The organism is Streptomyces sp. NPDC050423 (assembly GCF_040655445.1).
In the GTDB taxonomy this organism is placed as follows: domain Bacteria; phylum Actinomycetota; class Actinomycetes; order Streptomycetales; family Streptomycetaceae; genus Streptomyces.
The window spans coordinates 54512-108774 of sequence record NZ_JBFAJY010000006.1; the positions used below are offsets into that span (position 1 = coordinate 54512).

Annotated in this window: 54 protein-coding genes and 2 pseudogenes (2 of these 56 running past the window's edge); 29 read left to right on the forward strand and 27 right to left on the reverse strand. The window is 69.6% G+C overall.

What is annotated here, in order from left to right; translation table 11 throughout:
* Positions 1–876, forward strand: partial view of a helix-turn-helix transcriptional regulator gene (locus AB0I52_RS06745; RefSeq protein ID WP_363069613.1) — the 3' portion only. The gene continues 87 nt to the left of window position 1, outside the view; only the last 876 of its 963 coding nucleotides appear in the window; its start codon lies off the left edge, out of view; its stop codon occupies positions 874–876.
* Positions 877–1074: 198 nt separating this feature from the next.
* On the forward strand, positions 1075–1857 hold the full coding sequence (locus AB0I52_RS06750; RefSeq protein WP_363069615.1) for a thioesterase family protein: 783 nt from the start codon (positions 1075–1077) through the stop codon (positions 1855–1857).
* 22 nt (positions 1858–1879) lie between these two features.
* Here AB0I52_RS06750 and AB0I52_RS06755 read toward each other — a convergent pair whose 3' ends face one another.
* On the reverse strand, positions 1880–2470 hold the full coding sequence (locus tag AB0I52_RS06755) for a DUF1707 domain-containing protein (RefSeq protein ID WP_363069617.1): 591 nt from the start codon (positions 2468–2470) through the stop codon (positions 1880–1882).
* Positions 2471–2525: 55 nt separating this feature from the next.
* Positions 2526–2930, reverse strand: coding sequence for a hypothetical protein (locus tag AB0I52_RS06760; protein WP_363069619.1), 405 nt, complete (start codon positions 2928–2930; stop codon positions 2526–2528).
* Positions 2931–3002: 72 nt separating this feature from the next.
* On the opposite strand from AB0I52_RS06760, the gene AB0I52_RS06765 reads away from it, so the two are divergent.
* Positions 3003–3830 (forward strand): helix-turn-helix transcriptional regulator, encoded by an 828-nt coding sequence (locus AB0I52_RS06765; protein WP_363069621.1) that lies wholly within the window; start codon positions 3003–3005, stop codon positions 3828–3830.
* Positions 3827–4075, forward strand: a complete 249-nt coding sequence (locus tag AB0I52_RS06770) for a DUF397 domain-containing protein (RefSeq protein WP_363069623.1) — start codon at positions 3827–3829, stop codon at positions 4073–4075. The genes AB0I52_RS06765 and AB0I52_RS06770 overlap by 4 nt, the downstream gene beginning before the upstream one ends.
* Here the strand turns inward: AB0I52_RS06770 and AB0I52_RS06775 are convergent, their stop codons facing one another.
* A complete protein-coding gene (locus tag AB0I52_RS06775; protein ID WP_363069625.1) occupies positions 4076–4657 on the reverse strand; it encodes a hypothetical protein in 582 nt (193 codons plus the stop codon).
* 9 nt (positions 4658–4666) lie between these two features.
* Positions 4667–5578: a zinc metalloprotease HtpX gene (gene htpX / locus AB0I52_RS06780; protein WP_363069627.1), complete on the reverse strand. Its 912-nt coding sequence runs from the start codon at positions 5576–5578 to the stop codon at positions 4667–4669.
* Positions 5579–5849: 271 nt separating this feature from the next.
* Here htpX and AB0I52_RS06785 point away from each other — a divergent pair, with 271 nt between their 5' ends.
* Together AB0I52_RS06785 and AB0I52_RS06790 are read left to right on the forward strand one after the other, a co-directional pair.
* A complete protein-coding gene (locus AB0I52_RS06785; protein WP_363069629.1) occupies positions 5850–7070 on the forward strand; it encodes a cytochrome P450 in 1221 nt (406 codons plus the stop codon).
* Between the two features lie 35 nt (positions 7071–7105).
* Positions 7106–7294 (forward strand): ferredoxin, encoded by a 189-nt coding sequence (locus tag AB0I52_RS06790; protein WP_363069879.1) that lies wholly within the window; start codon positions 7106–7108, stop codon positions 7292–7294.
* A gap of 123 nt (positions 7295–7417) precedes the next feature.
* Here the strand turns inward: AB0I52_RS06790 and AB0I52_RS06795 are convergent, their stop codons facing one another.
* Positions 7418–8140, reverse strand: coding sequence for a pyridoxal 5'-phosphate synthase (locus AB0I52_RS06795; protein ID WP_363069631.1), 723 nt, complete (start codon positions 8138–8140; stop codon positions 7418–7420).
* 78 nt (positions 8141–8218) lie between these two features.
* Here AB0I52_RS06795 and AB0I52_RS06800 point away from each other — a divergent pair, with 78 nt between their 5' ends.
* Positions 8219–8497, forward strand: a complete 279-nt coding sequence (locus AB0I52_RS06800; RefSeq protein ID WP_363069633.1) for a type II toxin-antitoxin system prevent-host-death family antitoxin — start codon at positions 8219–8221, stop codon at positions 8495–8497.
* Positions 8498–8656: 159 nt separating this feature from the next.
* Here the strand turns inward: AB0I52_RS06800 and AB0I52_RS06805 are convergent, their stop codons facing one another.
* Positions 8657–9826, reverse strand: coding sequence for an acetyl-CoA acetyltransferase (locus AB0I52_RS06805; RefSeq protein ID WP_363069635.1), 1170 nt, complete (start codon positions 9824–9826; stop codon positions 8657–8659).
* A 163-nt stretch (positions 9827–9989) separates the two neighbouring features.
* Between AB0I52_RS06805 and AB0I52_RS06810 the strand changes: the two genes are divergently transcribed.
* Positions 9990–11240 carry an acyl-CoA dehydrogenase family protein gene (locus tag AB0I52_RS06810; protein WP_363069637.1) on the forward strand — a complete coding sequence of 417 codons (1251 nt, stop codon included), beginning with the start codon at positions 9990–9992 and terminating at the stop codon, positions 11238–11240.
* On the forward strand, positions 11240–11761 hold the full coding sequence (locus AB0I52_RS06815) for a nitroreductase family deazaflavin-dependent oxidoreductase (RefSeq protein WP_363069639.1): 522 nt from the start codon (positions 11240–11242) through the stop codon (positions 11759–11761). The genes AB0I52_RS06810 and AB0I52_RS06815 overlap by 1 nt, the downstream gene beginning before the upstream one ends.
* Before the next feature lie 198 nt (positions 11762–11959).
* Here AB0I52_RS06815 and AB0I52_RS06820 read toward each other — a convergent pair whose 3' ends face one another.
* Positions 11960–12607, reverse strand: a complete 648-nt coding sequence (locus AB0I52_RS06820; RefSeq protein ID WP_362962166.1) for a TetR family transcriptional regulator — start codon at positions 12605–12607, stop codon at positions 11960–11962.
* A 322-nt stretch (positions 12608–12929) separates the two neighbouring features.
* Between AB0I52_RS06820 and AB0I52_RS06825 the strand changes: the two genes are divergently transcribed.
* Together AB0I52_RS06825 and AB0I52_RS06830 are read left to right on the forward strand one after the other, a co-directional pair.
* Positions 12930–13730: a VOC family protein gene (locus AB0I52_RS06825; RefSeq protein WP_363069641.1), complete on the forward strand. Its 801-nt coding sequence runs from the start codon at positions 12930–12932 to the stop codon at positions 13728–13730.
* 179 nt (positions 13731–13909) lie between these two features.
* Positions 13910–16303 (forward strand): PQQ-binding-like beta-propeller repeat protein, encoded by a 2394-nt coding sequence (locus AB0I52_RS06830; RefSeq protein ID WP_363069643.1) that lies wholly within the window; start codon positions 13910–13912, stop codon positions 16301–16303.
* Positions 16304–16389: 86 nt separating this feature from the next.
* Here AB0I52_RS06830 and AB0I52_RS06835 read toward each other — a convergent pair whose 3' ends face one another.
* Positions 16390–16998: a hypothetical protein gene (locus AB0I52_RS06835; protein WP_363069645.1), complete on the reverse strand. Its 609-nt coding sequence runs from the start codon at positions 16996–16998 to the stop codon at positions 16390–16392.
* Between the two features lie 255 nt (positions 16999–17253).
* Between AB0I52_RS06835 and AB0I52_RS06840 the strand changes: the two genes are divergently transcribed.
* Positions 17254–17796 carry a hypothetical protein gene (locus AB0I52_RS06840; RefSeq protein WP_363069647.1) on the forward strand — a complete coding sequence of 181 codons (543 nt, stop codon included), beginning with the start codon at positions 17254–17256 and terminating at the stop codon, positions 17794–17796.
* Between the two features lie 54 nt (positions 17797–17850).
* Here the strand turns inward: AB0I52_RS06840 and AB0I52_RS06845 are convergent, their stop codons facing one another.
* Genes AB0I52_RS06845 through AB0I52_RS06855 form a run of 3 tightly spaced genes read right to left on the reverse strand, consistent with a single transcriptional unit; the run spans position 17851 to position 20236 of the window.
* Positions 17851–18636: an enoyl-CoA hydratase/isomerase family protein gene (locus AB0I52_RS06845; RefSeq protein ID WP_363069649.1), complete on the reverse strand. Its 786-nt coding sequence runs from the start codon at positions 18634–18636 to the stop codon at positions 17851–17853.
* Positions 18637–18641: 5 nt separating this feature from the next.
* Positions 18642–19082: an OB-fold domain-containing protein gene (locus AB0I52_RS06850; protein ID WP_363069651.1), complete on the reverse strand. Its 441-nt coding sequence runs from the start codon at positions 19080–19082 to the stop codon at positions 18642–18644.
* 5 nt (positions 19083–19087) lie between these two features.
* Positions 19088–20236, reverse strand: coding sequence for a lipid-transfer protein (locus AB0I52_RS06855; RefSeq protein WP_363069881.1), 1149 nt, complete (start codon positions 20234–20236; stop codon positions 19088–19090).
* A 115-nt stretch (positions 20237–20351) separates the two neighbouring features.
* Between AB0I52_RS06855 and AB0I52_RS06860 the strand changes: the two genes are divergently transcribed.
* The gene (locus AB0I52_RS06860; RefSeq protein ID WP_363069653.1) at positions 20352–21926 is read left to right on the forward strand and encodes a FadD3 family acyl-CoA ligase; all 1575 of its coding nucleotides are present in this window, start codon (positions 20352–20354) and stop codon (positions 21924–21926) included.
* Positions 21927–21930: 4 nt separating this feature from the next.
* On the opposite strand, the gene AB0I52_RS06865 is transcribed toward AB0I52_RS06860, so the two are convergent.
* Both AB0I52_RS06865 and AB0I52_RS06870 read right to left on the reverse strand, forming a co-directional pair.
* On the reverse strand, positions 21931–22329 hold the full coding sequence (locus tag AB0I52_RS06865; RefSeq protein WP_363069655.1) for a PIN domain-containing protein: 399 nt from the start codon (positions 22327–22329) through the stop codon (positions 21931–21933).
* The gene (locus AB0I52_RS06870) at positions 22326–22607 is read right to left on the reverse strand and encodes a hypothetical protein (RefSeq protein WP_363069657.1); all 282 of its coding nucleotides are present in this window, start codon (positions 22605–22607) and stop codon (positions 22326–22328) included. The genes AB0I52_RS06865 and AB0I52_RS06870 overlap by 4 nt, the downstream gene beginning before the upstream one ends.
* Positions 22608–22686: 79 nt before the next feature.
* Here AB0I52_RS06870 and AB0I52_RS06875 point away from each other — a divergent pair, with 79 nt between their 5' ends.
* Positions 22687–22878, forward strand: coding sequence for a hypothetical protein (locus AB0I52_RS06875; protein ID WP_363069659.1), 192 nt, complete (start codon positions 22687–22689; stop codon positions 22876–22878).
* 80 nt (positions 22879–22958) lie between these two features.
* Here the strand turns inward: AB0I52_RS06875 and AB0I52_RS06880 are convergent, their stop codons facing one another.
* Positions 22959–23147 (reverse strand): hypothetical protein, encoded by a 189-nt coding sequence (locus AB0I52_RS06880; RefSeq protein WP_363069661.1) that lies wholly within the window; start codon positions 23145–23147, stop codon positions 22959–22961.
* A gap of 206 nt (positions 23148–23353) precedes the next feature.
* Entirely contained in the window at positions 23354–26323 is a 2970-nt protein-coding gene (locus AB0I52_RS06885) for a BTAD domain-containing putative transcriptional regulator (protein WP_363069663.1), read from the reverse strand.
* 236 nt (positions 26324–26559) lie between these two features.
* On the opposite strand from AB0I52_RS06885, the gene AB0I52_RS06890 reads away from it, so the two are divergent.
* Entirely contained in the window at positions 26560–27792 is a 1233-nt protein-coding gene (locus AB0I52_RS06890) for an amidohydrolase family protein (protein ID WP_363069665.1), read from the forward strand.
* A 107-nt stretch (positions 27793–27899) separates the two neighbouring features.
* On the opposite strand, the gene AB0I52_RS06895 is transcribed toward AB0I52_RS06890, so the two are convergent.
* Complete coding sequence (locus AB0I52_RS06895) at positions 27900–28727, reverse strand: MerR family transcriptional regulator (protein ID WP_363069667.1); 828 nt, start codon at positions 28725–28727, stop codon at positions 27900–27902.
* 304 nt (positions 28728–29031) lie between these two features.
* On the reverse strand, positions 29032–29235 hold the full coding sequence (locus AB0I52_RS06900; RefSeq protein ID WP_003967102.1) for a cold-shock protein: 204 nt from the start codon (positions 29233–29235) through the stop codon (positions 29032–29034).
* Between the two features lie 353 nt (positions 29236–29588).
* On the opposite strand from AB0I52_RS06900, the gene AB0I52_RS06905 reads away from it, so the two are divergent.
* The 4 genes from AB0I52_RS06905 to AB0I52_RS06920 all read left to right on the forward strand — a co-directional run bounded on the left by AB0I52_RS06905 (position 29589) and on the right by AB0I52_RS06920 (position 34489).
* Positions 29589–30467: a menaquinone biosynthesis protein gene (locus tag AB0I52_RS06905; RefSeq protein ID WP_362962138.1), complete on the forward strand. Its 879-nt coding sequence runs from the start codon at positions 29589–29591 to the stop codon at positions 30465–30467.
* Between the two features lie 352 nt (positions 30468–30819).
* Complete coding sequence (locus AB0I52_RS06910) at positions 30820–32544, forward strand: serine/threonine-protein kinase (protein ID WP_363069669.1); 1725 nt, start codon at positions 30820–30822, stop codon at positions 32542–32544.
* Positions 32545–32616: 72 nt separating this feature from the next.
* On the forward strand, positions 32617–33816 hold the full coding sequence (gene mqnC / locus AB0I52_RS06915; RefSeq protein ID WP_363069671.1) for a cyclic dehypoxanthinyl futalosine synthase: 1200 nt from the start codon (positions 32617–32619) through the stop codon (positions 33814–33816).
* Between the two features lie 7 nt (positions 33817–33823).
* Entirely contained in the window at positions 33824–34489 is a 666-nt protein-coding gene (locus AB0I52_RS06920) for a hypothetical protein (protein WP_363069673.1), read from the forward strand.
* Between the two features lie 53 nt (positions 34490–34542).
* On the opposite strand, the gene AB0I52_RS06925 is transcribed toward AB0I52_RS06920, so the two are convergent.
* The 4 genes from AB0I52_RS06925 to AB0I52_RS06940 form a co-directional block, all read right to left on the reverse strand.
* Positions 34543–35172, reverse strand: a complete 630-nt coding sequence (locus tag AB0I52_RS06925; RefSeq protein WP_363069675.1) for a DUF3152 domain-containing protein — start codon at positions 35170–35172, stop codon at positions 34543–34545.
* Positions 35173–35353: 181 nt separating this feature from the next.
* On the reverse strand, positions 35354–36178 hold the full coding sequence (locus AB0I52_RS06930) for a DUF3152 domain-containing protein (protein ID WP_363069677.1): 825 nt from the start codon (positions 36176–36178) through the stop codon (positions 35354–35356).
* An 85-nt stretch (positions 36179–36263) separates the two neighbouring features.
* Positions 36264–37223, reverse strand: coding sequence for a hypothetical protein (locus tag AB0I52_RS06935; RefSeq protein ID WP_363069883.1), 960 nt, complete (start codon positions 37221–37223; stop codon positions 36264–36266).
* 17 nt (positions 37224–37240) lie between these two features.
* A complete protein-coding gene (locus tag AB0I52_RS06940) occupies positions 37241–37750 on the reverse strand; it encodes a SigE family RNA polymerase sigma factor (protein ID WP_363069679.1) in 510 nt (169 codons plus the stop codon).
* 154 nt (positions 37751–37904) lie between these two features.
* On the opposite strand from AB0I52_RS06940, the gene AB0I52_RS06945 reads away from it, so the two are divergent.
* Positions 37905–38597: a demethylmenaquinone methyltransferase gene (locus AB0I52_RS06945; RefSeq protein WP_363069681.1), complete on the forward strand. Its 693-nt coding sequence runs from the start codon at positions 37905–37907 to the stop codon at positions 38595–38597.
* 72 nt (positions 38598–38669) lie between these two features.
* Here AB0I52_RS06945 and AB0I52_RS06950 read toward each other — a convergent pair whose 3' ends face one another.
* Positions 38670–39194, reverse strand: a complete 525-nt coding sequence (locus AB0I52_RS06950; RefSeq protein ID WP_363069683.1) for a GNAT family N-acetyltransferase — start codon at positions 39192–39194, stop codon at positions 38670–38672.
* Between the two features lie 97 nt (positions 39195–39291).
* Between AB0I52_RS06950 and AB0I52_RS06955 the strand changes: the two genes are divergently transcribed.
* On the forward strand, positions 39292–40575 hold the full coding sequence (locus tag AB0I52_RS06955) for a geranylgeranyl reductase family protein (RefSeq protein WP_363069685.1): 1284 nt from the start codon (positions 39292–39294) through the stop codon (positions 40573–40575).
* A 312-nt stretch (positions 40576–40887) separates the two neighbouring features.
* On the opposite strand, the gene AB0I52_RS06960 is transcribed toward AB0I52_RS06955, so the two are convergent.
* Positions 40888–43401, reverse strand: a complete 2514-nt coding sequence (locus AB0I52_RS06960) for an ATP-dependent Clp protease ATP-binding subunit (protein WP_363069687.1) — start codon at positions 43399–43401, stop codon at positions 40888–40890.
* Positions 43402–43623: 222 nt separating this feature from the next.
* On the opposite strand from AB0I52_RS06960, the pseudogene AB0I52_RS06965 reads away from it, so the two are divergent.
* From AB0I52_RS06965 to AB0I52_RS06975, 3 genes and pseudogenes are all read left to right on the forward strand, one after another.
* Positions 43624–44728, forward strand: a pseudogene (locus AB0I52_RS06965) (LLM class flavin-dependent oxidoreductase).
* Positions 44729–44819: 91 nt separating this feature from the next.
* Positions 44820–46925 carry an RHS repeat-associated core domain-containing protein gene (locus tag AB0I52_RS06970; protein WP_363069689.1) on the forward strand — a complete coding sequence of 702 codons (2106 nt, stop codon included), beginning with the start codon at positions 44820–44822 and terminating at the stop codon, positions 46923–46925.
* Between the two features lie 423 nt (positions 46926–47348).
* Positions 47349–47615 (forward strand): hypothetical protein, encoded by a 267-nt coding sequence (locus AB0I52_RS06975; RefSeq protein ID WP_363069691.1) that lies wholly within the window; start codon positions 47349–47351, stop codon positions 47613–47615.
* A gap of 125 nt (positions 47616–47740) precedes the next feature.
* Here AB0I52_RS06975 and AB0I52_RS06980 read toward each other — a convergent pair.
* Positions 47741–47929 (reverse strand): annotated as a pseudogene (locus AB0I52_RS06980) (IS1380 family transposase); the annotation flags it as partial.
* A gap of 86 nt (positions 47930–48015) precedes the next feature.
* Between AB0I52_RS06980 and AB0I52_RS06985 the strand changes: the two are divergent.
* Entirely contained in the window at positions 48016–48462 is a 447-nt protein-coding gene (locus tag AB0I52_RS06985) for an SRPBCC family protein (protein ID WP_363069693.1), read from the forward strand.
* Positions 48463–48477: 15 nt separating this feature from the next.
* Here the strand turns inward: AB0I52_RS06985 and AB0I52_RS06990 are convergent, their stop codons facing one another.
* Positions 48478–49287 (reverse strand): IS5 family transposase, encoded by an 810-nt coding sequence (locus AB0I52_RS06990; RefSeq protein ID WP_363069695.1) that lies wholly within the window; start codon positions 49285–49287, stop codon positions 48478–48480.
* 362 nt (positions 49288–49649) lie between these two features.
* Here AB0I52_RS06990 and AB0I52_RS06995 point away from each other — a divergent pair, with 362 nt between their 5' ends.
* Both AB0I52_RS06995 and AB0I52_RS07000 read left to right on the forward strand, forming a co-directional pair.
* On the forward strand, positions 49650–50744 hold the full coding sequence (locus tag AB0I52_RS06995; RefSeq protein WP_363069697.1) for an RHS repeat-associated core domain-containing protein: 1095 nt from the start codon (positions 49650–49652) through the stop codon (positions 50742–50744).
* A gap of 122 nt (positions 50745–50866) precedes the next feature.
* Positions 50867–51256, forward strand: coding sequence for a hypothetical protein (locus tag AB0I52_RS07000; protein ID WP_363069699.1), 390 nt, complete (start codon positions 50867–50869; stop codon positions 51254–51256).
* 244 nt (positions 51257–51500) lie between these two features.
* On the opposite strand, the gene AB0I52_RS07005 is transcribed toward AB0I52_RS07000, so the two are convergent.
* Positions 51501–51932 (reverse strand): hypothetical protein, encoded by a 432-nt coding sequence (locus AB0I52_RS07005; protein ID WP_363069701.1) that lies wholly within the window; start codon positions 51930–51932, stop codon positions 51501–51503.
* A 76-nt stretch (positions 51933–52008) separates the two neighbouring features.
* Between AB0I52_RS07005 and AB0I52_RS07010 the strand changes: the two genes are divergently transcribed.
* Together AB0I52_RS07010 and AB0I52_RS07015 are read left to right on the forward strand one after the other, a co-directional pair.
* Positions 52009–52401 carry a hypothetical protein gene (locus AB0I52_RS07010; protein ID WP_363069703.1) on the forward strand — a complete coding sequence of 131 codons (393 nt, stop codon included), beginning with the start codon at positions 52009–52011 and terminating at the stop codon, positions 52399–52401.
* Positions 52402–52580: 179 nt separating this feature from the next.
* Positions 52581–53114 (forward strand): hypothetical protein, encoded by a 534-nt coding sequence (locus AB0I52_RS07015; RefSeq protein ID WP_363069705.1) that lies wholly within the window; start codon positions 52581–52583, stop codon positions 53112–53114.
* Between the two features lie 699 nt (positions 53115–53813).
* Here the strand turns inward: AB0I52_RS07015 and AB0I52_RS07020 are convergent.
* Positions 53814–54263 carry the 3' portion of a class I SAM-dependent methyltransferase gene (locus tag AB0I52_RS07020; protein WP_363069707.1) on the reverse strand. It continues 342 nt past the right edge of the window, so the window shows 450 of its 792 coding nt (coding positions 343–792); its start codon lies off the right edge, out of view — the gene reads right to left on this strand; its stop codon occupies positions 53814–53816.

The window sequence follows — 54263 nt, forward strand, 5'->3', positions numbered from 1 at the left end:
CGTGACGACGCCACCGGCCACGACCCGGCCACACTCACCCGCGTCCTGGAACTGGGCATCGTGGTGCGCACGACGTCCGGTGGCCTGCGGGCGCTCTCGCCCAAACGGACCCTCGAAAGGCTGATTGAGTATCAGGTCGGCCAGCTCAAGGACGGCCTTCAGGAGACCGCCCGGCTCAACAAAGTGGCCGAGCACCTGAGCGCGGACGGCACTCCTGCGGTTGCGCCGGGCCCGCTCAATCCCGTGGTCCAACAGATCGAGGGCATGGAAGCCGTACGCAGCGTCATCGACGAAGTGACCTTCTTCGCGCACACCGAGAACCTGACGACCAACCCGGTCGGGGTGCTCTCCGCAGAATCGATCGAGATATCGCGTCCGATCGACCTGCGAATCCTGCGCCGCGGGGTGCGGATGCGGACGCTGATGGCATCGGCCTGCCTGCAGGACGAGAAGACCATCGCGTACTTGAGGGAACTCGCCACCCGCGGCGCCGAGATCCGTATCTCCTCACACCCTCTCGAACGGATGATCATCTGCGACCGGGCCGTGGCCCTGACCCCGCTCGACCCCGACAACACGGCCCGCGGGGCACTGCTGACACGAGAACCAGGCCTGGTGAGCACCGTGGTCTCACTCTTCGAACGGATGTGGGCGGCAGCCCAGGAACTGCCCGAGGAAGCCCTGCCCTCCCTCACCGAGACCGAACGGCGAATTCTCGAAACCCTCTATCTCGTCGACAAGGACGAGACAGGAGCGCGCCAGCTCAACATGGCACTGCGCACCTACCGCAAATACGTAGCCCGCCTCATGGACAGACTCGACGCCGACAACCGCTTCCAGGCCGCACTCCGCGCCCGCGAACGCGGCTGGATCTGACTGAGCCTCGATCCTGGAGAACTCCTATTTTCCCAGGTCAGAGTGCATCTCCACTTTCATGTCCGGGCACTGGACGAACCATCGTCCGGTGGATCGAGGCTCAGGGCCTGTGGCTGCGGGGACCCGGGCGCCGGGCGGCGTGGGTGCGGTGTCAGGCTGGAGGTTTCCTGATCCGTACGGCCGCGAGGGACGCACCCGATGAACACCGGCAGCTACTACGAGCGCATCGACGCACACCGCTACAAGCCCACCGCCCACGCGAGCGGCGCGTGGAGCACGGACGAAGTGCACTTCAGCCCGCTCGGCGGCCTCGTCGTCCACGCCATCGACCGGCACCTCGCCGACCGGCCGGGAGACGGACTCCTGCTCTCCCGGATCAGCTTCGACATCCTCGGCCGGCTCGCCCTCGACGAGTGCGAGATCCGGGTCGAGACGATCCGCCCCGGCCGCACCATCGAACTGGTCGAAGCCGTCGCCCTCATCGCCGACCGCCCCGTCGTACGCGCCAGGGCCTGGTGCCTCGCCGCCGGCGACACCGCCGCCGTCGCCGGGGGCGCCGCCGACCGGCTCACGGCCCCCGAGGTGCTCGCGCCCTGGGCCATGGCCGAGGTCTGGCCCGGCGGCTACATCGCGTCCATCGACGTCCGCCCCCTCGCGCCGCCCCAGCCGGGCCGCACGACCGCCTGGATCTCCTCGCCGCTCGACCTCGTCGCGGGTGAGCCCGTCAGCACGCTCGCGTCCTACCTCGCGCTCGTCGACACGGCCAACGGCATCGCCGTACGCCAGCAGCCCACCGCCTGGACGTTCCCCAACGTCGACCTGACCATTCACCTGCACCGGCAGCCCGAAGGCCGCTGGACCGGGCTCGACACCACGGTCGTCTTCGGTCCGACGGGCCAGGGCATCACCAGCACCGTCCTGCACGACATCAACGGACCCGTCGGCCAGGCCCAGCAGATCCTCACCGTCCGGCCCTCGTAGTACCGTCCGGCCCGCCCGCTCCTCAGCGCGCCTGGTCCTTGCGCTGCCTGCGGCGCTCCAGGAGGTTGGGGTGGCGGATGATCACGCCGCCCATGCCGCACGTGCCCGTGAGCCGGATCAGCGGCGAGCCCGGCAGCCGCTGGTCGGATGTCTTGTCCTTGAGGCCGCCGAGCGAGGGATTCAGCCCGTCGGTGTTTGCCTGCCAGCCGACCGGGATCACGATCCGCACCCCGGCCATCTGCGCGTTCACCTCCACCTCGATCTCACGCAGCGTGCACTCCGCCCGTGTGAAGTCGAGGCGTACGCCGCCCATGCCGCCCTGGGCGTGAATCCGCGGCGGCACCTTCCAGCGGCCGGTCCGCTCCGCGCCGTGCATGCCGCCCCGCAGGACCAGCGGCTCGCCCGAGTCGAACACGGCCGGCCCGAGGTCATCGGTGAGCGGCACGAGTTCGCCGCGGGTCTTGGCCACGAGAGCCTGACCCAGCCGGGTGTCCAGCTCTTCGAGGTCGATCCGGCCCTCGGCCGCCGCCTCCCGCAACTGGTCCACGACCGCCTCGCGGTCGGCGTCGGAGGCACGCATACGGCCGGCGGATCGCGAGGGCTCTGCAGTCATGCACCTGATGATACGGACGCCCTCGCACCCGGCGGCAGCGCTCGCCCCGGCCGGTTCACTCCTCGGGTACGAGCTGCGCCGTCACCACTCCGTACAGCAACTCCGCGTCCACGAAGTCCCCGTCGTCCGGCGCCCCGCACCGCCAGCTCAGCGGATACGTGTTGCCGTGCGCCGCCGGAATCCCCACGTACTGGTCACGGGCGGCCGGGCCGAAGCACTTCGCGCCGGGCGGCCAGCCGAAGCCCTGGCTCGCACCGGGCGCCAGCAGGAAGTACGTCCACCGCGCCCCCGCGATCTCCCGCACGACGGGCCCCGGATCGCCGTCGGTGAGGGTCGCCAGATGGTGCAGCACCGCCTCGCCCCGTACGCCGCGCAGCCGGATCGCGTCGAAGTGAATGCCGGACAGATGGAGTTGGAGCCCCGAGGCGGGTACCCATTCGGGGAGATTCTTCTGCGTCATGACTACGAGCATTCCGTTGGTTGCGTAGCGTGACCAGCAGGACACGGTCCACATCAAGGTGATGTGGGAAGGGTGGTGGTGGCTGTGGGGACGAGTGGCGAGACCACGCACGGGCGGCGACTGGTGGGGGAGTTGATCCGCATCCACCGGGTGCGGGCAGGATTAACGCAGAAGGAGGCGGCGGAGAAGCTGCTGATCTCGGAGTCGCTGATGGGCGCGGTCGAGCGAGCGGAGCGCATTCCTTCGCGTGACCTGCTGGTTGACGCGGATCGGGTGTTCGGGGCGGGAGGGGCGCTGAAGGCGTGCTGCGAACTGGTGGACGAGGAGAAGTACTCGCCGAAGTTCCTGGACTGGGCGAAGCTGGAGCGGTCCGCGCGGGTCATCAGCGCCTACGAGACGATGCTGATCCCCGGCCTGCTCCAGACGGAGGCGTACGCGTACGCGGTGTACCGGTCGCGTGTACCGGCGTACCCGGAGATTGAGATCATCCGACACGTCGAAGCGAGGCTGGAGCGGCAGGCGGTGCTGTCGCTCCCGTCGCCGTCGCGTTTCGGCTACGTCATCGAGGAATCGGTCCTGGACCGCACCCTCGGCGGGCCCGAGGTGCTGAAGGAGCAGCTACGTCACGTACTCGACTGTATTGAGCGGTTCAAACACCTGACGGTGCAGGTGATGCCGTCGGCTCAGCACACACACGCTGGGTTGATGGGGCCCATGCAGTTGATGTCCACGGCGGAAGGTCGCACTCTGTTGTACGTGGAGGGGCAGGGCGGCGATAGGTTGATCTCCAAGCCGGAGCAGGTGAGCGACCAGTTCGATCTCTTCGGCATCCTGCGGGCGCAGGCGCTCAATCCCTGGAAGTCCGCGGAGATCATCGAGACGAAGGTGAGACAACTGTGAGCCACGGACCACGACTGACCTGGTTCAAGTCCAGTTACAGCGGCAACGAGGGCGGAGCCTGCATCGAAGTCGCCTACGCCTGGCACAAGTCCAGCTACAGCAACAACGAGGGCGGAGCCTGCGTAGAGGTCGCCGCCTGCCCGCACACCGTCCACGTCCGCGACTCCAAGGTCACCGACGGGCCGGCCTTCGCGGTCGCCCCCGCCGCCTGGACCGCGTTCCTGGGGCACGCGGCGAACAGCTGATCACAGCCCCGGCGCCCCCCACACCGGGAACCACCGGGCCAGGTCCTTCTCCACGCGGAGGTCGTCCCCGAGGGCGGCCCGGACCTGGAGTTCGAGTTCGTTGTCGCGCTTCTCGCCGCCCGGCACCGGGGCGAAGGGGTAGAAGGTGCCGCGCTTGTAGAGGTAGACCAGCGCGAGGGGCCGTTCCCGCTCGTCCCGGAAGCTGATCAGCGAACAGAGGAGCTGCGGGCCGAAGCCGCCGTCCTGGAGCAGCGTGTTCACCGCGTGCAGGTCGTTGACGAGCGAGGCGGTGTCCTCGGCGGGCTGCCGGGCGAGCAGCCAGGTGTAGCCGTAGGAGTCCCGGCTGAACTCCACCGGGATTCCGCCGCTCGCGGTGTCCGCGTCCAGCAGCTCCCGTACGTCCTGCTGGATACGGGCGAAGGTGCCGCCCTCCACGCCCGCGAAGCACACCGAGCCGAGGCCGGTCGGTACGAAGCCCGTCGCCGCCTGGAGGGTGAGGGCGGCGGACGGGACGGCGAAGAGCTGGTCGAGGTCGGGGCGGACCGGTTTGCTGCGGCCCAGGATGGTGTCGAGCAGGCCCATGGACGCTCCTTACGGGCGGGCGAGGTCGGCGGAGATACGGGCCAGCTGGTCCAGGCGCTGTTCCAGCGTCGGGTGCGAGGAGAGCAGCCGGCCGAGGCTCTGCTTGGAGGAGAAGGCCGGGACGAAGTAGAAGGCGTTGTACGGCTCCGCCTTCCGCAGGTCCTCCGTCGGGATCCGGGCCATCTGGCCGCTCACCTTGGTGAGGGCGGAGGCGAGGGCCGAGGGGCGGCCGGTGAGCAGTGCGGCGGTGCGGTCGGCGGACAGCTCGCGGTAGCGCGACAGCAACCGGGTCAGCAGGAAGCTCAGGGCATAGACCACCGCGCTGACCAGCGGAATCAGCATGATCGCGATGCCGATGGGGTCGTTGCTCCGGCTGGAACGGGAAAGTCCGCCCCACAGGGCGACACGGGTGATGATGCCGGCGAGTACGCCGAGGAACGAGGCGATCGTCATGACGGCGACGTCACGGTGTGCGACGTGCGACATCTCGTGGGCGAGCACGCCCTCCAGCTCCTCGGGCTCCAGTCTGCGCAGCAGACCGGTGGTCGCGCAGACGAGGGCGGTCTTCTCGGAGCGGCCGGTGGCGAAGGCGTTCGGCACGTCGCTCTGGGCGATGGCCACCCGCGGTTTGGGCATGTCGGCAAGGGCGCAGATCCGGTCGATGGCGCCGTGCAGTTCCGGCGCCTGCTCCGGGGTGACCTCGCGGGCGCCCATGCTGAAGGCCGCGATGCGGTCGCTGAACCAGAACTGGGCGATGAACATGCCACCGACGATGATCAGGATGATCGGCCAGGCGCCGCGCAGCACGGCGAGCAGGACGCCGACCAGTACCACGTACAGCAGACCGATCAGGAACATGGTGGAGACCATGCGTGTGGTCAGGCCGCGGTCCGGGGCGTACCGGCTACGGGTTCGGGTCATGGGTGACCTCCAGTCCTCATCTGCTTCCCATAGTGCTCCTCGGCGGTTGAAAGCGGATAAGGGCGACCGGTAAACAGACGGGTAAATGGACCGGTGAGGCCACCGGTGAGGCCACTGGTAGGGCGGCCGGTAAGCGGGGAGTGCGGTTCCGGCCGTCGTTCGATGGGCGGATAGGGGGGATTTGGCCGAACAACGCCTAGCCCATCTAGGTGCCTGGGGCATCTAGTGGGGTTGATCGGCAGGACTCCCCCATCTCTTTGCGAGGTCCTCCATGGCAGAGACCGAGACCGTCACCTTTCCGCAGAACCGCACCTGCCCCTACCACCCGCCGACGGGATATCCGAGTGAGAGCCGGGGGCAGCAGTCGGTGACCCCCGTCCGTATCTACACCGGCCGGACGGTGTGGCTGGTGACCGGTCACGCCGAGGCGCGGTCGCTCCTGGCGGACCCCAGGCTGTCGTCCGACCGCGAGCACCCCGAGTTCCCGCTGTTCGCCAAGCGGCAGGCCGAGATCGCCCAGCGGCGCGTGGAACTGATCGGCGTCGACGATCCGGAGCACAACGTTCAGCGCCGGATGCTGATCCCGAGCTTCACGGTCAGGCGGACGGCGGCCCTGCGGCCGCAGATCCGGGCGACCGTGGACACCCTGCTGGACGCGATGGTCGAGCAGGGTCCGCCGGCCGACCTGGTCAACGCCTTCGCGCTGCCGGTGCCCTCCATGGTCATCTGCGCGCTGCTCGGGGTGCCCTACGGGGACCACGAGTTCTTCGAGGCGCAGTCGCGCAAGCTGCTCCGCGGCCCCGAGGCCTCCGATGTCGAAGCCGCGCGGGACGCCCTCGACGAGTACTTCCGGGTACTGATCGAGCGCAAGCGGCGCGATCCCGGCGAAGGACTGCTGGACGAGCTGATCGTCAAGCAGCTGGAGACCGGGGCGGTGGACGTCGAGGAGCTGGTGCGGCTGGCCGAGATCCTGCTCGTGGCGGGCCACGAGACGACCGCGAACATGATCTCGCTCGGCACCTTCACCCTTCTCCAGCACCCGGAACAGCTGGCCCTGCTGCGCGCCGCGGGTTCCGGTACCGATGATGAGCCCGGCCCTGGGATGCCTGCCGCGGTGGAGGAGCTGCTGCGCTTCCTGTCCATCGCGGACGGGCTGTCGCGGGTGGCCGTCGAGGACATCGAGGTGGGCGGGGTGACCGTCCGGGCGGGGGACGGCGTCCTGCTGTCCACGTCGGTGAGCAACCGGGACGAGTCCGTGTACCCGTCGCCCGATGAGCTGGACCTCGGCCGCAACGCGCGCAATCACGTGGCGTTCGGGTTCGGTATCCACCAGTGCCTGGGCCAGAACCTGGCGCGGGCCGAACTGGAGATCGCGCTGCCCGCCCTCTTCGAGCGTCTTCCCGGCCTGCGGCTGGCGGTGCCCGCCGAGGACGTTCCGTTCAAACCGGGGGACACGATCCAGGGGCTCCTGGAACTGCCCGTGACGTGGTGACCGAAATCCGACCGGAAGGCCCTGCTGGGATGCAGATCAAGATCGATATCGACCGGGACGTGTGCATCGGCGCGGGGCAGTGCGCGCTCGCCGCGCCGAAGGTGTTCACCCAGGACGACGACGGGTTCAGTGAGCTGCTGCCCGAACCGGGAGACGCGCTCGCCGGCCCCCTGGTCGGTGAGGCGGCCCGCGTCTGTCCCGTGCAGGCGATCACGGTGAACTGAGCGGCCGGGCGGGTGCCCCGCCCAGCGCGACGCGGGGCAGCCGCCGGCCCGTCTGCCGGCTCACCCGTCTGCCCGCCCGTCTGCCCGGCCGTCCGCTCGCCCGTCTGCCCGGCCGTCCGCCGGTCAGGGCCAGAGCAGCTCCCGCTGCCAGGCCCCGGCGGTCTCCGAGGTTTCTGCGGCCCCGGCCTCCGCCGCCCCGGCCTCCCGGTGGTAGCGCAGCCGGATGTGCCGGCGCCGCGCGTCGCCCTGGAAGAACTCGACCTCGTACGGCTCGACCACGTACCGCGTCCAGCTCGCCACCTCCGCCTCCGGCTCCTCCCGCGCCCGGTCCCAGGCGGCGTCGGAGGCGCGGTCCAGCTCCGCGGACGAGCCCAGCACCTTGCTCTGCCGCCCCACCAGCGCCGAGGCCAGCGCCCCGGTGGAACGGGCGCGCAGATCGGCCCGGCTCTCGGCGGCGGAACACGCGGTGACCGGTCCCCGCACCCGTACCTGCCGCCCCTGCGCGGGCCAGTAGAAGCCCAGCGCGGCATGGAGGCGACCGGCGAGCTGGCGGCCCTTCGCGCTGGTGGCGTGCGTGGCGAAGTGCCAGCCGCGCTCGTCCGCGTCGTGCAGCATCAGGGTGCGCACATCGGGCCGGCCCTCCGCGTCGGCCGTGGCCAGGGTCATGGTGTGCGGCTCCACCTGCCCGGCGGCCACCGCCTCGGCGAACCAGGAGTGGAAGAGGGGGAGCGGGGCCGGGGGTGCGGCGGCGGGGTCGAAGACGGGCAGCTCGATGTCCCACACACGCTGGGCGTGGAGCAGATCACGGAAGGCGTGCTGCGCGGTGGAGGCGGATGCGTCGGTCATGCGGCCATTGGACCTCATGGACCGGCCGGCACCGAGAATGATGTGGCACGAGGAGTCACGCGGGGCCACGCTGAAGCCATGAAGACCCTTACCCTGCGCGAGCTCCGGAACCGGTCCGCGGATGTCATGGACGCTGTGGCGGACGGCGAGATCTTCCGCATCACCCGTAACGGGACAGAGGTCGCGGAACTCCGGCCGCTCGCGCGCACGCGGAGGCTGAGCGCGGAGGAGCTGGTGCGCCGGCACCGGAGGCTTCCCCGCGTGGACGGTGCGCTGACGCGTCGCGAAGCGGACGAGTTCTTCGGTGACGATGACCGGGCCGGGGACGACGATCCGTGGGAACGTGCGCGTGGCTGAGCGCCACCGTGCGCGCGGCGTGGACGGAGAAGCCGGCTCACCGTCGTCGCCGTGTGATCCGGCGAGGCCCGGGGTCCGGGATCCCTGCTCCTGACCACCCCACCCCGCCCCCTCACCCCCGCCCCAGCACCACCGTCCCCTCACCCCGCCCCCGCCCCCTCACCCCCGCCCCAGCACCACCGTCCCCGACGAGCAGAACCAGCCGCCCGTCCCCGACGCCACCGCCAGCTCCGGCAGCCGCCCGCCCGCCTTGCGGACCTGGCGGGCCCCCGCCTCGCCGCGCAGCTGGCGTACCGCCTCCACCAGCAGGAACAGGCCGCGCATTCCGGGGTGGCAGGCGGAGAGGCCGCCGCCGTCGGTGTTCACCGGGAGCTCGCCGGTCAGACCGGTGCGGCCCTTCTCGACGTACGCGCCGCCCTCGCCCTTCGCGCAGAAGCCCAGGTCCTCCAGCGTCACCAGGGTCATATAGGTGAACGCGTCATAGATCTCGGCCAGATCGATGTCGGCGGGCCGCACCCCCGCCCGCTCGAAGGCCAGCCGGCCCGACACGGCGGCGGGGGAGACCGTGAAGTCGTCCCACTCCGACATCGCGGAGTGCGAGACGTGCTCGCCGGTGCCGAGAATCCAGACCGGGTCCTTCGCCGTGTCCGGTACGTACTCCTCGGCCGCCAGCAGCACCGCGCAGCCGCCGTCGCTGCGGATGCAGCAGTGCAGCTTGGTGAACGGGTCGGCGATCATCGGGCCCGACAGCACCTCGTCCACGGTGACCGGATCGCGGAACATCGCGTCCGGGTTGGCCGCCGCGTTGGCGCGGGCCTGCACCGCCACCTCCGCGAGCTGCTCCAGGGTGGTGCCGTACTCGTGCATGTGGCGGCGCGCGGCCATCGCGTACTTGGCGATCAGCGAGTGCCCGTACGGCACCTCGAACTGGAGCGGGCCGCGGGCGCCGAAGGAGAGGTTGGACGTGCGGCGGCCCGCCTTGATGTCCGCGCGTGCCGTCGATCCGTACACCAGTAGTACGGCGTTGGCGCGGCCCGCCGCGATGGCGTCCGCCGCATGGGCCGCCATCACCTCCCAGGTCGAGCCGCCCACCGAGGTGGAGTCCACCCAGGTGGGTTTCAGCCCCAGGTACTCCGCGACCTCGACCGGGGCGAGCGTGCCGAGCCCGGCGGAGGCGAATCCGTCGACGACCGACCGGTCGAGACCCGAGTCGGCGAGCGCCCGGCGGGCGGCCTGGGCGTGCAGGGCGTACGGCGTGGCGGTGTCGACACGTCCGCAGTCGGCGAGGGATATGCCGACGACAGCGACCTTGCGGTGGGAAGAAGGCATGAATCTGACGGTACATCAGATCGGGATCGGGTGAATCGGCTTGCGGTATCGGGATCTTGCGGGCCGTCGCGGTGCGCGGCTCTGGGAATCTCGCCGCATCCGACCTAGCATGACGACCCGTCAGATCAGAGGCCGTCGGCCTCTGAGGGGAAGGAGTCCGACGATGGATGCCGCCTTCACCGCGGAACAGGACGAGATCCGCCGCACCTTGCGCGAACTGCTGGCCGGACACAGCGGCCCCGACGACGTCAGGAGCGCGACGGGCACGCGGGACGGGTACGACGCCGGGCTGTGGCGCCGGCTCGCCCAGGACCTCGGGCTGCCCGGAATCGCCCTCCCGCAGGAGTACGGGGGCGCCGGCCGCGGACCCGCCGAGCTCGCCGTCGTCTGCGAGGAGGCGGGCCGCGCGCTGCTGCCGTCCCCGCTGCTCGCCACCGCCGTACTCGCCGCGCCCCTGATCGCCGCCCTCGGCACCGAGGAGCAGCGCACCGCCCTGCTGCCGGCCGTCGCGGCGGGCGAGCTCACCGCGGCGCTGGCCGTCCCCGGCGGCTCGCTCGCCACCGCACTCGGCCTCACCGTCGACCTGACCGGCGGAAGCTGGGCGGGCGGCGGCCGGGCGGGCGGCGTCCAGGCCCGGCCGGCCGGTGACGGCGGGGGATGGCGGCTGTACGGAGAGGCCGACCAGGTGCTGGACGGGCACAGCGCCGGACTGCTCCTGGTCGCCGCGCACACGGGCGGCTTCCCGCGCAGCCGCACCCTGCTGTTCCTGGTCCGGACGGACGGGCCGCAGGCGCCCGCCGGGCTCGTCCGCACCCGGCAGACCGCACTCGACGAGACCCGGCCGCTCGCCCGCGTCCAGCTGCGTGACACCGAGGCCGAACTCCTCGGCGCCGATGACACGGTGGATGCCTCGGCAGCCCTCGCCGTGGGCGGCCGGGCCGTGGCCGCCGCACTCGCCGCCGAGGCAGTGGGGGCGGCGGCGAGCGCGCTGGAGCGGACGGTCGCCCACGTCGGGGAGCGCGAGCGGTTCGGCCGTGCGGCCGGCTCCTTCCGGACCGTGCAGCACCGCCTCGCGGATCTGTACGTACGGGTGCAGTCGGCCCGTTCCGCGGCGTACTACGCGGCCCGGGACCCGGAGGCCGGCGGGCTCGCCCTCGCCCAGGCGCTGGAGGTCCTGCACATCACCACCGCCGAGGCCGTGCAACTGCACGGAGGTGTCGGCTTCACCCGGGAGCACGAGGCGCGCCTGTACTTCAAGCGGGCCGCCGCCGATGAACTGCTCCTCGGCCCGGTGCACCGGCTCCGCGACCACGCGGCCGAGCGGGCGGGGCTCTTCGGCCCCGGTCCGGGCGCGCAGGGATCCGTCGAGCAGGGACCCGTCGAGCAGGGACCGGCCGATCGGGTGGCGGTCTGATGGCGCCCGGCGTCCGCCTCGTCCAGAAGGTCTCCTCGACCCGGGCCTTCGCCCGGATCGCACCCCATCTCGTACCGGCCATGGACCGCACGGTCCACCGGCTCACCCGCGGCCGGGTGCTGCTCAGCGCGCAGATGCTGCCGGGGGTCGTGCTGACGGTGCCGGGGGCACGGAGCGGGCAGCTCAGGACCACCCCGCTGGCCTGCATGCCGGAGCACGGCGACGGTGGCGGTGGCGGTCAGGGCAAGGGCGACCCGGGCAGCTGGATTCTGGTCGGCAGCAACTTCGGCCGTACGGGGCATCCGGCCTGGACGTCGAACCTGCTGGCGCATCCGGAGGCGGCCGTCATCAGCTGGAAGGGCCGTGACATCCCGGTACGGGCCAGTCTGCTGGCGGGCGCCGAGCGGGCGGCGGTGTGGGAGACGGCGCTGAGGTTCTGGCCGCCCTACGCGGCGTACCAGGCGCGGATCGACCGCGAGATCCGGCTGTTCCGGCTGGAGCGGCGCGACGATTCGGGGTGAGGGCGCGCGGGCTCAGGGCTGTGTCCGCACGGTTGTGTCCGGATGCGCCGACGCGCGGATGTGTCCGGAACGCCGACGCGCGGATGTGTCCGGATACACCGACGGCGGACCACATGCGTGGTCCGCCGTCGGTGAGACAGGACCTGGGGCGCCCGGGATCACCGCGCGTCACCCAGTACGGGGAATCCGGCGCGGGCGCTACTTCGTCGGCTTCTTGCCGGTGATGCCCAGATGCACCAACAGCGCGAGGTTCGGACGGAGTTCGGCCTGCTTCACGCCCCAGGTGGTGAAGCCCTTCTGGTGCGAGGCGACCGCGGCCAGCATCGCGACCAGGGAACCGGCCATCGCCGCGGGGCTGATGTCCTTGTCCACCTTGCCCTTGGCCTGGAGCTCCTTCACCGATTCCGTGAGGGAGTTGGTGACGGAGTTGAGGATCTTCATACGGATCTTGTAGAACCGCTTGTCGCCCTCGGCCGCGCCGAGGTCGACCACGCGCAGGATCGCGTCGTTGCGCCGCCAGAAGTCGAGGAATCCCTCGACGAGTTCTTCGGCGGTCTGCCAGCCCGACTTGCCGACCCAGGAGCGCCCGGCGACCAGTTCGGTCAGTCCGGCGCCCTCCTTGGCCATCTCTTCGGCGATCTCGAGGACGGCGCCCTCGACGTCGGGGAAGTACTGATAGAAGGTCGCGGGTGAAGTCCCCGCCTTCCGGGCGACGTCGATGACTTTGACGTCCCGGTACGGCGAGGAGCTGAGCATCTCGCTGAGGCAGTCGAGCAGCTTCTGCCGCGTCGCCTGTCCGCGTCGACCGGCCACGCGGCCGTCGACGGTACGTACTTGTCCTGTCATGCCGTCAGCTTACCGACGGGTGATCGGAGCGCGATTCGGCCGACTGCAAATGGGGAGGGCGGCAGGCGCGGTGGGGGGAGTGCGGGGATTTCCGATGATGTGTCCCCCGACTCCGCATGCCTTTCCGTACGCCGTTGCCCACAGTCTGATTAATGTTATCAACAGCCTGTGGATAACTTCCGTGGATAACTTTCTGTGACGATGGCATTCGAGGGGTTGATATCGAATATATGTTCGTATTGGAGGGGCTGAGGCGCGCGCCGGGCGCCTCGCGGTTACGTTGGCTGTGACGAGCGTCACCGCGACGGAAGGATCCGGGCCCATGGCCGCATTCGCGCAGTCCGCGCCGTGCTGGGTGGATGTGCAGCTGCCCGACCTCGCGGCGGGCAGGCGCTTCTACGGTGAGCTCTTCGGCTGGACCTTCCGGGCGGGCGACGGGCCCTTCGCCGACGCCCTCAGTGACGGGGCCCTGGTCGCCGCGCTCGCCGCCAAGCAGGACGGCCGGATGCCGACCGCCTGGGGCGTCTACTTCGCGACCGACGACATCACCGCCTCCGTCGCCCGTGTCCGGGAGGCGGGCGGGCAGGTGATCACCGAACCGGTCCGGGCCGGCCGGTCGGGGGTGCTCGCCCAGGCCGCCGACCCCGGCGGCGCGGTCTTCGGGCTGTGGCAGGCGGGTGAACGCAAGGGCTTCCAGAAGCAGAACGAGCCGGGCTCCTTCTGCTGGACCGAGGTCTACACCCGGCAGAAGGAACGCGTCGACCCCTTCTACGAGCAGGTCTTCGGCTTCCGCTCCGTCGATCCGGACGAGGCCGGCACCGGCGCTCCGGGCACGGACGAGGCCGGTGTCGACTTCCGTATGTGGTCACCGGCCGGCACGGAACCCGGGCCGGACACCGCGATCGGCGGGCGCAGCGTCATCACCGACGCGTTCCCCGCCATGATGCCGAGCCATTTCCTCACCTACTTCGCCGTGGCGGACTGCGACGCGACGGCCGCGACCGTCCTGCGGCTCGGCGGCCGGGTCTCCGCACCGCCCTTCGACATCCCGTACGGGCGGATGTCGGTACTCCAGGACGACCAGGGCGCCGTCTTCGCCGTACTTCAGCCACCGGTGTCCTGATAAGGCCCGGAGTGATCCATGACACCCGCTTCTGCCCCCGGGTTCGCAACCGGCGCCTCGGCCAGGAACAATCGGGGTGCGCACCGTCGGGTGGTGCCCAGTGGTGAGACGCTGCACAGGGCGGTTTTTCGCGGGCCTCTGTCGACTGAGGTCCGTACGGGGAGGGTGGCAGGTAAGTGATGGAGCAGCTGACGCAGCACGACCCGAGGCGGATCGGCCCGTTCGAGGTGCTGGGACGGCTCGGGGCCGGCGGCATGGGGCTGGTCTATCTCGCCCGCTCGGCGTCGGGCCGGCGGGTGGCGATCAAGACGGTACGTACGGAACTGGCCGAGGACCAGCTGTTCCGGGTCCGCTTCACGCGTGAGGTGGAGGCCGCCCGCGCGGTCAGCGGTTTCTACACCGCGGCCGTGGTGGACGCCGACCCGCGTGCCGCCGTGCCCTGGCTCGCCACCGCCTATGTGCCCGCGCCCTCACTCGAGGAAATAGTGAATGAGTGCGGGCCGATGCCGACCCAGGCGGTGCGCTGGCTGGCCGCGGGCATCGCGGAGGCCCTCCAGTCGATCCACGGCGCGAAGCTCGTCCACCGCGACATGAAGCCGTCGAACGTGCTCGTCGTGGAGGACGGCCCCCGGGTCATCGACTTCGGGATCGCGTCCGGCGTCTCCAACACCCGGCTCACCATGACGAACGTCGCCGTGGGCACGCCCGCGTACATGTCGCCCGAGCAGGCGCGGGACTCGCGCAGCGTCACGGGCGCCAGCGACATCTTCTCGCTCGGCTCGACGCTCGTCTTCGCCGCGACGGGCCATGCGCCGTTCCACGGGGCCAACCCGGTCGAGACGGTCTTCATGCTGCTGCGCGAGGGCCCCGACGTCACCGGTCTGCCCGACGATCTGCGGTCGCTGATCGAGTCGTGCATGCAGATGGACGCCTCGCGCCGGCCCACCCCGGCCGAGCTCCAGTCCCAGCTCGCCCCGCACCTCTTCGCCTCCGGCGGCGACGACAGCGGTACGGCGTCGGCCTGGCTGCCGGCCTCCGCCACCGAGATGATCGAGCTGCGCCGCGGCGGCGGACGCGTGGTCGCCGCAACCCCTCCGGCCCCTGCCCCGGCCCCCGTACCCGTGCCGCCGCCCCCCGCCAGGACGCCGGGCGCCGACTGGGACACCGCCTGGCGCAGCGGCGCCGACCTGCGCCCCCAGCCTGCCTCGCCCACCTCGCCGCTGGAGGCCCCCGACGGGGGCGGACCGGTGCGGCTGTCCGGTGCGCAGGTGCCGATCGGCCCCGGTCCGCGGGCCCAGGACGTCCATGCCTCGGCCGCCGCCGAGGAGGCTCCGGCGACCGGCTGGGTGCGCCCGCCCGCCGGGGTGAACGGCGCGGTCCCGGCCGCCCCCGTGCCCGCTCCGGCGCACGCGCCGGACAACGCGGCCTCCGGTCCGGAACGCTGGCGGCCCTGGCGGTTCCGGATGTCGAACGACGTGTGGGGGACCCCTGTCGTCGTCGGCGGCCTGCTGTACGTCACCTCCTTCGAGGTCCACGCGCTGGACACCGGCAACGGGCGGCGCCAGTTCAAGACCCGTGACGTGGCCTGGGCGATGGCCGTGGACGGGGGCCGCATCCACGCCTCCGACGGCCCGTCGCTCTACGCCCTGGACGCGGTCACCGGCGCCGAGCGGTGGCGGCTGCGGACCGACGCGTGGGTGTACTCGCTCAAGGCCGACCGCGGCACGGTCGTCACCGGAACCCGGGGCGGCGGCGTCCAGGCGTGGGAGGCGTCCACCGGGGAGAAGCTCTGGGAGACCACCGGCGCGCAGACGGACTTCGAGACGGCGGAGGCCGGGCCGGCCGTCCACGACGGCACGGTCTACCTCTGGCAGGACGCCCGGCTGCGGGCCGTCGACGCCCGTACGGGCGTCGAGCGCTGGTCCTACCCGGTCGGCGACGCGGCCTCCTGCGGCGGGGTGCCGCTCCGGGTGACCCCGGCGCCGGACGGCCACGCGTACGTCTGCGCGGGAACCCGGGTCCTCGCGCTGGACATCGCCTCCGGCCGGGTGCGCTGGCACTTCGAGTCACCGGCGGTCTTCCTCTCGCCGCCCGCGTTCGCGCCCGGCCCGGCGGTCACCGGCGGCGGGGTGTACCTCGCGGACTACCTCGGCACGGTGTACGCGCTGGACGCCTCGACCGGCAAGGACCGCTGGCGCATCGCCACGGAGTCCCGCCAGTCGACCGAACCGGTGCTGGTGGCGACGGGGAACGTCCATGTCGGCAGCGGCAGCGCGCTGTACACGCTGGACGCGGTCACCGGCACCCCGAAGTGGCGGTTCGCGGCGGGCGGCGAGGTGGTGGGCGCACCGGTCGTCGCCGACGGGCGGGTCCACTTCGGCTCGGCCGACCACGTCCTCTACACCCTGGACGCGGCGGGCGGCCAGCTCCGCTGGAAGCTCGCCACGGGCGGCGAGATCACGGGTTCGCCGGTGGCGCAGGGCGGGGTGGTGTATGCGTGCAGCAAGGACCGCTGCGTGTACGCCCTGGACGCGCTGAAGGGCACCGGCACGGGCAACAGGCCCCGCGCGTAGCCGGACACGGGCCGCTTCAAGCGGGTTGCGCCCGGTCGCGGCCCTGTCCTCAGTCGCCGGACGGGCTTGAAAGGCCCAGGTGAGGGTCAGGGCTGTGGGGGACGGTCGTCCGGGGGACGACGGTCGTCCGGGGGACCCACGTACGGATCGGCCTCCGGCTCCGGCCAGGGGCCCGTCTCCATCGACGGGCCCGGCTCCCGTGTGGGCGGCCAGGTGTCGGGATTCTCGGACCCCGGCGCGTTGTACGGCCGGCTCCGGTCCGCCCGCGCCCCGAGCCGCGTACCACCGCGCCCCGACATCAGCGCCGCCCCCAGCAGCAGCAGCACCCCGCCGCCCGCCGCGAACGCCACGCCCGGCTGCAGCCCGGAACCGTCGCCCGAGACCGTCAGCTCTCCGGCCGCCTGGCCCTGACGGACCATCCACAGCACCGTGAACCCGAGGACCACCACGCCCGCGAGGACGACCAGCAGCCGGGACCGCAGCAGCACGCCGACGATCGTCACGACCGCGGCGAAGAGAAAGGGCAGCAGGATCGAACCGAACACGCCGGGGTGCGCCCCGGTGATGCCGGTGAAGAGGTCGCCGATCCGGTAATGCCGCCCGAGGCGGCCGTCGTACCAGTCACGGAAGGGGCTCAGCACGGCGGCCGCCGCTCCTGCGAGAGCGACGATCGAGCCGAGGACGTTACGGATCATCTCGGCCTCCAGCGGGTGTGCGGGGCGCTCCCGGGCCGGTGACGCCGATCAGCGCCGCTCTCGCCTCGACGCTACGCCGGGCGCATGCCCCTCGCCACCAGACGGCGGCGCGCAGACGATGACAAGATCGTGACAGGAGCATGACCGGGACGGCGATCGAAACCGGCCATGCTGTGCGCTACGGTGTCGCGCGGCTGTCCGCCGGCAGTGCCGAACACCGCACAGCCGAGCCACAACACAAGGGGGGCTGCATCGATGATGCGGCAGCACATGAAACTGACAGTGGTCCTGACCGCGGTGGTGCTCGCGCTCACCGGCTTCTCCAGCTCCGGCCACGGCCACGGCAGCAAGAGCAGGAAATCCGGCGGCAGCAGTAGTGGCGGCGGGTGCTCCAACTCCAAGAAGAGCAACGGCACCTACCACGACACCGACTACAACGATGACGACTACGGCTCGTCGGGCAGCTCGTCCAGCGGCTCCACCTACGGCACGGCCACCCCCGCCGCCACCGCGACGGACGCGCCCCGGGCGTACGTCTTCCGCTGCGCGACGCCCCGCAAGGGCAAGCGCAAGGCCGTCACCGCCTCCACCGTGCGGCTCAGCGCGAGCGCGGCCGGCAGCCACACCTACGAGGTCGACGTGACGTTCCTCGACTCGCGCGGCAACACCGTCGACACGGGTGAGGCGAGCGTGGCCGCGGACGGCGGCGAGACGAAGACCGTCTCCGTCCGGATGGACAGCCCGAGCAAGGTCTCCCGGGTGAAGAAGTGCTCGGTCACCGCCGAGCTCACCTACTGACCGGCAGCGAAGCCGGCACCGGCGGCGAAGCAGGTACCGGCAGTGGCTCCGTACTCACCGCAGCCGGTACCCGCCGCCACCGGCCCCCCTGCCCCGCCCCTCGAACAGCTCCGCCTGCCGTTCCGGCGTCAGGTTGCCGAGCGCGATCAGGTGCGGGGCATGGGCCAGTGCCTGCGTCCGCGCCGCCTCCTTCGCGGACCAGACGGCCCGTACCGTCCCCTGCACCGCCGCCGTCGGGTACGAGGCGATGACCGCCGCCGCCCGCAGCGCCGCCAGGACCGCGCCACCGGGCTCGGTGACCTCGCTGACCAGCCCGGTCTCGTACGCGCGCCGGGCCGTGACCCGTTCGGCCGTCCCCATCAGGGACATCCGGGCGACCTCACCGAACGGCATCCGCTGCGCCATCGAGATCGCCTCGTAGGCGCTGACCATGCCGTACGTGGTGTGCGGGTCGAAGAACGTCGCGTCCTCGGACGCGATGACGAACTCGGACTCGCCCAGCAGGTAGAACGCCCCACCGCAGGCCATCCCCTCCACGGCAGCGATCACCGGCTTCCACAGGTCGTTCGCCTTCGGCCCGATCGCGATCAGCGGATCGTCGATCGTGTACGGGGACGAGGGCTGCGGGACGTCCACGCCCCGGTCGATCCCGGTGCAGAACGCCCGCCCGCCGGCCCCCGTCACGACGACGGCCCGCACGTCGTCGTCGTACCGGAACGCCCGCCAGGCGGCCTTCAGTTCGGCGGCCGTCGCGAGGTCGATCGCGTTGTGCTTCCCGGGCCGGTCCAGGGTGAGCAGCGCGACCCCGGTCTCCTTGTCCGTCTCCGTGCGCAGCGCCATCGCCGTCACCGCTCCAGCAGCCAGCGGACCAGGGTCACTTCGGGGGAGACGGGGCAGAAGACCGCCCTCACCGCCGCCCCGATCCGCAGCCGCGACGGATCGACCGAGTTCAGCGGCGCGTCCGGCCCGGTCACCACGTTGCCGACCAGCCGGATCTCCGGGGCGTCGGCCAGTTCGACCACCACCGCGTTGTACGGGGCCTGCGCCGCGTAGGCGGGCAGCAGCGGTGGATGCGGCAGCACGTACGACCAGATGCGCCCGCGCCCGCTCATCGCCCGCCACCCGCTCTCGAACGACTGGCAGTGCGGGCAGCACGGCCGGGGCGGGAAGCGGAGCCGGCCGCAGTCCGGGACGGCGCACGCCTGGACGCGCAGTTCACCACGGGCCGCGTACTCCCAGAAGGGCGCGCCGTCCTCGTCCACGGCGGGCAGCAGCAGTCCATCCATCTCGGTCAGCTCCTCAGCAGTACGGCGGATGTGGGCACGCCCTCCCCGGCGGTGACCAGGCAGGTCGAGGCGTCCGGGACCTGGGCGGTGGAGATGCCGCGCAACTGCTTCACGCCCTCGGTGATGAGGTTGAAGCCGTGCACGTACCCCTCGCTGAGCCCGCCGCCGCCGGTGTTGACCGGCAGCCGGCCCCCGCTCTCCAGCGCACCGCCCTCGGTGAACGCGGCGCCCTCGCCGCGCCCGCAGAACCCGTACCCCTCCAGGGAGAGCGGAATGAGCGGGGTGAACGCGTCGTAGATCTGGGCGACATCGACGTCGTCCGGCCCGAAGTCCGCCTGCTTCCACAGCTGTCGGGCGGCGGCCCAGGCCGGACCGGTGAGCGGGTCGTCGTTCCAGTAGTTGACCATTCCGTGGTGCTGGGCGGGCAGGCCCTGGGCGACGGAATGGAGGTAGACGGGCTTCTGCCGGCAGTCGCGGGCCCGTTCGGCGGAGACGACGACGCAGGCCAGCGCGCCGTCCGTCTCCAGGCAGTTGTCGAAGAGGCAGAGCGGCTCGCTGATCCAGCGCGAGGTCATATACATGTCGCGGGTCAGCGGCCGTTCGTACATCACCGCGGCGGGGTTCTGGTTGGCCCGGTTGCGGCAGGCCAGTGCCACGTTGAAGAGGTGGTCGCGGGTCGCCCCGTACTCGTGCATGTACCGCCGGGCCAGCATCCCGATCTCGTCGGCGGGCCGCAGCAGCCCGTACGGCCGGGTCCACTGGGCGGGGGTGGGCAGTTGCACCGCGGTGTTCTTCCACGGCCGGGGCCCCGAGCCCCGCTTCCGCGACCGCCAGGCGACCCCCACACTCGCCTGCCCGGTCGCCACGGCGGCGGCGAGGTGCGCGAGCGTCGCGCAGGAGCCGCCACCGCCGTAGCCGACCTTGCTGAAGAAGGTGACATCGCCGGCCCCGATGGCCTTGGCGACCTCGACCTCGTCGGTCTCCTCCATCGTGTACGAGGCGAACGCGTCCACCTCCGACGCGGCGATGCCCGCGTCGTCGAGCGCCGCGACGATGGCCCGGCAGGCCAGGGTCTTCTCCGACTCGGGCAGATGTTTCGCGAACCGCGTCTGCCCTATGCCGGCTATCGCTGCCTTGTCCTTGAGCGTCGTCACCGCCACCTCCGAAGCCGTCATGACTGCTGACAGCGGAGGAGGCTACAGCTAATCTGACGGATAGTCAGCTACTGCGGTCCGCGAGGCCGGACGGTCGAAGACGGGAGGGCACGAGATGCGCGGCGACGAGGAATGGTCCACCGTCCCGAACCTGGTACGGGAGGCGGCGCGGCGGTACGGCGACCGCGAGGCGGTGGTCGAGGGGCGCACCAGGATCACGTACACGGAACTCGGCGAACGCGTGGAGCGGGCCGCCGCCGCGTGCATGGCCTCGGGGGTGGAGCCGGGGGACCGGGTGGCGGTCTGGGCGCCCAACACCCTGGACTGGATCGTCTCCGCGCTGGGCGCGGTGACGGCCGGCGCGGTCCTGGTCCCGCTCAACACCCGCTTCAAGGGCACGGAGGCGGCGTACGTACTGGAGCAGAGCCGGGCGAAGCTCCTCTTCGTCACGGGCACCTTCCTCGGTACGTCGTACGTGGCGTCCCTGCGCCGCGCCGACATCGAACTCCCGCACCTGGAAACGGTGGTGGTCCTCGCGGACACGGCCCCCGCCGACTACGTCACCTGGAAGGACTTCCTGGCCGCCGGGGAGCGGATCGCTCCCGAGCGGGTACGCGAACGGGCGGACGCGGTCGCTCCGTCCGCCCCCTCCGACATCATCTACACCTCGGGCACCACGGGACGCCCCAAGGGTGCGGTCATCAGCCACACCCAGACCCTGCGCTGCTACGAGATATGGAGCGAGCTGGCCGGTCTGCGCGAGGGCGACCGCTACTTGATCGTGAACCCGTTCTTCCACACCTTCGGCTACAAGGCGGGCGTCATCGCGTGCCTGATGCGCGGCGCGACGATGATCCCGCAGCCGGTCTTCAACGTGGACACGGTCCTCGCCAACATCGCCGCGGAGCGCATCTCGGTCCTCCCCGGCCCGCCCACCCTCCACCAGTCGCTCCTGGACCACCCGGCCCGCTCCAGCCACGACCTCTCGGCACTCCGCCTGGTCGTGACCGGCGCGGCGGTGGTCCCGCTCCGGCTGGTGGAGCGCCTGCGCACCGAACTCGGCATCGCCACGGTCCTGACCGCCTACGGCCTCTCCGAGGCGAGCGGCATCGTCTCGATGTGCCGCCGCGGCGACCCGGCGGAGGTCATCGCCTCCACCTCCGGCCGGGCGATCCCCGGCACGGAGATCCGGGTCCTGGCGGCCCCCGGCACCCCCGGCGAGGTCCTGGTCCGCGGCTTCAACGTGATGCGGGGCTACTTCGAGGACCCGGAGACCACGGCCGCCACGATCACCTCGGACGGCTGGCTGCACACCGGCGACGTGGGCGTCCTCGACGAGGACGGCAGCCTGCGGATCACGGACCGGATCAAGGACATGTTCATCGTCGGCGGCTTCAACGCCTACCCCGCGGAGATCGAACAGCTCCTGGGCCTGCACCCGGACGTGGCGGACGTCGCGGTCATCGGCATCCCCGACCCCCGCCTCGGCGAGGTCGGCAAGGCGTACGCGGTGCGCCGGCCGGGTGCGACGGTGACCGCCGACGACCTGATCGCCTGGTCGCGGCGCGAGATGGCGAACTACAAGGTGCCCAGGGGGGTGGAGTTCGTGGCGGAGCTGCCGCGCAACGCGAGCGGCAAGGTGGTGAAGGGGGAGCTGCGGGGGCGGGGGCAGGGGAGTGGTGGAGCCTGACCGGTCAGATCTTCTCCGCCGCCAGGCGGTGATGGCCGGCGGTGAGCAGCCGGATGTCCTCCACGTCGGACGTCAGGACCGTCACGCGGCCCGGGTGCGCCAGTGCGGTCGCACAGAGCATCGCGTCGATGGCGTACTTGTGACCGTGCAGTCCGGCGTTCCGGAGCAGCGTTGCGGCGGAGTGCGCGATCGACTGGCTGACCGGTTCGACCCGCAGACGCGAGAGTGTCCAGTCGAGCGCGGCGCGGTTGATCCGTGGATGGATCACCTCGACGAGCACGACGGCCGAGGTGATGACGGGAAGGTCCGCATCGCGGGCCGCCTCCAGCCACTCCTGGACCTCCCGGCCCCGTAGGACCGCTTGCGCCAGGCCTTCGCTGTCGAGGATCAGGGCACCGCTCACGCGGCCGTACCCGGCTCGGGTGTGCTGCTGCCGGTGAGCTTGGTGCGCTTGTCGCTCACCGCACGCGGATCGGCCGGCCCGTTGGCCTCCTCGAAGGCGGCGAGGAGCTCATCGAGGTTGTCGCGTTCGATCTGGCGCTGTGCCGCTTTCTCCAGGTACGCGGAGACGCCCCGCTTGCCGACCCGCTCGCGGATCGCGTGGAGCGTTCCGGCGGTGAGGGTCACGGAGATCCCGCTGCTGGGGCCGTCGCCGAGTGGGAAGTCGGAGCTCTCATCCATGCAGCAACTATAGCATTCGAAGTGCTATAACGTCGGTTTCGGTGGATGTGCCCAGCTGATGCGGGGCATGGTGACAGGCATGGCAACCAAGAGGTGCACGGTCACGCTGCCGGAGGAGATCCGCAGCGCGGTGGGGCCGGGGGCGTTCAGCGCGTATGTCACCCGCGCCCTGGAGGGTCAGCGGGAGCGTGACCGGCCGGCGGAGCTGGTGGAGCGGCTGGAAGGCGGCCCCCGGGTGACTCGGGCCCTCTGCGTGCTCAGGTCGCGCTGACCGTCCGGACGCGGACATGCAGCGACCGCGACGGCTCCCCCTCCGCGCCGCCGCGGCCGCTCCCCCGTCGAGATAGGTCGTCAGTTCTTCGGCTCCGAAGTGGCGTGCATGTCGTCGGTCGTGGCTTCGGCGCCAGTTGCGTGCATGTCAAGCGGCTTGACCGTGCCGCCGGTCGCATGCATGTCCTGGGTCTTGATCTTGCCCGCGTCCTCGCCGGTGGCGTGCATGTCCTGAGGCTTGATCTCCAGGTCCTTCTTCGCGTCAGCCATGATGGTCTGCTTTCCTTGGCTCTATGTGATGGGTCGGCGAGGCCCGCCCGGCTGTTCCCCCGTGGACTGCCGGGCGGGCCTCTCAGGGCCGTTCACATTAGTGCTCGGCCTTGGCGTCAATCCGTCTGCCCCCCGACGCGGCGGGTTGACATCCATGAGCGTGCCCGGCCTCGATAAACGAATGATGAACGCCCGCCGGTGCGTTGCTACATTGCCGCTGCCGAGGCGGCGGACGCCAGCAGTGCGCGCACCTCGGCGGCCTCCTGGGAGCCGAGCCGGTCGTAGATGGCCAGCGCCTCGTGCCAGCACACCTGTGCCCGCCCGAACTGGCCGATGCTGTCCAGGGCGCGGCCGAGCACCGTGAGTACGTTGCCCCTCCGCCACTCACCGCCGATGCCCCGCAGGGCGGTCAGGGCCTGTTCGGCCTTGGCCGCGGCGTCCGCCGAACTGCCGGACGCGAGGTCGACCTCGGAGAGGCGGAAGAGCGTCATCCCCTCCCACAGCCGCTGGCGGCTGTCCCGGAAGATGCCCAGCGCCTCCAGGAGGGCTTCCGCGGCAGTGCCGAACTGACCGCTCTGGGTCAGCGCCATGCCCAGTGCGTAGCGCCCGTTCGCACTGCGCAGGGCGTGCCCCATGCTGTCGTAGATGTCCGTGCCCTGCCGGGCCAGTGAGACCGCGCTCTCCGTGCGCTCCGTGGCGAGATGGATGCGCGAGAGATTGCACAGGGCGCTGGCCTCGCCCGGCCGGTCCTCGATCTGACGGAACCGTTCGATGGCCAGGGTGAGGTACTTCTCGCCGTCGTCGTGGCGGCTCTGGTAGAGCGCCATGATCCCGAGCGCGTTCGGTGCCCAGCAGCCGGGCAGCGGGTCGATCACGGTCTCGACGAGCCGCATCACCTGCTCCGCCTCGTCCTTGGCCTGGTCGAAGCGGCCCGATGTGTGGTGGACGTCCGCAAGCGTCATCAGGGCCCGCACCTCGGTGCGTTCGTCGCCAACCGCACGGGCGGCGTCCAGTACGGCGAGGGCCCTGGTCTCGTACTGCTTCGAGTTGGCACCGGACTCGCCCAGGTCGAGGGCGCACCAGAGGAGGTCGACGGCTCGGGGCAGCGTGTTCGGGGCGCACGACTGCCGTACGCAGGAGAGCAGCGGGCCGGCCTCGGCGTAGAGCCAGTCACGCGCCGAGTTCCTGTTCCCGAACGACAGCCCCGCGTGCTCCGTGGGCTCCAGGTGGTCCACCAGCCGGTCTCCCGGCCGCTCCAGCGCGTACACCCCCGCCGCCGTGGCCAGATAGAAGTCCAGCAGCCGCGACAGCGCCAACTCACGTTCCACCGGCGGCTGCTCGTCCCGCTCCGCGCAGGAACGCGCGTAGAGGCGCACCAGGTCGTGGTAGCGGTAGCGGCCCGGGGCCGCCGACTCCAGCAGGGACGTGTCGACCAGGGCCTCCAGGAGGTCCTCCGCCGTGTGCGGGTCCAGGTTCAGCAGGGCGGCCGCGGCGGCGAGGGAGATGTCGGGGCCGTCCGCGAGGCCCAGGAGGCGGAAGGCGCGGGCCTGGGCGGGTTCCAGCTGGCCGTAGCCGAGTTCGAAGGTCGCCTTCACCGCGAGGTCGCCCGCCTGGAGCTCGTCCAGGCGGCGGCGTTCGTCCGCGAGCTTGGCGGCCAGCACCGAAACCGTCCAGGTGCGGCGGGAGGCCAGGCGGGAGGCGGCGATGCGGATGGCGAGGGGCAGGAAGCCACAGGCGGCGACGACGTCGAGGGACGCCTTGCGCTCGGAGTTGATGCGCTCCTCGCCCACGATGCGGGTGAAGAGCTGGAGCGCCTCCTCGGGCGACATCACGTCCAGGTCGACCAGGTGCGCGCCCGCCAGGTCGACCATCCGGACCCGGCTGGTGACCAGCGCCGCGCAGCCCGTCGTGCCGGGGAGCAGGGGGCGGATCTGGGCCGCGTCGTGGGCGTTGTCCAGGAGGATCAGGATGCGGCGGCCGTCGAGCGTGGAGCGGTAGAGCGCGGCGCGTTCGTCGAGGGAGTCGGGGATCGCCGAGTCCGGTGTGCCCAGGGCGCGCAGGAACGCGCCGAGCACCGTCTCCGGTTCGGCGGCGCGGGAGCCCGCGCCCTGGAGGTCTACGTACAGCTGGCCGTCCGGGAAGTGCTTGCGGCCCTGGTGGGCGACGTGCACGGCGAGGGTCGTCTTGCCGACGCCGCCGATTCCGGCCAGCGCGGAGACGGCCATGACGGAGCCCTCGGCGGTGGCGAGGCGCTCGCCCAGCTCCCGGACGAAGGAGGCGCGGCCGGTGAAGTCCGGGACGGTGGCAGGGAGCTGAGCCGGGCGGACCGGGGCGGCGGCCGGGGTGGGATCGTCGGCCGGGCGGGCCAGTTCCTCGTCGGCCCGCAGGATGCGCTGCTGGAGCTGGGCGAGTTCGGGGCGCGGGTCGACGCCCAGTTCCTCGGCGAGCAGCCGGCGGGTGTCGGCGTACACCGCGAGGGCCTCGGCCTGGCGGCCGCTGCGGTACAGGGCGACCATCAGGAGCTCGCGCAGCCGCTCGCGCAGCGGGTGCGCGGCGGTGAGCGCGGTCAGTTCGGAGACCGCCTCCGCGTGGCAGCCGACCTCCAGGTCCAGGTCCAGGCGGGTCTCGGTGAGCTGGAGGCGCCACTCCTCCAGCCGGGTGCGCTGGTTCTCGGCGTACGGTCCCGGCACGGAGGCGAGCGCCTCGCCGTCCCACAGGGCGAGCGCCTTGTTCAGGAGCGCCCTGGCCCGGGAGCGGTCGCCCGCGGCGCGGGCCTTGTCGGCGCCGGCGGCCAGTTCCTCGGCCACGGTCACATCGACGGCGTCGGGTCCGGTCCGCATCGCGTACCCGCCGGAATCACTCGCCAGGGTCTGCGGGCCCAGGATCTTGCGGAGCCGGGAGGCGTACGTACGCACGGCGGCCAGCGCCTGCGAGGGCGGCTCGTCGCCCCAGATGGCGTCGATGAGTTCGGCGGCCGTGGCGGTGTGCCCGCGCCGCAGCAGGAGGGCCGTCAACAGGGCGCGCTGCTGCGGCGATCCGGAGGGCAGCATCTCGCCGCCCCGCCGGGCCCGTACCGGGCCGAGCACGGAGAAGCGCAGGTCCGTGTCGTCCGCCGGCCGTCGCTCCGGGGCTCGCTGTTCCGGAACGCGCACCCGTGGTCCGTCGTCACGGCCCATTGCCGCCTCCTGTCCTGCTCGCCGCCACTGCCCAGTGCCGCTCCGCACATGTCGGGACACCGCCGAGGAGATCCGGATTGCTCCATACCGTTGGTATCGCCGTCAACAGTCTGCCTTGTGAAGGGGGGGCACGTCAGCAGTGGGTGACTCTCTGCACGAGCCCTCGACAACGATTGTGGAACGGAGCCTCGCACAGATAGCTGACGGTTCGTCAGATCAACGCTACCGTGGGAGGCATGGAGACCTTCCCGAAGATCATCTCGGTGGACGACCACACGGTGGAGCCCCCTCATGTCTGGCGGGACCGGCTCCCGTCCAAGTACGCGGACTCCGGTCCGCGCATCATCCGGGCGCCCCTCAAGGAAATGACGTTCATGGGCGGAAAGTTCGCGCCCGTGATGGGTGCGAAGGGCGACGACGGACCGGTCGGCGACTGGTGGGTGTACGAGGACCTGCACCGCCCGCTCACCCGGCTCGACACCTCCGTCGGCTACGACAGGGACGAGATCAGGCTCGAAGTCATCACTTACGAGCAGATGCGCCCCGGTTCGTTCTCGGTGCCCGAGCGGCTCGCCGACATGGACATCAACCACGTGCAGTCCGCGCTCTGCTTCCCGACCTTCCCCCGCTTCTGCGGCCAGACCTTCACCGAAGCGAAGGACCGCGAACTCGGCCTGCTCGGAGTGCGCGCGTACAACGACTGGATGGTCGACGAGTGGTGCGGACCGGCCGCGCACGGCCGGCTCATACCGCTCACCCTCGTCCCCCTCTGGGACGCACAGCTGGCCGCCGACGAGGTCAGGCGCAACGCGGCGCGCGGAGTGCGTGCGGTGGCCTTCTCCGAAATACCTCCACATCTCGGCCTGCCGTCCATTCATACGGACGAGTGGGATCCGTTCCTCCGGGCCTGCGACGAGACGGGGACGGTGATCGCCATGCACATCGGCTCGTCCTCCAAGATGCCGTCCACCTCGGCCGACGCCCCGCCCGCCGTCGGCTCCACCATCACCTTCGCCAACTGCTGCTTCTCGATGGTCGACTGGCTGATGAGCGGCAAGTTCGAACGCTTCCCGAACCTGCGGATCATGTACGCGGAGGGCCAGATCGGCTGGATCCCGTACATCCTGGAACGCGCCGACGTGGTCTGGGAGGAGAACCGCGGCTGGGGCGGAGTCGCCGACAAGGTCCACCGGCCGCCGTCGGAGCTGTTCACCGAGCACGTCTACGGCTGCTTCTTCGACGACGCCTTCGGGCTGAAGAACCTGGACGCGATCGGCGTCGGCAACGTGCTGTACGAGACGGACTACCCGCACTCCGACTCGACCTGGCCCAAGTCCCGCGAGGTCGGGGAGGAACAGATGGGGCACCTGGACGCGGACGTGGTGGACCGCATCGTGCGCCGCAACGCGATCGAGCTGCTCGGGCTGACCCGGGACGGACTGTGGGCGGGGCCCGGCACCTCGGCGTGAACCGGGCGGATCCGGGTGCCGGGGCCGTCCGGGCGCCCGGCACGTGAAATAGGGGTGGGTGCCGTGGCCGTCCGGGCGGACGGCCACGGCACCCACCCCTCCCGCCGTCAGCCCCCGGTGACCGGCTCCTGGAGCTCCGTCACCCACTTCGCCTCGTCCTCGGGGCACTCCAGGCTGACCTCACGCGCGTACCCCGCCGACCGGTAGCCGGAGCCGTCGATCCAGCGGGCCAGGGCCTGCGCCGTCGGCAGGACGCCGTTCATCGGGCCCCGGTGGATGACGGTCGCCGCCTCGAACGGGGGCAGCTCGACCACCGTGACCCCGGTGTCGCCCAGCGGCCCCACCGGCGCGGAGACCGTCACCCCGGCGTGGACGACGACCGCTCCGCCGCCCTGAGGGGCGTCCTCGTAGCGCGCGATCCCGGGGCCCGTCGGGGCGACCCCGGCCCGGTCCAGCAGCGGGAACAGCTGCTCGTACAGCGGGCGGATCACCGGAGTGATGTCCCCCGGTTCGTAGCCGCCGGCCACCCCGGTCAGCTCCGCGACCCGTACCGCCGGAACGTACCTGACCACCACATCGTCCGCGGACATGTGTCCCTCGCTCTCGATCGACCGGAGCCTCGCCTCGACCTGGGCCAGCCGTGCCGCCGCCGAGGCCATCGCGGCCTCCAGCTCCGACCGCCGCAGCCGGAGCATCCCGCGCAACTCCTCGGGACCCACCTCCTCGTCGAGGACGGCCCGCACCTGCTGGAGCGTGAAGCCGAGATCCTTGAGGGCGATGATCCGGTTGAGCCGGGCGAGCTGGCCGCCGCCGTAGTGGCGGTAGCCGGTGACGGGGTCGGTGCTGTCGGGGTGCAGAAGCCCGATCGCGTCGTAGTGACGCAGCATCCGGGCCGACACCCGCCCGTACCGGGCGAAGTCTCCGATGGTGAACATGACGTCTCCCAGTGCACGGCCTCACACGGTGTCAAGGTCAAGGACCGCAGCTCCGCGGCCCGGGTGTGAGGCACACCACTGGAACCCGGCGGCCGCCGCGGACAGGACCTGACGTGGAGTATTCCCTGAGAGCCCGGATACGGGCAGGTGACCCGGACGCGTTCGGCGGCCTCTTCGCCCAAGGGGCGCCGGCCCTTGGGCACAGCCCCTTGGGCGCAGGCAGGAGCCCCGCTCCTCCGCCGGGGCGGAGGAGCGGGGCTCCTTGGGTACTGCGTTACCGGCCGCGATCGGCCGACCCGGGCAACTAGGCCGGGGTGACGTTCTCAGCCTGCGGACCCTTGGGTCCCTGAGTGACGTCGAAGTTCACGACCTGGTTCTCCTCGAGGGAGCGGAACCCGGACGCGTTGATCGCGGAGTAATGGACGAAGACATCCGGGCCGCCGCCGTCCTGGGCGATGAAGCCGAAGCCCTTTTCAGCGTTGAACCACTTGACGGTTCCGGTAGCCATAAGCCCTCCTTGGGCCAAAGGGTTGCCCTGCTCCAGAACCTGCAAAGAAGTCTGAAAACTACAAAAGCCTGCGGGTTACATGCTCCGCAGGCTCTGTACTGCAAGGGAAACCAAACTGCAACTTGGCGTTGAGCCTAGCACGCAGCATGTGCCGAAGGGTAGAGGGAAAGATCACTTCACTCGAATGTTTGATTGCCGTGTGCGCGCACGGTCCGAGAGGCCCTTCGGGCAGCTCGGGGAGCCCTTGCGGAGAGGGGCTCCGGCAGTATTACGGAGACCCCCGTGAGAGGGATCGTGCGACGCCGCGCGCCCCCGGTGGGGCTGTCGGGGCGCGGCAGGTCTAGCCTCGCGATGTGGACAATTCAACCGTCACAACCGTCGCAGGCGACGACCGTCGCAACCGGCCGCGCGTCGGCCACATCCAGTTCCTCAACTGCCTCCCCCTCTACTGGGGACTGGCACGGACCGGGACCCTGCTCGACCTGGAGCTCTCGAAGGACACCCCGGAGAAGCTCAGCGAGCAGCTGATCAGGGGCGATCTGGACATCGGCCCCGTCACCCTCGTGGAGTTCCTGCGCAACGCCGACGACCTGGTCGCCTTCCCCGACATCGCGGTCGGCTGCGACGGGCCCGTCATGTCGTGCGTGATCGTGTCGCAGCGCCCCCTGGAGGACCTCGACCGGGCCCGGGTGGCGCTCGGTTCGACCTCCCGCACCTCCGTACGGCTGGCGCAGCTGCTGCTCGCCGAGCGGTACGGAGTGACCCCCGACTACTACACCTGCCCGCCCGACCTCGGCGTGATGATGCAGGAGGCGGACGCCGCCGTCCTCATCGGTGACGCCGCGCTGCGCGCCAACCTGCACGACGCCCCCCGGCTCGGGCTCCAGGTCCACGACCTGGGTGCGATGTGGAAGGAGTGGACGGGACTGCCGTTCGTCTTCGCCGTCTGGGCCGCCCGCAAGGACTACCTGGCGGCCGAGCCCACCGCCGTGAAGAAGGTGCACGAGGCGTTCCTGGCCTCGCGGGACGTCTCCCTGGAGGAGGTCACCAAGGTCGCGGAACAGGCGGCACGCTGGGAGGCCTTCGACGCCGAGGTCCTGGAGCGGTACTTCACGACCCTCGACTTCCGCTTCGGACCCGCGCAGCTCGCGGGCGTCCAGGAGTTCGCGCGCCGGACCGGGCCGACGACGGGGTTCGCCGCGGACGTGAACGTGGAGCTGCTCGGCGGCTGAGCGCACGCGCCGGACTCGCGCGCCGGGCGGGTGGAATGCGCACCATTCCACCCGCCTCCCCTTTCCGTGTTCCCGCCGCGGCCTTCGTTCCGGGGGGAGATCCCGGTGAGATATCGATTCGGGTAATACGTGTCGAATGGCCGATTGGCGGGAAGCGTCGGAAGTATGTCCCCGGCGGCCCCCGCCAATCGCCCTGTCATCCGGAACGGCACATTCACGCCCTTTTCCGGTGATGAATGGCGTTGTTCGTTCCCTTGGAGACGAAATCGGCGGATGGTTTACGTGTGAGCCGATGACCTTCGCCTCTAGGCTTCGGTCGGAGGTCCGGCCGGTCCACAGGGGGAGTCCGCATATGCAGCCGCTGGAAGCCGGCGAACCGCTGAGCATCGGTGCCTACCGACTGCTCGGCCGACTCGGTGCCGGTGGCATGGGGCGCGTCTACCTGGGACGCAGCGCCGGCGGCCGCACCGTGGCGGTCAAGGTGGTCCATCCGCACTTCGCGCTGGACGAGCAGTTCCGCGCCCGGTTCAGGCGCGAGGTGGACGCGGCACGGCGGATCGGCGCCCAGTGGACCGCGCCCGTCCTGGACGCCGACCCGGACGCCCCCGTCCCGTGGGTGGCCACCGGCTACGTGGCCGGCCCGCCGCTCTCGGCCGCGGTCACCGAACACGGTCCGCTGCCCGAGCAGGCGGTACGCACCCTGGGCGCCGGCCTCGCCGAGGCGCTCACCGCGGTCCACGGACAGGGCCTGATCCACCGGGACGTGAAGCCCTCCAACGTCCTGCTCGCCCTCGACGGCCCCCGCCTGATCGACTTCGGCATCGCCAGGGCCATCGACGCCACCGCCTCGCTCACCTCCACCGGGGTCTCGGTCGGCTCGCCCGGCTACATGGCGCCGGAGCAGATCCGCGGCCTGGACATCTCGGGCGCGGCCGACATCTTCTCGCTGGGCGCGGTGCTCGCGTACGCGGCCACCGGCGCCGCCCCCTTCCTCGGCGACTCGTCCGCCGTACTGCTCTACAAGGTGGTGCACGAGGAACCCGAACTGGGCGATCTGGAGGGCGCGCTGCGCGAGGTCGTCGCCTCCTGCCTGGCGAAGGACCCGGCGCACCGGCCCACCCCGGCTCAGCTCGCGGAGCAGTTGGCACCGGGCGGCGCGGCGGCCCGGGTGGCGGCGGGCTGGCTGCCCGGCCCACTGGAGCGCGAGGTCAGCCGGTCGGCGGTCGCGCTGCTGGACCTGGAACCGCAGGAGGCCCCCGTGCAGTCGGGGCCGGTGCCGTTCACCAACGCCTCGTACGGGTTCAACGGGGGCTCCGCACACGGTGTGTTCGGCCCGCCGGTCGAACCGGCCCCCATGGCGGGCCCGGCCCCGGCCCCGCCGCCGTACCCGCCCGCCGCGGGAACGGACGGGGTGCCGGGGCAGCGCACCCCCGACCCCCGGTTCACCGTCGGCGTGAGCGCCGAATCCGGGCCGGGCGGGCGCCGGGGGCGCAGGCTGAGCTGCACCGTCGCCCTCGCGGTGGCCGGTGCGCTCGCCGCGGTGACGGTGGGCGGCGCCCATCTCTTCGACCTGATGCCGGGCGGAGGCGGCCGCGACACCGCCGGGCACGCGGACACCGGCCGGACCCCGGGCGCCACCGCGTCGGCCGAGCCGTCCGCACCGGCGGACGCCGCCACCCCGGCTCCGGGCGGCCAGGTCACCGAGGTGCCGAAGAGCTTCATCGGCACCTGGGAGGGGCCGATCACCGAGAAGACGACCGGCCAGTCGCACGGCACGCTCAACGTGGTGATCAGGAAGGGCAAGAAGGGCGCCGACGTGGTCCGTACGAGCACGACGGTCTCCAGCCTCGGCATCGAGGTCAGCTGCCACAGCATCGCGTCCCTCACCTCCGGCACCGACAAGGAGCTGACGTTCCGCGAGCGCGCCGATCCGGACCGCCCCGGCACCGCGGGCCTGTGCACGACCACCACCACGGACATCCACTTCACCCGCGCCGGAGACGACACCCTGCGCTTCCGGTCCGACGAGCGGGGCGCCGGGCTTCCGTACGGCACGCTCAACCGGTCCGGCGGCTGACCCGGAGCGGGGCTGGCGTACGCTGAACCGGTCCGTAGATCCGTTGAAAAACCGCCGAAAGGTGACAGCCCGGTGACCGAGAAGGCCGACCTCCAGCCCATCCTCGACCGAGCCGCCGAAGGCGGCCGGATCAGTCCGGCGGAGGCGCTCGACCTCTACCGCTCCGCGCCCCTGCACGCGCTGGGCGCGGCCGCCGACGCCGCACGCCGGCGCCGTTACGCCGGTACGGAGCACATCGCGACGTACATCATCGAGCGCAACATCAACTACACGAACGTGTGCGTCACGGCGTGCAAGTTCTGCGCCTTCTACGCAGCGCCCAAGGACACCGACAAGGGCTGGTCCCGCGACCTCGACGACATCCTGCGCCGCTGCGCGGAGACGGTCGAGCTCGGCGGCACCCAGATCATGTTCCAGGGCGGGCACCACCCGGACTACGGCGTGGAGTACTACGAGGAGCACTTCTCCGCGATCAAGAAGGCGTTCCCGCAGCTGGTCATCCACTCGCTCGGCGCCTCCGAGGTCGAGCACATGGCCCGTATCTCCAAGGTCTCCGCCGAGGAGGCCATCAGCCGTATCCACGCCGCCGGCCTCGACTCCTTCGCGGGCGCCGGCGCCGAACTGCTGCCGGCCCGGCCGCGTACCGCGATCGCCCCGCTCAAGGAGTCCGGCGAGCGCTGGCTGGAGATCATGGAGATCGCCCACCGCCTCGGTGTCGAGTCCACCTCCACCATGCTGATGGGCACCGGCGAGACCAACGCCGAGCGCATCGAGCACCTGAGCATGATCCGCGACGTGCAGGACCGCACCGGCGGCTTCCGCGCCTTCATCCCGTACACGTACCAGCCGGAGAACAACAAGCTGAAGGGCCAGACGCAGGCCACGCTCTTCGAGTACCTGCGGATCATCGCCATCGCCCGGCTCTTCCTGGACAACGTCGCCCACATCCAGGGCTCCTGGCTCACCACGGGCAAGGAGGTCGGCCAGCTGTCGCTGCACTACGGCGCGGACGACCTCGGCTCGATCATGCTGGAGGAGAACGTCGTCTCCTCCGCCGGGGCCAGGCACCGCTCCAACCGCCTGGAGATCATCGACCTGATCCGCAAGGCGGACCGGGTCCCGGCCCAGCGCGCCACCACCTACGAGCACCTCGTCGTCCACGACGACCCGGCGAACGACCCGGTCGACGAGCGCGTCGTCTCGCACATCTCCTCCACCGCGATCGAGGGCGGCACGGCCCACCCGGAGCTCAAGCTGCTGAGCGCCAACTGACGCCGTCATGCTGACCGTTCACGCCGCGCCGCTGGTCCTTCCGGTCGGCGCGGCCGTCGTCGAGCAGGGTGCGGTGGCCGTGGAGGGCGACCGGATCGTCGCCATCGGGCCGTACGACGAGGTCGTCGCCGCCCATCCGGCGGCGCGCGTACGGCAGTGGCCGGGCGTCATCACCCCGGGTCTTCGCCAGCGGCACGCCGCATGGCTGCTCACCCGCTGCTACCACCCCGACCCGCGCGAGGCGGACGGACTCGGGACCGATCCGCTGTCGGGCGAGGCGTTCGCCCGGCTGGCGGGGGAGCTGGACGCTACCCGGTGGGCCGGCAGCGTACGGCGGGGTCTCCAGCAGATGCTGCGGTACGGCACGACGCACCTCACCGGCCCGTTCCACGACCCGGCCGTGCGGACCGCGGTGTCCCGCGCGGGCCTGGTCGAGGTGCCGGCCGCCGTGGCTCCCGGCGTTGCGGACGGCGTTACGGGCGGCGGGCCGGACCTGGACCCGTTCGCCGTGGGACGTGACCTGCCGGGCTCCGTGCACGCCCCGCTCGTCACCGGCGCCCGCGCCGACTTCGCGGTCTTCGACGTGCCCGACGAGGCCGCGCTCATCGCGGCGGGGGCGGCATCCTGCGTGGTCACCGTCCTGGCGGGGCGTCTGGTCCACCGCCGGCGGTGAGCGAGTCGGCGTCGCGCATCCGCTCTCACCTGACCGCTCTCACCTGACCGCCCTTACGGAACGGATGGTCCGCTCAGGTAGTTGCCCTTGGTGTCGTAGGGCCAGGGGTTGGCGACGCATCCTTTGAGGCCGTATATCTGCTGCATCATGGCGGGGGCGGGGCGGCCGTTTCCGGGGCAGGTCTCGTGGCCGTGGCCGAGCCAGTGGCCGACTTCGTGGTTGATGATGAGGGCGCGGTAGTCGGCGAGGGGTCCGTCGAATTCGGGTGAACCGGTCTGCCAGCGCTTGAGGTTGACCATGACGTCGACGCCGACGCGGCAGTTGACCTCACCGTGGGTGTCCAGACCGCTCTTCCCGCAGATCCTGTCGGTGGTCCGGGGCGACGCGATGCGTATGACCAGCCCCGCCGGGCCCTCGGCCACCTGGCGGAAGGCGTGCTCGCCGTGGTGCGACCAGCCCCGGGGCGCGGCCAGGATGCCGGCGACCTCGGCCGCGGCCTTGTCCGGGTCCAGGCCCGAACCGTCCTCCACCTCGACCCGGTAGGCGTTGCCCCTGCCGGTGTCCGACGCGCCCGCGCGGGCGACGGTGAACGAGGACGAAGCGGTGGTACCGCCCGAGCGCTCACTCTTCCACCGGAGCCCCACCGCGGCGCCCGCCACCAGCAGGACCGGAACGATGGTCATCACGAACAGCCGGTTCCGGCCACGCTCCCGCTGCCCCCGCCGACGCACGCCCGATCCCGGCATCCGCACCCCTCCCCAGTACTCCGGTGTCCCTTGCTCCCCTCAGTAATGACTGCTGTAGGCGCGGATTGGTTCAGTCCACTCGCCCACGAAGCGGGCGCGGGCGAGTGCCTCAGGGGCCTTACGGAACGGATGGTCCGCTCAGGTAGTTGCCCTTGGTGTCGTAGGGCCAGGGGTTGGCGACGCATCCTTTGAGGCCGTATATCTGCTGCATCATGGCGGGGGCGGGGCGGCCGTTTCCGGGGCAGGTCTCGTGGCCGTGGCCGAGCCAGTGGCCGACTTCGTGGTTGATGATGAGGGCGCGGTAGTCGGCGAGGGGTCCGTCGAATTCGGGTGAACCGGTCTGCCAGCGCTTGAGGTTGACCATGACGTTGACACCGACGCGGCAGTTGACCTCGCCGTGCGTGTCCAGACCGCTGCTCCCGCAGATCCTGTCGGTGGTCGCCGCCGTGGCGATACGGACGACCAGCCCCGCAGACCCTGCCGCGACCTGGTGGAACGCGTGCTCCCCGCCGTGCGCCCAGCCGCGTGGCGCGGCCAGGAACCCGGCGATCTGGGCGGCGGCCGCGTCCGGGTCGACGCCGGAACCGTCCTCCACCTCGACCCGGTAGGCGTTGCCCTTGCCGGTGTTCGTGGCCCCCGCGCGGGCGACCGTGAAGGTGCCCGGGCCGGACGGGGGAATGACCGGATGGCCACCGGAGTCGGAGTTGGAGCGGGTGCTCGGCTTGGCCTTCGTGCTGGGCTTGGCTCTCGCCTTCGGCCCGGTGCTCGCCCCGGCCTTTGAACCGGGACCGGACGCGGAGGCCGAGGCAGGAGGGTCCTTGACGGCACCGGCCGACCCGGGCGCGGCCGTCGCTGCCGACAGATCGTCCCCGTCGGTCCACAGCGGCGCGGCCGCGACCGCGATGCAGATGAGCGCCGTCGGCACGAGGACCGCGACCAGCAACCGTATCCGGCCACGGCGGCGACGCTCCTGCCGTGAGCGCCGCCGTGGCCCCCCGCCCCGTCGCCGTGTCTGCTTTCTCCGTACCTCAGCCGACACGATCCGCGTACTCCTTCGTTTCCATGGGGTGTGCCGCCGCGTACTTCACGAGGTTCAGGAACCTGGGGCTCCCTGCGGCGGCGAGCAATTGATCGGCGGTGACGGGTGACGGCTCCTTCGTGTCCTCGTCACCGTCGACCGAGAGGATGACGGAGCTGTCACCGTAGGTGAAGCGGACGATGGTGCTCGTCGAGTCCGGTGACCCGTCCGGGCCGGTGACCACGGTCGTGGCATGGGCCACGATCCCGCCGGGAAGCACCGCCCGTTTGCACCGCAGCTTCATGTCCGGGTAGTCGCGGCAGGGCCCTTCCTGCGGAGCGACACTCCGACCGCTCTCGGCCTGTACCGAGAGGACGACGGGGAAGACGTTGCCGCCCCTCCCGGCCTGGTACTGGCTGACGGCGAGGTCCACCGGGCGGACCGGGCCGAGCTGCGGCAGCAGCTCCCCGAGCAGCAGCGCGACATGCCGCTGGAACTCTTCCTGCCGGGCCCGTTCGGCGGTCGGCAGGTCGGCCATGGACGACCGGCCGGGGGACGGCTCGACGTGCACGGGAGGCGGTTGCGGCGTGTCGGTGGGCGCCGGTTGCGGCATGTCCGTGGGCGCCGGTGACGGCGTGCTCGTGGGCGCCGGTGACGGCGCGATGCTCGTACGCTGCGAGGCGGCGGACCACGTCCGGGCGGGTTCCGTACCGCCGCTCCCGCCCCACATGGGCAGGACCGCGCCGAGCACGCCGAGCGCCACCACGCCCGTCACCGCCGCCCCGATGGCCGCGCGGGCCCGGGTGCGGCGCCGGTGGCCCTGGACCAGGGCGGCGGGCACCAGGTCGGGCAGGGCCGGCGCACCGTCGGTCGCCTGTTCCATGGCGGCCCTGATCAGCAGGATCTCGGCCTCAGCGGCTTCCGCGGCCCCCTTGTCCGGTGCCCGGCCGGGAAAGCGGTCAGAAGACATGTCCACGACGGATCTCCTCAGCTTCGGGTGGTGTAGAGGTGTGGGTCGCCCAGCCGCGTACGCAGCGTGGCGAGCGACCGCGAGCACTGGCTCTTCACGGTGGACGGGCTGCACCGCAGCAGCTCGGCGACCGTCTCCACGCTCAGGTCCTCCCAGTAGCGCAGGACGACCATCGCCCGCGCGCGGGTCGGCAGGTCGGCCAGCGCCGCCAGCAGCGTGACCGTCAGCTCGGGGCCGACCGCGGGCGCGTGTGCGGCGATCGGCGTATGGGCACGGAAGTCGCGCAGCCGTCGGCGCCGCTCGGCGATATAGGTGCGGGTCAGTACGGTCCTGGCGTAGGCGTCGGGATGGTGGGCGGCGCTCAGCCGGTGCCAGTGCTGGAACAGCTTGGCCAGCGTCGTCTGCGTCAGATCACGGGCCGCCTCGGCGTCACCGCACAGCAGATACGCGGTGCGGTACAGCCGGCGCTGGCTCGCCCGCGCGAACTCCTCGAAGCTGTCGGCGTCCCGGCTGGGCCCCGCGCTCATCCAGCCCCCTTCACGGTCCGTCGGTGGTCTCTCCTCCTGTTACTGAGAGCTGACGGGCCGGAAAGGTTGAAGTCGAATCCAAATCCGTGTCACCCGGTCCCCGGACAGCGGGCCTGCCCCGCCGCCGTCGGACCGGGCTGCTTGAATGGGAGACGTGACCCGAGCCTCCCTGGACAAGCAGCCGCACGAAGTCGCCTCGATGTTCGACGACGTGGCGGAGAACTACGACCTCACCAACGACGTGCTCTCGCTCGGCCAGGCCCGGCTGTGGCGCAAGGAGGTCGCCAAGGCGGTGCACGCGCGCCCTGCCGAGAAGGTCCTCGACCTGGCCGCCGGGACCGCGACGTCCTCGCTGCCGTTCGCCGCGACCGGTGCGTACGTCGTGCCGTGCGACTTCTCCATCGGCATGCTCCAGGAGGGCAAGACGCGCAACTCCTGGCTGCCGTTCACCGCGGGCGACGCGACGCGGCTGCCGTTCCGCGACGAGGTGTTCGACGCGGTCACCATCTCCTTCGGGCTGCGCAACGTCCAGGACACGGGCGCGGCGCTGCGCGAGCTGTACCGGGTGACGAAGCCGGGCGGCCGGGTGGTCATCTGCGAGTTCTCCCAGCCGGTCTGGACCCCGTTCCGGACCGTCTACACCGAGTACCTGATGCGGGCGCTGCCGCCGGTCGCGCGCGCGGTGTCGTCCAACCCCGACGCGTACGTCTACCTCGCCGAGTCGATCCGCGCCTGGCCCGACCAGGCCGGGCTCGCCGCCATGCTCCAGGAGGCCGGCTGGTCGAAGGTCGCCTGGCGCAACCTCACCGGCGGCGTGGTGGCGCTGCACCGGGGCGTACGCGCCTGACGGGCGGCCGGTGCCGCAGGGCGGTCACCGGCCGGCTCCAGCCGGAAGCACCGCCCAGGTGCCGCAGGGTGTTCACCGGCCCAGCTCCAGTCGGAAGCACCGCACCTCCTGCCCCGACCGGGGCGCCGTGAAGCTCTCCGCCCGCTCCATGCCCAGGCGCCGGGCCACCGCGACCGACCGCTCGTTGCGCTCGTCGACCGTCGCCACCACCCGCTCGACCCCGGCCGCGCTTACCCGCTCCAGCGCCAGGCGCGCGGCCGCGGTCACATAGCCGCGGCCCCATGCCGTACGGGCCAGCCGCCAGCCGATCTCGATCTCGCCCACCGGGCCGTACGCGGTCTGCGGCCAGGGCTGCGCCCCGGTGAAGCCGACGACCTCGCCGCTCGCGTCGAGCACGGTCCACAGGCAGAAGCCGCGCTCCGCGTCGAGTCTGCGCTGCCGGGCGGTCCACTCCTCGTACAGGGACAGCTCGGACGGACGGCCGCCGAGGAACTCCATCACCTCAGGGTCGGCGAAGGCGCGGTGCCAGGCCACCGTGTCCTCGTCGGTCGGGACACGCAGCTGTACGACAGGGAGTGCGCGAGGCGCGATCGACATGAGGGAGCCCTTCGGAAAGTTGGTCGGCAGGCCCCCATAGACTGCCTTGGCCATGTGCCGCGCGGCACTCGATTTCGAGTCTTCGGGAGATCCGACCGTGACCGAGCCCCTGTCCGAACACAGCGCGGACGTGATCGTCGTCGGGGCAGGCCCAGCCGGCTCCACGACCGCGTACTACCTCGCCAAGGCGGGCCTCGACGTCCTCCTCCTGGAGAAGACCGCCTTCCCCCGCGAGAAGGTCTGCGGCGACGGCCTCACACCGCGCGCCACCAAGCAGCTCGTCTCCATGGGCATCGACATCTCCGAAGAGGCCGGCTGGCTCCGGAACAAGGGCCTGCGCATCATCGGCGGCGGCGTCCGGCTCCAGCTGGACTGGCCGGACCTCGCCTCCTACCCGGACTACGGACTGGTCCGCAAGCGCGACGACTTCGACGAGCAGCTGGCCCGCCAGGCGCAGAAGGGCGGCGCCCGGCTGTACGAGCGCTGCAACGTCGGCGCCCCGATCACCGACCCCCGCACCGGCCGGATCACCGGCGTGCACGCGAAGCTCGGCGAGGAGAAGACCCCGGTCACCTTCCACGCCCCCCTCGTCGTCGCCGCCGACGGCAACTCCACCCGGCTCTCCCTGGCGATGGGCCTGCACCGCCGCGAGGACCGCCCGATGGGCGTCGCGGTCCGTACGTACTTCACCTCGCCCCGCCACGACGACGACTACCTGGAGTCCTGGCTGGAACTCTGGGACCGCCGGGGCGCCGAGGACCGGCTGCTGCCCGGCTACGGCTGGATCTTCGGCATGGGCGACGGCACCTCCAACGTCGGCCTCGGCATCCTCAACTCCTCCTCCGCCTTCAAGGAGCTGGACTGGCGCGAGGTCCTCAAGGCCTGGTGCGCGTCGATGCCGGAGGACTGGGGCTACACCCCGGAGAACATGACGATGCCGATCCGCGGCGCCGCCCTCCCGATGGCCTTCAACCGCCAGCCGCACTACACCAAGGGCCTGCTGCTCGTCGGAGACGCGGGCGGCATGGTCAACCCGTTCAACGGCGAAGGCATCGCGTACGCCATGGAGTCGGGCCAGATCGCCGCCGACGTCATCGTCCAGGCCCACGCCCGCGCCACCCCGGCCCAGCGCGAACTGGCCCTGAACAACTACCCGAAGGTGCTCAAGGAGACCTACGGCGGCTACTACACGATGGGCCGCGCCTTCGTGAAGCTGATCGGCAACCCGAAGGTCATGAAGGTCGCCACCCAGCGCGGCCTGACGCACCCGCTACTGATGAAGTTCACCCTCAAGATGCTCGCCAACCTCACCGACCCCACGGGCGGCGACGCGATGGACCGCATCATCAACGGCCTGACGAAGGTGGCGCCGCGTTCGTGACCGGGGCCTTCGCTGATCTCCCGGAACAGCGTCTGCCGATTGGTTTCGGAGTCATTGCTGATCAGTAGGGCCGTGCACGTCGATGAGAGGTGACGGCCCTGCTGACTCGGTCCAGGAGACCCACCTTCGGGCAAGTGGCCGGCGGGCGTGCCCTCCCCGGGGGCTCGGCGGCGGACTTCCGCCGGCACGTCGCCTTTGGCACTCCTGGTACAACTGGTTTCCCTCAGAGGAGAGGCCGTAGCGGCGCACGACAATCCAAATGAATCACCGGCAGGTGCTTGATGCGATCGTGCGGCGTATGTTGCAGCGTCGTCAGGAAGCTTCTTCCGCTTCCTCTTCCTCCACGGGCCGGGCGGCTCCCTTGCGGACCGTGCAGTGGAGCGAGTTGTCCCGCACATCGGCGACGATCGTGTCGCCGGGGTCGCTGTCGCCGCTCAGGAGCAGTGAGGCGATGCGGTTGTCGAGCTCCGTCTGGATGGTGCGGCGCAGCGGGCGGGCGCCGAACTCCGGCTGGTAGCCGTGGGCGACCAGCAACTTCTTCGCCGCTTCGGTCACCTCCAGCGTCATGCCCTGCGCGTGGACGCGGTGCTTGCTCCGGTTCAGGAGGTGCTCGACGATCTCCGACAGGTCTTCCTCGGTGAGGCTGTGGAAGATGATGATGTCGTCGATCCGGTTGAGGAACTCGGGCAGGAACCGTCCCCGCAGGTCGTCCATCAGCTCGTCCTTGAGTTCCGCGGCATCGCCCTTGTGGGCGAGGATGCGATGGGCGCCGATGTTGGACGTCATGATGACCACGCAGTGGCGGAAGTCGACCGTGCGGCCCTGCGCGTCCGTCAGACGGCCGTCGTCCAGGATCTGCAGCAGCGTGTTGAAGACGTCGGGGTGTGCCTTCTCCACCTCGTCGAACAGCACCACGCTGTACGGCTTGCGGCGAACCTTCTCGGTGAGCTGACCGGCCTCGTCGTAGCCGACGTACCCGGGAGGTGCGCCGACGAGCCGGGCGACCGTGTGCTTCTCCTGGAACTCGCTCATGTCGAACCTGATCATCCGGTCCGCGTCGCCGAAGAGCAGTTCGGCGAGCGTCTTGGCGAGTTCGGTCTTGCCCACGCCGGTGGGGCCCAGGAAGAGGAACGAGCCCACGGGCCGGTTCGGGTCCCCCATGCCCGCGCGGTTGCGGCGCACGGCTTCGGAGACCGCGGTGACCGCCTCGTTCTGGCCGACGATCCGGGCGTGCATCTCCTCCTCCAGCCCGAGGAGCTTCTCCTTCTCGCCGGCGGTGAGCCGGGAGACCGGAATCCCCGTGCGGCGGGAGACGATGTCCGCGATGTCGGAGGCGGTGACGGAGACGACGCCTTCGCGGCGCTCCTCGATGCCCGCGAGCTCGCCCTCCACCTCGGCGATCTGCCGCTTCAGGTCCGAGGCCCTGTCGAACTCCTCGCCGGCGACGGCCTGGTCCTTCTCGCGTCGCAGCTTCGCGAGGCGGTCCTCCCGGCTGACGACCTCGGTGGAACGGCCGGCGCTGCGCAGCCGTACCCGGGCACCCGCCTGGTCCATCAGGTCGATCGCCTTGTCCGGCAGGAACCGGTCGCTGATGTAGCGGTCGGACAGTTCCGCCGCCGCGGTCAGGGCTCCGTCGGCGAAGCGGACCTGGTGGTGCGCCTCGTACGCGTCGCGCAGCCCTTCGAGGATCTGCACCGTCTCCTCGACGCTCGGTTCGGGGATGAGGACCGGCTGGAAGCGGCGTTCCAGAGCGGCGTCCTTCTCGATGTGCTTGCGGTACTCGTCGATCGTCGTCGCTCCCACTACGTGGAGCTCGCCGCGTGCGAGTGCGGGCTTGAGCATGTTGCCCGCGTCCATCGCCCCCTCGCCCGTCGCGCCCGCGCCGACGACCGTGTGCAGTTCGTCGATGAAGAGGATGATGTCGCCGCCGGCCTCCTGGACGTCCTCGATGACCTTCTTCAGCCGCTCCTCGAACTGGCCCCGGTACTGCGCACCGGCCACCATGCCGGACATGTCGAGGGAGACGACCCGCTTGCCCTTCAGGGATTCGGGCACTTCGCCGGCCACGATGCTCTGGGCCAGCCCCTCCACGATGGCGGTCTTCCCGACTCCGGGCTCGCCGATGAGCACGGGGTTGTTCTTGGAGCGCCGCGAGAGGATCTCGATGGTCTGCTCGATCTCCTCGGCCCGGCCGACGACGGGGTCGAGCCGGCCCGCCTTCGCCTCCTCCGTGAGATCCCGGCCGAATTCGTCCAGGGTCGTCGAGGGCTGCTTCCCGGCAGCGGGGGCACCGTCCGCCCGGTCCGCGTGACCCCGCAGCTTCTGGGTGTCCACGTCCTGTGCGCGCAGGAACCGGTTGGCACCCGAGTCCGGGTCCTCCAGGAGCGCGGCGAGGATGTGCTCGGGGCCGATGTAGGACACGTCCGCCGCCTGCGAGCCCGCGTAGGCGGCGGCGAGGGTACGCTTCGCCGCCGGTGTGAGCCCGGGTGTCGCGGACGGTTCGCCCGACTCCCGGGGCAGCACCTCGGCGATCCGGGCCGCGAGCGCGTCGACGTCGACACCGGCCTGGGCGAGGAGGCTCCGCGCGGGGTCGACCTGAGTGGCCGCCCACAGCAGGTGTTCCGTGTCGAGGTCGGACGTCCCGTTCTCGGCGGCCTTCTGCGTGGCCAGGCCGAGAAGTTCGTGCGACGACTCCGTGAGGAGGCGGCCGATGGGCACCCGCTGCACGGCCGGTGGCGACGAGGCCGGTGACGTACCGAAGAAGCGGTCGAGCATCTCGCTGAAAGGGTCGGACGACCCGAAAGGTGAACCGAACCCCATCGACATGGCAACTCCTATTGCGGTGACGGTGCCTCCCACTCAAACCCGGTGCCGTTGCCTCCGCAACCCGGGGAAATGCCCCGCCTGAGGGGGCACAGCCAGGGGCTGTCTCCCGGGTCTCCGCGAGATCGCCGGCGGCGGACGGCGTGACGGCGGCCGGCGTGCGGGATGACGTGACCTGGGTGAGGCTGGAGGCCCGTGCCGCCCGCGGACCGGAGGAGCACCCCGATGCCCGACCTCGGCCATGACCTCCTCTTCGGCTGTTTCGCGCCGCCCGAGGCCGCCCGCCATCGTGCCTTCGTACGACTCGCCCAAGAGGCGGACCAGGCCGGACTGGACCTCCTCGGGGTGCAGGACCATCCGTACCAGCCGGCCTTCCTGGACACCTGGACGCTGCTGTCGCACCTGTCGTCGGTGACCCGCCGCATCAAGCTGGTTCCCGCGGTGGCGAACCTGGCGCTACGGCCCCCGGCCATGCTGGCCAGGAGCGTGGCGACACTGGACCTCCTCAGCGACGGCCGGTTGGAACTCGGCCTGGGCGCAGGCGCGTTCTGGGACGCCATTGAGGCGATGGGCGGCACGCGCCGTACGCCCGGGGAGTCCGTGGCGGCGTTGGAGGAAGCCATCGTCGTGCTGCGCGCCTTGTGGACGGACGGTCCGGGCGTACGTATGGAGGGCACCCACTACCGGCTCGCGGGCGCTGAACCCGGACCGCTGCCCCGCCCACCCGGTCGGCATCTGGCTCGGCGTCTACGGCCCGCGCATGCTGCGGCTGACCGGGCGGCTCGCGGACGGCTGGCTCGGCAGCGCCTCCTACGCCCCGCCCGAGAAGCTCGCCGGTCTGATGCGCACCGTGGACGAGGGGGCGCGGACGGTGGGACGGGAGCCGTCCGCCGTGCGCCGCGTCTACATCGTCGATCCCTCCTTCACCACCGCCCAGCTGACGGAACTCGCTCTCACCCACGGCCTCAGCGGCTTCCTCCTGAGCGTGAACGCGGACGGCGCCGGCGCCCTGATGCGCTTCGCCGCGGAGGTGGCCCCAGCCGTACGCGAAGCGGTCGCCCAGGAGCGCGGCACGCCCGCCGCCCCCGCCGCACTCCCGCACGACGCCCGGGTCGAGCACCGACGGCTCGACCCCTCGGCACGCCCCGTCGCACCGCCGCCGCACCCGGACCGTCCCGCCCCAGTGCCGCCGGTGAGCGCGCCGCCCAGACCCTGGTACTGGTCCACGACAGCCTCCGCGACGAACTGGCCCAGCTCCAGCACGCGGTCGGCGAGGTCCTGGCCGGACGCGACAGCCCGGCCGCCGCCCGCTCGTTCCTCAACGCCATGACCATGCGCCAGAACTACTGGTCGCTGGGCGCCTTCTGCGCCACACCTACGACACCCTGGCCAAGGGGCAGCTCACCAGTAGCACGCGTTACGTGGACGGCGCCGCGTACACCACCGCGGCCGGGGCCTTCGACGACCGCTACCAGCCCACTTCCACCACCACGACGGTTCCCTCCGCGGCCGGAGGGCTGGCGGGCACGTACACCTGGACCTACGGCTACAAGCCCGAGACCGGTGCTCTGCTCTGGACGTTGAACCCCGCTGTCGGGAACATTCCCGCCGACCGCGTCACCACCAACTACAACAGCGACGACCTGCCCTTCCGGGTCAGCGGAGGACTCGGCGTCCTGGTCTCCAACACGACCTACGACGAGTTCTCCCGCTCCCAGCGACTCGAGTACGGAGGCACGCTGGGCAAGAAGGTCTACAAGTCCCAGATCTACGACGAGCACACCGGCCGCATGACCCGGCAGATCACCGACCGGGACATCGCACCCCAGCGCGTGGACGACACCTCGTACTCCTACGACCCCGCCGGTAACGTCACAGGAGTGACATCGGTCAGCGGCCAGGACGCGCAGAAGTCCACCGACACCCAGTGCTTCAAGAACGATCCCCTGGGCCGGCTCTCCGCGGCATGGACCGCGAAGACGGACTGCGCCGCTGGTCCTTCGACAGCGACGGTTGGCGGGCCCGACGCCTACTGGCAGAGCTACGGCTACGACGCCCTGGGCAACCGCACCGAGCAGACCGACCACGCCGCCACGACCACCGGCACGGACGCGACGACCACCTACACCCACCCCGCGCCCGGAACGGGCCTGCCCCACGGTGTGCAGCAGGCCAAGGTCAACGGCGGCCCGGACAACGGCCGCACCAGCACCTTCGAGTACGACGAGACAGGCAACACCACCAAGCGCACCATCGGCACCACCACCCAGAACCTGACCTGGGACCCGGAGGGCCACCTCGCCACCCTCACCGAGGCCGGCAAGACCAGCAGCTACCTCTACGACGCCGACGGCAACCGGCTCATCACCAAGAACGCCGACGGCTCCAGCACCCTCACCCTGCCCGACGGCGACCAGCTCGACCTGGCCGCGAACGGCACCAAAACCGGTACCCGCTACTACACGCACAACGGAGAAACCGTCGCGGTCCGCACCGGCCGAACCATCTCCTACCTCATCAGCGACCACCAGGGCACCGCGATGAGCGCCATCGCCGTAGGAACCCTCGCCATCACCCGAAGGAAACAACTCCCCTTCGGCCAGCTCAGATCCTCACAGTCAACGGCCTTCGGAAACCGCGGCTTCGTCGGCGGAACCAACGACCCCACCGGCCTCACCCACCTCGGCGCCCGCGAATACGACCACACCCTCGGCCGCTTCCTCAGCGTCGACCCCATCATCGACACCGCTGACCCGGCCCAGATGAACGCCTACAGCTACGCCCACAACAGCCCCCTCACCAAATCCGACCCGGACGGCCTCCGCCCGGACGGCCCCGCCGGCGGCGCCACGTACAACGACGACCGCTGGGCCTCCGACCGTGGAATGAACGCGGGGTACACGTACAAGAGCGGAAAATGGGTCTGGCACCAGACACCCAAGTCCTGGTTCAGCCCCCGCTACCAGGCATACCGGGCAAACCCGAGCACCTACAAGGTCTCCCACTACAACGCCGCTCAAGTCAGTGCTGCCAAGAAGCAAGCCGACGCTGATCGAATCGACCGCGAGAATAAGGCTGCCGAAAAGCGCCAAAAAAAGGACACCCTCTTCGGTAACATCAAGAAGGGGCATTGGGGCGCAGCCTGGGCGCAAACAGGTGGCAAGGTAGTTTCGGCGGTCAGCAACCATGTGTCTGAGCACTGGCGAGATTATGCGGGTAATGGCCTGTTGATACTCGGGGCGGGGGGCGTGCTGGTTTGTATGGCATCAGTGGTATGTGGAGTGGTCGGCGCAGGTGTCATTGGCGCCGCAAGCGCCGGCGCCTCTTACGCGGCTTTTAACGCGGGTACTAAGAGCTGGAACACCACATCTTTCGCGATGTCGACGGCAACGGGCGGAATTACAGGATACCTGGGAGGAAGCCCTGCGCTCTCAGCTAGGGTTGGCAGTGCATTTGCGCTAGCGAGAATTGGGCGATCGCTCGACAGGATTCAAAGATCGGTAGACAGAATGAGGGACGATAAGTGAGTAAGGTGTTTAGTAAATACCTAGCCTATCTGATTCCTCTGGGGATCCTGATAGTGGCGGTTACGGCATGGGCCAGGTGGCTCGGTGGCCTTTATGGAGTCATCGTGCCGCCCGCCTTCGCAATAGGCTCAGCGGCCCTCGTGGGCCGGTTCCTTCAACGGCGCGGAAAAAGCAAGATAAAGGATAACGAGCCTTTTTAGGGCGCCCGCTGAGCCTTTTCCAACCTGTCGAGAATGACCGCAAGTTGGACGCTCCTGCACGACGACGAAGCTCCTGGCAGACGGGTTCTGTAACAAGATCGCCCATTTCCGCCAGGAGCTTCACGTGCTTGCCCTACCCGTCCTCCGAGCAGTGCACCCCGCGGGAGGAGCTGCGCGAGGCCCACCTCGCCCGCCGCGCAGCCCAGCGCCCGGCCGTCGCCTGATGCCCAGGCAACACGGTCCGCGCCGCGCCCGGATCACGTTCTCCGACTCTGCGGCGAAGCAGCTGGAGAGCCTGACCAGCGATGCGGAGATCCACGCCCTGGACCGCGCCCTGGTCGTCGTCTCCGTCGACCCCGACGTCGGCGAGCCGATCCCCGGCAGCGCCGCCGGCCCCCGGCTGCGCGAGTACGCCGACGACGTCGAGCGCGTACGGCTCCTGTACTGGGTGACGGCGTTGAAGACCGTCGTCGCGTACATCGAGGTCTGACCCACGACGTCCTGGACCAGGCCGACCGCATGCTGCTCGCCCGGTCGAAGGAGCCGGCGCCGAAGGCGAGGCCAGTCCGCTGCGGAACGGCATGTTCGTAACTTGGTGAGGGATCGCTCGCGTAAGAGGAATACCTTGCCCGGATCATGCACCGCCCGCGGCTTGCGCCACGGCGCCAACGCCGTCGATATCGCGGTGTCCAGACCGGACTTGCGGACCATCTCGACCAACAGCACCGCCCCGGCTTGCGAGACCGTCCCGCTGCCACCGCCCTCGACGCGGACACGCGGGTACAACCCGATACGCTTGCTCACCTGGAGAGTGATTCTTCCCGTGCAGCCAACAGGACCCTAAGAGCTCGTAACACGATCATGGTGAGACGCGGTCTACCCTTGTTGGGGTGTCGTCCCTCGCTGTTACTGCTTCTTCGCACTCATCGGCGTCTCCCGCCGTCGTCTACGCGGCGCTCCTGGATGCAGAATCCTGGCCGTTGTGGTCCGCCTACGCCGACGTCGAGTGGGATGTGCCTGCGGGAGTCGACCGGCCGGCACGCGTGGATGACCTGCGCACCATCCGTTCCCTTACTGGGCGTGTGTGCTGCCGCGAGCGCGTCGTCGAGATGGTTCCCGACCAGCGGTTCAGCTACGAACAGGCCGCAGGACTGTTCACCTCTCATCGAGGGTCTGTGGACCTGGCCCGAGCCCCCCATGGCGGCACCGACATCACCTGGTCAGCGACCTACCGACACGCCCTCCCTCTCCTGGACATGCCCAGGAGACGGCGTCTGCAGGTTTGGGCCCAGGATCTTGCGTCATACGCCAACTCGATCGTGAGCCGTAACTCCTAGAACTGCAGCGCAGATTCATGATCCGAACTTCTTCAGGCGTCTCCAGCAGATGAGGCTGCCGCCCAACGAGACCAAGGCGTCGTGGAGTTCGAGGCGTCGCTCCCATCGGATGGCGAGACGTTTGAACTGGTGGAGCAGGGCGAACGTCTGCTCGACGACGTAGCGGAGCTTGCCCAGGCCCTTGATGTTCGGGGCACCCTTGAGGGAGATGACCGGCAGGATCCTGCGGCGCCGCAGTTCCAGGCGTACGGCCTTCGAGTCGTATGCCTTGTCGCCCAGGACAGCCTCGGGGCGCCGTCGCGGTCGGCCGGGCCGGCCAGCGACGGGCGGGATGCCGTCGACCAGATTGAGGGTCTGGGTGAGGTCGTTGACGTTCACCGCGGTGGTGATGACTTTGAGCGGGGCGCCGCGTCCGTCGCAGATCAGGTGGTGTTTGCTGCCCGTCTTCCGCCGGTCGACCGGCGACGGACCAGTATCGGCGCCCCCTTTTTTCGCGCGGATGTGAGAACCATCCACGCAAGCCCGCGACCAGTCGAGCTCGCCGGCCGCGTTCAGCTCGGCGAGCAGGACCCGGTGCAGCCGGTCGAAAACCCCCGCCTTCTGCCACCGGTCCAGGCGGCGCCAGCACGTCTGTCCCGAGCCGAACCCCAGTTCCGGGGGCAGAAGTTGCCAGGCTATGTCGTTGTAGAGGACGAACAGGATGCCCTGGAGACAGAGCCGGTCCGACACCGGCCGAGGCCCCGGTGACCGCTCCGGCCACGGAGGCAACAACGGCTCGATCAGCGCCCACAACTCATCGTCCACGATCCACGGTCGAGTACTCACACCGTTCACGAACGGCCGAATCTTCACACCGGTCACGGCCAACCAGCACGTTTCACCAAGATCGTGTTACGAGCTCGAAGGCTGATTCCCTCTCTCAGGTGCCGTTTGGCTTGCTTGGTCGATCTAGAAATCGAGGTAACTATGGTGATTCTTGTTTTTGCCGCTATTTTCATCGTGGCAGGATTGGCGATTAGGCGGAACTGGTGGGGAGTTGCCGATGAAATATCTGGCAAGCATGTCAGCTCGAAGCCGTTGCATCATGAGACGTCTTGGGGATGGAGTCTGGCAAGGGTTTTCGGTGGACTCTTTATGACTATGGGGTTCTTGATGATCCTGGCGTTCTTCTATGTCACGATCCGAGGATGGGTGCGGTGAAGCTCGTTTCCAACGGAGAAACCGTCGCCGTCCGCACCGGCAGTGCCGTCTCCTACCTCATCAGCGACCACCAGGGCACCGCGATGAGCGCCATCGCCGTTGGAACGCTCGCCATCACCCGAAGGAAACAACTCCCCTTCGGTCAGCTCAGATCCTCACAGTCAACGGCCTTCGGAAACCGCGGTTTCGTCGGCGGAACCAACGACCCCACCGGCCTCACCCACCTCGGCGCCCGCGAATACGACCCCACCCTCGGCCGCTTCCTCAGCGTCGACCCCGTCATCGACACCGCTGACCCGGCCCAGATGAACGCCTACAGCTACGCCCACAACAGCCCCCTCACCAAATCCGACCCGGACGGCCTCCGCCCGGACGGCGGCGCCACGTACAACGACGACCGCTGGGCCTCCGACCGTGGAATGAACGCGGGCTACACCTACAAGAGCGGAAAATGGGTCTGGCACCAGACACCCAAATCCTGGTTCAGCCCCCGCTACCAGGCATACCGGGCAAACCCAAGCACCTACAAGGTCTACCACTACAACGCCGCAGCGGCGGTTGCCGCCAGATCCGCACACGTGGCAGCGGCTGCTGCCGCCAGAGCCAAGGCACAAGCGGCAGCGCAGGCCAGAGCCGAGGCAGAACGCCGCAAGAAGGACGGTGTCCTTGTGAGCGTCCTCAAGGGAAACTACGGAACGGCGTGGAACAAGTCCAAGCCGGCCCTGCAGGGTGCCATAGGGAAGGTCAACAAGCTGGAGAGTCATCTGGCTGGTGCCACCTACGAGACTCTGGCACGCGTGTCTGGAGCCAAGTGCTTTGAAGATCAAGGGCTGACAGTGTGCCAGACAGCGCAACCCATGTACGGACGTGGAGGGACAAACGTTGGTGGAACGTATGTCACGGGGTTTCGAAGAGAATATATCTACCCTCAGCGATTGGAGCATGAGAGAGTCCACACCAAGCAGTGGGAAAAGTCGGGATTCAGCTTTGTACCCAAGTACTTCACGGCTGGCATGGACCCTTGCCAAAACAGGTACGAGATCGATGCCGACCTAGGGAAAGGCGGATACCTTCCGTGTTGAGAAGGCCGGGAAGGACTGCAGTTGCGGCGCTGCTTCTCCTCACCGCCGCCCTTACATCGTGCAGAGGGCCGTATCCAAGTTCGCTGAGGTTCGGGTACCGATGGGACGACCACGGGAACGTCGTGATCGCCTACCCCATCTGCCCCGGGTACAAGGTGTCGGGTGCCGATATCACCATCCGGGTGCAGCACGGCGAGAAGAGTAGCTTCAAGACTTTGTGGAGTGCTAAGGGTGCTACGTCCAGCGAGGTGGCACGAGGCATTTTCACGGTGGGAGCGCCGGACAGTTTCCGTCAGGGAGGAACCCCCCTCACGAAGGCGCTACCTGAGGGGTTCTATGTTGGTGTCGACGAAATTTCACGCGATGGTCATAAGTCTGCCAAGGGTGACTGGATAGACCAGTCAGTTCGACCATCCTCGCCCTTGAAGGCTGGAGAGTACCTGACGTCGCACGGAAAGATCGTCAGTCGGAAATGGGTGAACAATCAGCTGAAATGTGAAAACGCATCCTGAGCGCGATGCACGTACATTCGTGAGACTTCTGTAGAACGTGCAAACGCGCTCGCAGTTCGCGAGGGTGGCGGCTCTCACCCCTGGAAATCCGTCACCCTCAGAGGTGTCAGCGAGTAATTAGCTGTCACGATTACCTAAGGGTCAGATACTCATGCTCAGTGGAATGTGCGGCCGGGATGGGGTGCCTTTCGGCCACCGCGTATGGGTGCCGCTTGGCCTGCTTGGTCGATCGGGAAATCGACTCCTATTTCGTGCCGATGAGTAGTTTGGGCATGGGATATTTTTCTTCATGTTCGTTTCGCTCTGTGCGCGCGCGAGTAAGGGAACCGTGTTTCGGGAAGAGGTGAGCCTCCGGGAAGGGGACATTTTCCTGGCCATGTGCGAACCCATTCAGCCCGATGTCTTCTACCGGAAAAGTTCGAAGAGAGATACGTGGAGAACCCGCCTGGTGGAACATACCGTGACAGTCATCCCAATTCAGAGTCCGACTGCAATCCGCGGCGATGCCGGCGAAAGCAATCAGTCCGAAAGATGCAGCGCCGGCAAATCCAAATGTTTCATGGCTGAGACCTGCCACGACAGGTGCGAGATCGACGCTGATATCGGGAAGGGCGGGTACCCCCGTGCTGAGAAGATCAGGAATGGTGGCGATTGCGACACTGGTTCTCCTCGCCATGGCCCTTACCTCATGCAGGGGGCCGTATCCGAGTTCGGTGAGGTTCGGGTACCGATGGGACGACCACGGGAACGTCGTGATTGCCTACCCCATCTGTCCGGCGGGTAAGGTATCCGGTGCCAAAATCACTGTGCTTAAGGTGCACAAAGGAAAGGGGAGTTTCGAAACGCTGTGGAGCGCCAAGGATTCTACTTCCAGTGAGGTGGCGCAAGGAGTCTTCACGGTGGGGACATCAGATAGCTTCCGCCTTAAAGGGAAACCCCTTACCAAGAAACTCCCCGAGGGCTTCTACGTTGAAGTCGCCGAAATCACCCGCCAAGGCAAGTATGATCTCTCCAGAGATAGCTGGATAGACCAGTCAGTTCGACCATCCTCACCCCTGAAGGCTGGGGAGTACCTGACGTCGGACGGAAAGATCGTCAGCCGGAAATGGGTGAACGACCAGGTGAAATGTGAAAGCGCATCCTGAGTCCGTTGATCGGGCACCTTTGCCCGCCGGTACGGCAGTCGGGTCCCTTGCGCGGGACGCCAACTCATTTGATCGCCTACAAACCTCGCCTCTCCCCGGCGAGGGCGGGTCCACCCACTGATCCACGTGAGCGGGCACTTACTATTTTGAATAATTTTACAGCCGTCACCCAAAAAGGCATGAAATTCTACAGCAAGGTGCGCTACCTGGGCCTGGCTGCGACCGTTGCAATGTTCGGGGTAGGGGCGTTCGTTGCACTAGTTCCAGGGAAAGTGGAGGAATCATTGATCAATAGGTCACTCACAGGTGGAACCCTTAGCGTGACGATTGCCTGGATGGCATGGGTACTCGCCGTTCGCCCCCAGATAACGCTGTCCGAAAGATCGATCAAAGTGCGAAATTGGGTAACGGAGAGCGTTATCCCCTACGGACAAATAAACAGAGTGAGCGTCAGCAACGGGCTGACCTTCAAACTCAGAGACGGTAGCGAAATCAGGGGACGCGTGGTGGGCACCTCGATGATTGGCCAGCTCGTTGGTTATCCATCAGCCAAGCTGATCAGGCGTGAAATTCTCCCATTTATGAGCAATGCTGATCCTCACGGAAACGAAAGGATACTTCAGACCTTTTCCTTGTCTCTGAGAGTTCCACTGGTTGTCGCAGCGCTTCACACGCTACTGTACGGATTCTCAAGATACATCTTCCACGTGTAGCGACGAACCGTCATGACATCGACAGGGCGCGATAAAATACTGCGCCGGTGTTCCTGGCCCGTCCTTTGTGGCGCATTGGTTGCCCCGTTCGGAATTGGCATGGCAGCAGTGGTGTGCAAGGTTACTTCGGTCAATGGGTTCAGGATCAGCCGGCAAGGAATCCCCGTCTTCTCCGGAGGTAAGAATGTGCGAAATGATCCTTGCGGCTCGAACCTCGCACTCTGTCAATTACGGAGAGCTAGTCATAGGGGTAGTTGTCGCCATTATTGGATCCCTCTTGGCGTTTAACATTCGAGGCTGCGCCGAGGTGGCTGCCGATTTCTTGGGGGATAAGGTGTTCTCGGCCTTCCATCACAATGACATCATCTTGAGGCTTCCTGCCGCATTCGCTGCGATAGCGGGAGTCGCATTCGCTTTGGCGAACATGAAAGTCCTATTCTTTGGGTTCTAGCTCTCCAGCCTCGATCGTTCATGAGTCCTCGTCAGTGTGCTGACGGGGACTCTGTGTTTACGAGGTACGGTCTTTTCGGGGCTGGGGCACGTTGACAGCCGGTTGTCGCGTCGGACGGGCGCCGGGCGGGCAAGGGCGGAACGCACGCCCGGCGCCGGTGTCAGGCTCCCCGCACATAGCTATTCAGTGGGGTTGAGCGGTGTGATCACTTGGTGGCGATGTCATTCTCGGTCGGCGCCGCGGCTGGGTCATCCTGGCTTGACCGCCAGTGTCGCAAAATAGCTCGACATGTATGGGGCGGATGCGTTGGACTGGTCCGGTGCTTCTGCGAAGCCGGTGAGGAAGAACCCCGCGGCGAGTTGCCCGCCGATCTGGGCGGTGAGGGTGTGGCTGTATTCAAGAGCGGCATCCGCGCCGAACTTCGTGGCGCGTTCCTCGGCGGAGTAGTGCGTGACGTCGCTGTAGGGCAGCTTGTGCACGACGACCAGCTCGCCGCGCTCGTCGAGGGCCTCGTGGTCGAACAAGTACACATCAGGGTTGAGGAAGCCCACGAGCAGAGTTCCGCCCGGTCGCAGGACGCGGAAGCACTCACGCCACACCGGTGCCAAGTCGGGTGCGAACAGGTTCGAGACCGGGTGGAATACGACGTCGAATGTTGCGTCGCCGAAGGCGCTGAGGTCGCGCATATCGCCCAGGAC

What these genes read in the sequence shown, in the direction of transcription:
- AB0I52_RS06750 (WP_363069615.1), top strand. Translation starts at nt 1,075, where the DNA reads ATGAACACCGGCAGCTACTACGAGCGCATCGACGCACACCGCTACAAG.
- AB0I52_RS06755 (WP_363069617.1), bottom strand. Translation starts at nt 2,470, where the DNA reads ATGACTGCAGAGCCCTCGCGATCCGCCGGCCGTATGCGTGCCTCCGAC.
- AB0I52_RS06760 (WP_363069619.1), bottom strand. Translation starts at nt 2,930, where the DNA reads ATGACGCAGAAGAATCTCCCCGAATGGGTACCCGCCTCGGGGCTCCAA.
- AB0I52_RS06775 (WP_363069625.1), bottom strand. Translation starts at nt 4,657, where the DNA reads ATGGGCCTGCTCGACACCATCCTGGGCCGCAGCAAACCGGTCCGCCCC.
- htpX (WP_363069627.1), bottom strand. Translation starts at nt 5,578, where the DNA reads ATGACCCGAACCCGTAGCCGGTACGCCCCGGACCGCGGCCTGACCACA.
- AB0I52_RS06785 (WP_363069629.1), top strand. Translation starts at nt 5,850, where the DNA reads ATGGCAGAGACCGAGACCGTCACCTTTCCGCAGAACCGCACCTGCCCC.
- AB0I52_RS06795 (WP_363069631.1), bottom strand. Translation starts at nt 8,140, where the DNA reads ATGACCGACGCATCCGCCTCCACCGCGCAGCACGCCTTCCGTGATCTG.
- AB0I52_RS06800 (WP_363069633.1), top strand. Translation starts at nt 8,219, where the DNA reads ATGAAGACCCTTACCCTGCGCGAGCTCCGGAACCGGTCCGCGGATGTC.
- AB0I52_RS06805 (WP_363069635.1), bottom strand. Translation starts at nt 9,826, where the DNA reads ATGCCTTCTTCCCACCGCAAGGTCGCTGTCGTCGGCATATCCCTCGCC.
- AB0I52_RS06810 (WP_363069637.1), top strand. Translation starts at nt 9,990, where the DNA reads ATGGATGCCGCCTTCACCGCGGAACAGGACGAGATCCGCCGCACCTTG.
- AB0I52_RS06815 (WP_363069639.1), top strand. Translation starts at nt 11,240, where the DNA reads ATGGCGCCCGGCGTCCGCCTCGTCCAGAAGGTCTCCTCGACCCGGGCC.
- AB0I52_RS06820 (WP_362962166.1), bottom strand. Translation starts at nt 12,607, where the DNA reads ATGACAGGACAAGTACGTACCGTCGACGGCCGCGTGGCCGGTCGACGC.
- AB0I52_RS06825 (WP_363069641.1), top strand. Translation starts at nt 12,930, where the DNA reads ATGGCCGCATTCGCGCAGTCCGCGCCGTGCTGGGTGGATGTGCAGCTG.
- AB0I52_RS06830 (WP_363069643.1), top strand. Translation starts at nt 13,910, where the DNA reads ATGGAGCAGCTGACGCAGCACGACCCGAGGCGGATCGGCCCGTTCGAG.
- AB0I52_RS06835 (WP_363069645.1), bottom strand. Translation starts at nt 16,998, where the DNA reads ATGATCCGTAACGTCCTCGGCTCGATCGTCGCTCTCGCAGGAGCGGCG.
- AB0I52_RS06840 (WP_363069647.1), top strand. Translation starts at nt 17,254, where the DNA reads ATGATGCGGCAGCACATGAAACTGACAGTGGTCCTGACCGCGGTGGTG.
- AB0I52_RS06845 (WP_363069649.1), bottom strand. Translation starts at nt 18,636, where the DNA reads ATGGCGCTGCGCACGGAGACGGACAAGGAGACCGGGGTCGCGCTGCTC.
- AB0I52_RS06850 (WP_363069651.1), bottom strand. Translation starts at nt 19,082, where the DNA reads ATGGATGGACTGCTGCTGCCCGCCGTGGACGAGGACGGCGCGCCCTTC.
- AB0I52_RS06860 (WP_363069653.1), top strand. Translation starts at nt 20,352, where the DNA reads ATGCGCGGCGACGAGGAATGGTCCACCGTCCCGAACCTGGTACGGGAG.
- AB0I52_RS06870 (WP_363069657.1), bottom strand. Translation starts at nt 22,607, where the DNA reads ATGGATGAGAGCTCCGACTTCCCACTCGGCGACGGCCCCAGCAGCGGG.
- AB0I52_RS06875 (WP_363069659.1), top strand. Translation starts at nt 22,687, where the DNA reads ATGGCAACCAAGAGGTGCACGGTCACGCTGCCGGAGGAGATCCGCAGC.
- AB0I52_RS06880 (WP_363069661.1), bottom strand. Translation starts at nt 23,147, where the DNA reads ATGGCTGACGCGAAGAAGGACCTGGAGATCAAGCCTCAGGACATGCAC.
- AB0I52_RS06885 (WP_363069663.1), bottom strand. Translation starts at nt 26,323, where the DNA reads ATGGGCCGTGACGACGGACCACGGGTGCGCGTTCCGGAACAGCGAGCC.
- AB0I52_RS06890 (WP_363069665.1), top strand. Translation starts at nt 26,560, where the DNA reads ATGGAGACCTTCCCGAAGATCATCTCGGTGGACGACCACACGGTGGAG.
- AB0I52_RS06895 (WP_363069667.1), bottom strand. Translation starts at nt 28,727, where the DNA reads ATGTTCACCATCGGAGACTTCGCCCGGTACGGGCGGGTGTCGGCCCGG.
- AB0I52_RS06900 (WP_003967102.1), bottom strand. Translation starts at nt 29,235, where the DNA reads ATGGCTACCGGAACCGTCAAGTGGTTCAACGCTGAAAAGGGCTTCGGC.
- AB0I52_RS06910 (WP_363069669.1), top strand. Translation starts at nt 30,820, where the DNA reads ATGCAGCCGCTGGAAGCCGGCGAACCGCTGAGCATCGGTGCCTACCGA.
- AB0I52_RS06920 (WP_363069673.1), top strand. Translation starts at nt 33,824, where the DNA reads ATGCTGACCGTTCACGCCGCGCCGCTGGTCCTTCCGGTCGGCGCGGCC.
- AB0I52_RS06925 (WP_363069675.1), bottom strand. Translation starts at nt 35,172, where the DNA reads ATGACCATCGTTCCGGTCCTGCTGGTGGCGGGCGCCGCGGTGGGGCTC.
- AB0I52_RS06935 (WP_363069883.1), bottom strand. Translation starts at nt 37,223, where the DNA reads ATGTCTTCTGACCGCTTTCCCGGCCGGGCACCGGACAAGGGGGCCGCG.
- AB0I52_RS06940 (WP_363069679.1), bottom strand. Translation starts at nt 37,750, where the DNA reads ATGAGCGCGGGGCCCAGCCGGGACGCCGACAGCTTCGAGGAGTTCGCG.
- AB0I52_RS06950 (WP_363069683.1), bottom strand. Translation starts at nt 39,194, where the DNA reads ATGTCGATCGCGCCTCGCGCACTCCCTGTCGTACAGCTGCGTGTCCCG.
- AB0I52_RS06960 (WP_363069687.1), bottom strand. Translation starts at nt 43,401, where the DNA reads ATGTCGATGGGGTTCGGTTCACCTTTCGGGTCGTCCGACCCTTTCAGC.
- AB0I52_RS06975 (WP_363069691.1), top strand. Translation starts at nt 47,349, where the DNA reads ATGCCCAGGCAACACGGTCCGCGCCGCGCCCGGATCACGTTCTCCGAC.
- AB0I52_RS06995 (WP_363069697.1), top strand. Translation starts at nt 49,650, where the DNA reads ATGGGTGCGGTGAAGCTCGTTTCCAACGGAGAAACCGTCGCCGTCCGC.
- AB0I52_RS07005 (WP_363069701.1), bottom strand. Translation starts at nt 51,932, where the DNA reads ATGGCGAGGAGAACCAGTGTCGCAATCGCCACCATTCCTGATCTTCTC.
- AB0I52_RS07015 (WP_363069705.1), top strand. Translation starts at nt 52,581, where the DNA reads ATGAAATTCTACAGCAAGGTGCGCTACCTGGGCCTGGCTGCGACCGTT.